Raw genomic sequence first — 56145 nt, 5'->3', positions numbered from 1 at the left:
TTTGTCTTCAGGCCGATGTCTTCCGGCTTGGTGCCGAGCCAGAGCTCGCCCGGCTTGAGTGGCACTTTCTCGCCGGTAAAGCCGCCGCAGAAATTCTCGTTGGCAGGCACGTAGACGAGGCCGGTCCTCTGGCTGTAGGCCGCCGATGGCCAATCCTTGCCGCCCCACAGCGAGGGACAGAACTCGACGCGCTTGCCGATCACCGGCTTGTGCGCTGGATCCACGATCGGCTTGCCGGTCTCGTCGATGCCCTTCCAGACGTCAGTGAAGACGAACGGCCATCCGGCGACGTAATTGATCTTGGTCGGAGTCCGCTCCAGCACCCAGAAGATCGCATCGCGTCCCGGATGGACCAGGCTCTTGATGGTGCGGCCGTTGCGCTGCAGATCGATCAGCATCGGCGCATCGACCTCATCCCAATCCCAGGAATCGTTCTGGTGGTATTGGTAATAGGCCTTGATCTTGCCAGTGTCGGGATCGAGCGCGAGCACCGATGCTGTGTAAAGATTGTCGCCGGGATGCGAGTCGCCGGGCCATGGCGCGGCATTGCCGACACCCCAATAGATCGTCCTGGTCTCCTTGTCGTAATTGCCTGTCATCCAGGCCGACCCGCCGCCGTTCTTCCAGTCGTCGCCTTGCCAGGTGTCATGACCGGGCTCGCCTTCACCGGGGATGGTGTAGGTCCGCCACAACTCTTTGCCCTCCTTGGCATCATAAGCAACGATATAGCCACGCACGCCGAACTCGCCGCCGGAGCCGCCGACGATGACCTTACCGTCGACGATCAAGGGCATCAGGGTGAGGTACTGCCCCTTCCTGTAGTCCTGCACCTTCGTGTCCCACAGCACCTTGCCGGTCTTGGCATCGAGCGCGACCACGTGGTCGTCCGTGGTGGCGAGGTAGAGCTTGTCCTCCCACAGACCGACGCCGCGGTTGGTCGGATGCAGCTGGAACAGATCGTCAGGAAGCTGCCGCTTGTAGCGCCAGTATTCGTCGCCGGTCTTCGCATTCAGCGCGATCACCTGGCCCATTGGGGTCGTCACGAACATCACGCCATTGTTGACGATCGGCGGGGCCTGATGGCCTTCGACCACGCCAGTGGAAAAGGTCCAGACCGGTGTGAGGTTCTTCACGTTGGAGGTGTTGATCTGATCGAGCGGGCTATAGCCGTGCCCGTCATAGGTGCGCCGGTAAAGCATCCAGTTGTGGGGCTCGGGGTTTTCCAGCCGCTGCGCGGTGACCGGAGAATAACTCTCGATCGGCCCCGATAGAGCGGCGGTTGAGGCAAGACACGTGAAGGCGACCAAGCCGGACAGTAACCATTGCTTCCTGATCATGGAAGTTTTCATGGACGTTCCCCTTTTTCATCCGCTTGAATTCTTGTTGTGAATTCTTGTTGTGAATTCTTGTCGTTCGTCCCGTCTTCCGCCCTTCGGCGGTGGCGGCTAGTCGTGAGGCGGGCCCAGCCCGCAACCGTCCATCATCCTGGCTGTGTGCCACCTACCTTTCCCATGAAATTGCCGGCGACGCTGAGCGAACCGTCAGCGAGCGCCAGCGGCAGCGCTGCTAGCCGCCGCGGCGCCGGCCCGAACACGACCTGCGCGCCCGCGCGGGGATCGAATTCGGAGTTGTGGCACATGCACTTGAAAACCTCCTTGTCGCCGACATCGCTCTTCACCCAGGCGGTGACGGGACAGCCGGCATGCGAGCAGATCGCCGAATAGGCGATGATGCCGTCGACGGCGCGCGCGCGGGTCTTCTCGTCGAGGTCGGCGGGATCGAGCTTGATGATCAGGATTTCGTTGAGCCGCGAGGCGCTGCGCACCACCGATGTGGTGGGGTCCTTCGGCCAGGCATGGATCGGCGGTCCACCGACCCGTAGATCAGCCGCAGTGATGAGCTTTCCCTCCTGGTCACCTTCGGAGAAGACGAGCAGATCGCCTTTCTGCGGCCGCTCATCCGAGCCGGGCGGATCCTCACCTGCGCGGGCCCTGGTTGAACAGCCGAGACACGCCGTCGTGGCCATCGCACCGAGCAGCAGGGATCGCCGTGTCTGTTCGGTGCCCGCTTCGACGTCGGGTTCCGTAGCATTTTCGGAAGATGATGAATGGGTATCGAACGATGCGCGAGCCATGCCCGCTAGCAGGCGCTGGAACTCTGCCGAAAACAAGGCGAAGACTTGGCGCCGCAGTGCATCAATATGGCTTTGCTCGCGTTGATTGCGTAGGAGTAAATGCGTTCAAGCGCGTTTTCGCGATTTCTACATCGCGTTGCGCGAATGGCATGATGATTTCGCAGATCAGATCCGATGATGGAGGAATTGCTGCGACGCCACGATGCGATGCGGAATCCCACGCAGGCATCGTGTCCTTCACGACCTGAGCACGTGACGCGGCGAAGCGATGCGGCCCGCAAGTGTTGCCGACGCCATCTCAAAGCTGTCCGCGATACGACGCGCCTTGTCGATGAAGAGTGCAGCCGCCGCCGGCGGGCAGACCTCGCGCGCGGTCTGCTCGAACAGGTCGAGCCAGCGATCGAAATGGCCGCCGGCCAGGCTGAGCGGCAGGTGTGCCCGCATCGGTGAGCCATGATAGCGGCCGCTCATCAGCACGACCGACGACCAGAAATCCCTGAGCTTGGCGAGATGCTCGTCCCAATTCTGCACGACGCCGAAGACGGGCCCCAACAGCGCGTCCTCGCGCACGCGTCCGTAGAAGCGGGTGACGAGTTCTCCAATCATCTCCTCGGTGATCCCGGTTCGCTCGATCGCATCCTGGGTCAACAGGCTCCGGCGCGCGGCCGCAGCTTCCCGCTCGGCCTTCAGTCGATCCGACATGTCCTTTGCTATCCGTTCCGTTATCCCCGCAGGCCGCCCGTTCGACATTGTCGGGCCTATCGCACGCGGCGTCTTTGTCGCAGCGCAAATTGCGGGATCTGGCGGCGGACGCTAAGGCGCCCGCCGCCAATGCCTTCGTCAGGCGGAATAAGTGTAAAAGCCCTGCCCGGTCTTGCGGCCGAGATGGCCGGCATCGACCATCTCTTTCAGCAGCGGCGCTGGCCGATATTTAGGATCGTTGAAGCCCTTGTAAAAGACCTCCATCACCGAAAGCATGGTGTCGAGCCCGACGAGATCGGCAAGTGCGAGCGGCCCGATCGGATGGTTGCAGCCGAGCTTCATGCCCGCGTCGATCTCTTCTGCCGTCGCGATGCCCTCCTGGAGCGCGAAGATCGCCTCGTTGATCATCGGACACAGGATGCGGTTGACGGCGAAGCCCGGGCTGTTCTTGGCCGTGATCGCCACTTTGCCGACGCGCTTGGCGAAATCCAGCGCCTTGGCATGGGTGTCGTCCGAGGTCTGCAGGCCGCGGATGAGTTCGAGCAGCGCCATCACCGGCACCGGGTTGAAGAAGTGCATGCCGATGAAGCGGTCGGGACGGTCGGTCGCGGCGGCGAGCTTGGTGATCGAGATCGAGGAGGTGTTGGTCGCGACCAGCGTGCGCGGCGACAGGGTGGCGCAGAGATCCTTCAGGATCTTGACCTTGAGCTCCTCGTTCTCGGTCGCGGCCTCGATGACGAGGTCGCAATCCGACAGCTTCGCCCGGTCCGTGGTGCCGGTGATGCGCTTGAGCGTCGCCTCGCGGTCGGCCGCCGACATCTTCTCTTTTTTGACCAGCCGCTCGAGGCTTCCGCCGACGGTCGAAAGGCCGCGGTTCACCGCCGCATCGGAAATATCGACCATTACGACCGAGAGGCCGGCGGCCGCGCAGACCTGCGCGATGCCGTTCCCCATGGTCCCTGCCCCGATGATGCCAACGGTCTGGATCATTGCGTCACATCCTTCATCCTTGCGGGCGCGCCAGTCGCAGCCCGGCTCCATTGTTCCTGCATTAGGGTCTAGCACCGCCATTGGGCCGGCGCGACCCGATCCTGTTCCTTAGCGCATCCGAGGCCGGAAGAAAGCCGCCCGCGGGGCCGCCAGGCGCCTCGATTGTCGGTCCCTGGCCGCGTCTATCGATCATCCTGAGCCCTTCTCCAACGGCTCCGGCGGGGCTGCCCACCCCCTGGCCCCTTGATTATGGCAGCGGCAGCAGCGAGAAGGGCGGCGCGGGGCTACCGCGGAACAGGGGCTTGCCCGAGACCGGATGAACGATTTCGCACGATCCATCGGTGCCGCCTTTGCGCTGATCGGCGACGCCGACACCGAGCTATTGGGCATCGTCGCCCTGTCGTTGCGGGTCAGCCTGACCGCCAGCATCCTGGCGCTCCTGATCGGCGCCCCCTTTGGAGCCCTGCTTGCGATCACCCGCTTCCGGGGACGCCAAATCATCATCATTCTGACCAATGCCCTGCTCGGGCTTCCGCCGGTCGTGGTCGGGCTCGCGCTCTATCTCTTGCTGTCGCGGTCCGGCCCGTTCGGGGCGGCGGGCTTGTTGTTCACGCCGGCCGCCATGGTGATCGCGCAGACGCTGCTGGCGACGCCGATCGTGGTGGCGCTGGTGCACCGGCCGGCAAGCCTGTTGTGGGCGGAGTATGGCGACCTGGCGCGGATCGACGGGCTGTCGGCCCTGCGCAGCATGGCCCTGCTGTTCGCGCTCGGCCGGACCTCGTTGCTGACGGCCTTTCTCGCCGCGTTCGGACGTGCCATCGCAGAAGTCGGTGCCATCATCATCGTCGGTGGCAACATCCGCGGCTTCACCCGCACGATGACGACGGCGATCGCACTGGAAACCAGCAAAGGCGAGCTGCCGCTGGCGCTCGGACTCGGGCTGATCCTGCTCGCTCTCAGCGTCGCGGTCTCGACCGTCGCCTTCGTCCTAGTTGGGCGCGTTGGGGAAAAATAGCTGCTCGCCGCCGACCTTGTACCCGGCGATCGCTTGCTGCCCTTGCGGCGAAACCAGCCAGTCGACGAAAGCCTGTCCCTCCTTTGCCTTCACGTTCGGATGCTTTGCAGGATTGACCAGCATGACGCCGTACTGGTTGAAGAGCCGCTTGTCACCCTCGGTCAGGATGGCGAGTTCGCCACGGTTCTTGAACGACAGCCAGGTGCCGCGGTCCGACAGGAGGTAGGCGTTCGACGAGGAGGCCATGTTCAGTGCCGGGCCCATGCCCTGGCCGATCTCCCGGTACCAAATGTCCTTGCCGGCACTGAGGTCGACGCCAGCCTCCTTCCATAGTCTCAGCTCGGCCGCATGCGTGCCGGACTTGTCGCCGCGCGAGATGAACGGCGCCTTTGCGGTCGCAATCTTGCGCAGCGCCTCGGCCACGTCCTTGCTGCCCGAGATCTGCGCCGGATCGCTCTTGGGGCCGATGATGACGAAGTCGTTGTACATGACGTCGAAGCGCTTCACGCCCTGCCCTTCGGACATGAACCTGTCCTCGGCAGGCCTGTCGTGGACGAACACCACGTCGGCATCGCCGCGCCGCCCGATGTCCAGCGCCTGGCCGGTGCCGACGGCGACGACCTTCACGCCGATGCCTTCGGCCTTCGAGAACAGCGGCAGCAGATGACCGAACAGCCCCGACTGTTCCGTCGAGGTGGTCGAAGCCACGGTGATGGTGCGATCCTGTGCGGATGCGATGGTGGACCAGAGCAGAACCGCTCCGATGGTGACAAGCTTCCTCATGCGACGTCCCGGGCTGGGCAATGACGGTTCTGAATAGCGGCTCGCGAGGGTGGCGGGAACCCCAAGCTTCGGATCGCAACGAGAGTTGATGCGGGCGGTGCACCTCGTCTGACAGAAAAAACGCGCCGGCGCGGGCTAGGCACGCCTGCAAAACAAGAAGTGAAAAAACAACCCCATGCACAGTAGCGATGGGGTTGAAACGCCTGAGCATTTTCGGTATTACCGAAGGCACGCTTGCGGCGTCGGGCAAAACAGGGGTATTATTGCATCATCGGCTGCTGTGCGGGTTGCGTAACTCGGGCGGATGCGCGCTGGATGCGTGGATGTTCTGCAATTGGTCCTGCCTACGTTGACACGGATGTGACGGCCGGGGCAGGTTTTCACATTGCTGGCGAATCAGCGATTGCCTCACGCCGAGTACCTCTTGGACAACTCCCAGTGCTTTCGAGACTGATATCGTTGCTGCGCCGCATCCCTGCGGTGAACTGGGCGTTTTCCCGACTCCGGCCTATGCCGCACAGCGGCAACATTGAGGTCGCGCCGACCGTCACGGACGCTGCGCCCGCCATCATCGAAGACGTCGCGGTCCCGGCTCAAGCTCCAAGCGCCGAGATCAGCACCGCCCCGGTGCGCGACGACGCTGCCCCCGCCACCCAGGCTCTGGTCGCGGAGAACGATGCGGCTGTGTCTGTCGTCGCGGAGAATCCGTCCGACGAAATCCGTATCAGCGGGGACTCCTCTCCGGAGACCGTGACGGAAATCGAGGCGCCCGCGACGCCGCCAGCCTCCGAGGAGGTGCTGGCTGCATCGGTCGGTGCGGAGAGCGAGCCAGTTGCAGCCTCTGATCTCGCCATCGTTGATGATGATGCATCGCCTGCTGAGATTCCTGCAGAGGTCGACTCCGCCGTCGTAGAAGAGGTTGTGATTTCGTCAGCGGAGGTCGCGACCGCCTTGACTGATGTCCCTGATGTCATCATCGAGGCAACCTCCTCGCCCGACGTTTCCGCTGCCGTCGATCCGGTCGCCGTCGAAGAAGTCGAGCTTCTCCGCGCCGAGGCCGATAGCGTCACGACTGATGCCTCTGAAGCCAGCGCCGACAGCGAACCGGCGCCCGTTGTCGAAAGCCCGCAAGTCCCTACAAACGATGTTCCGCTCGCTGCGGCAACTAACGACTCATTGAGCGGCGTCACCGCCATCGAGCCGGTTCAGCCTCTCGCGTCTCCCCCTTCCGAGCTCCGCCGCGTACCGAAAGTTCGCGCGAGAGCCGCAGAGCCCGCCGACCGCGCCGCGCTGATCCGGCAGCGCTGGGCGGAGAGCGGAATCAGGATGTGGAATCCGCGGCTGCACGGCAACGGCGAAGCCGCGCTGAACATCCAGGGAAGCATCGGGCTGCTGCCCCCGGCACCCGGCGAGACAATGCCGCGCTACGACAAGCTGGAATTCAGGATGCTCGGCGGACAGATCGTCTGTGAGGGCGTGATCGTCGAGGCACCGGTTCAGGCGAGCCATCGGAGCTTCACGCAGCTTGCCGAGCCGCGGACCAGCGAGCGCGTCCGCGAACCGGCGCGCGAGCGCCAGGCCGTCCTCGCCTGATCCGACCGTGGCCATGTGCTAGGCTGATGTCGCGCATGGGCGATAGCAGGCGGTAGCTGCAGCGATTTCGGGCGATCTGTGCCTGAGACGTGCGCACGCTGCGGCCGGATATCCTTAACGGGACCTCACCAATGCACGCGATCGGAAAATCGTAAGGCAGCGCGCAACCAGTGCTGGCCTGCCCGGGCCAGAATTGATCTAACGGGCCCTTTACCCCTGCCGTGCAAGATTGCCCACGTTTTTCAGGGGATCTGGGGCTCGTATTGCAATGCCTGTTGCCGATTTAAAATCTCATCTTGCCGCCGCGATGCGATTGTTTCGCGTTCCTGCCGACAATCCGGACCTGACGCGCGCGCAGTTCGACGCCTTCTCCAAGCAGATCCCGCTGCTCTACTTCATCCTCATCAGCAACACGATTGCGGTCGCCTACACCTATGTGAACGTGGCGCCGGACTGGCTGACGATGATCGTGCCGGCCGTGCTGACGGTGCTCGCGGGCTTGCGGACCTTCTGGTGGCTGCGCCAGCGCCGGCTGGTGCGCAGCGACGCCGACATCCTGCGCAATCTGCGCGCCACCAACTGGCTGACCCTGCCGATCGGTGCCGGCTTCACCGCCTGGTCGTTCGCGCTCTACCCCTACGGCGATCCGTTCGCCAAGAGCCAGGTCGCGTTCTACATGGCGCTCACCGTGATCGGCTGCATCTTCTCGCTGATGCATCTGCGCTCGGCGGCGCTGATCGTGACGCTGATCGTCGACGTGCCCTATGTGCTGTTCTTCTTCGCCACGGGCGAGCCGACGCTGAAGGCGATCGCGGTCAACAACCTCCTGGTTTCCGCCGCGATGGTGACGGTGCTGTTCATCTACTATCGCGACTTCGCCGATCTCGTCGCCAGCCGCAAGTCGCTGCTCTCGCAACAGGCGGCGACGCAGGCGCTCTCTGACGAGAACTTCCGCCTTGCCAATCTCGATTCACTCACCGAGCTGCCGAACCGCCGCCGCTTCTTCGCCGAACTGTCGAGCGCCTTCACCGATGCCGAACGCAGGAACGTTCGGATCGCGGTCGGCATCATCGATCTCGACGGTTTCAAGCCGATCAACGACAATTACGGCCATTCGGTGGGAGACCGCGTCCTGATCGAGGCCGGCCGGCGCATCCGCGAGGTCTGCGAGGGTTTTGGTCCGCAACGGGTCGAATTCGCCCGATTAGGCGGCGACGAGTTCGGCCTGGTCGTTTGCGGCGACCCCGACGATGCGGACCTGCTGCGGCTGGGCCAGCGCATCGGTGACCAGGTCAGACTTCCCTATCAGCTCGACACTGCCCATACCGGGCTGTCCTGCTCGATCGGCTTTGCCTCGTTTCCCCAATCGGCAACGACCGCGGAAGCACTCTATGAATGTGCCGACTATTCGCTCTATCATGCCAAGCGCCATCTGCGCGGCCGCACCGTGATCTTCTCGAGCGAGCTCGAGGCCGAGATCCGCAGTCGCGGAGTCATCGAGAATCTGCTGCGCACCGCCGATTTCGGCACCGAGATGGACCTGGTGTTCCAGCCGATCGTCGATGCCATGAGCGAGCACACCGCCGGCTTCGAGGTTCTGGCGCGCTGGCGCAGCGCCCGCCTCGGCCTGGTCTCCCCGGCCGATTTCATTCCGGCCGCCGAGCGCATCGGACTGATCCGGCCGCTGACGCAAGCGCTGCTGGTGCGCGCGCTCGCCATCGCCAGGACATGGCCCGATCACATCCGCCTGTCGTTCAATCTCTCAGCCCACGATGTCTGTGCGGCGGAGGGCATCCTGCCGCTGATCTCGATCATCGAGAAGAGCGGGCTGCCGCCGCGCCGGATCGATTTCGAGATCACCGAGACCGCCGTCACCTTCGATTTCGTCCGCGCACAGCAATCGATCGCAACGCTGAAGGCAATGGGCTGCGGCATTTCGCTGGACGATTTCGGCACCGGCTATTCGTCGTTGAGCCACGTGCACCGGTTGCCGCTCGACAAGATCAAGGTCGACCGCAGCTTCGTTTCCGACATCAACGAGAATCCCGTCAGCCACAAGATCATCAAATCGCTCACCGGTCTCTGCGACGACATGGAGATCGCCTGCGTCGTCGAGGGCGTCGAGACGCGTGCTCAGCTCGACACCCTGCGCCGCCTGGGATGCGACTTCATCCAGGGTTACTATTTCGCCAAGCCCATGCCGGCCGATGCGATTGGCGACCATCTTGCGAAGGAGAGCCGGCGCCTCGACGGCACCGGGACCAAGGTCGTGGCCTGAGCCTAGTCTACTCCGCCAGGCTCGGCAGATCGAGCCCCTTGTCGCGCGCGCACTCGATCGCGATGTCGTAGCCTGCATCGGCGTGGCGCATGACGCCGGTGGCGGGATCGTTCCACAGCACGCGCTCGATCCGCTTCGCAGCCTCGGGCGTGCCGTCGGCGACGATCACCATGCCCGCGTGCTGCGAATAGCCGATGCCGACGCCGCCGCCATGATGCAGCGACACCCAGGTCGCTCCGCTGGCGCAATTGAGCAGCGCATTGAGCAGCGGCCAATCGGACACCGCATCCGATCCGTCCTTCATCGCCTCGGTCTCGCGGTTGGGGCTCGCCACCGAGCCGCTGTCGAGATGATCGCGGCCGATCACGATCGGCGCTTTCAATTCGCCACGCGCCACCATCTCGTTGAAGGCAAGACCGAGGCGATGGCGATCGCCGAGGCCGACCCAGCAGATGCGGGCCGGCAGGCCCTGGAATTTGATGCGCGCCTTTGCCATGTCGAGCCAATTGTGCAGATGCTTGTCGTCAGGCATCAGCTCCTTGACCTTGGCATCGGTCTTGAAGATGTCCTCGGGATCGCCCGACAGCGCGGCCCAGCGGAATGGCCCGACGCCGCGACAGAACAGGGGGCGGATATAGGCGGGCACGAAGCCGGGGAAATCGAAGGCGTTCTTCAGGCCCATGTCCTGTGCCATCTGGCGGATGTTGTTGCCGTAGTCGAGCGTCGGAATGCCCTGGGCATGGAAATCCAGCATGGCCTGGACATGCTCGACCATCGACGTCTTCGAGGCGCGCTCCACTGCCTTCGGATCGGACGCGCGCTTGGCTTCCCATTCGGCAAGCGTCCAGCCCTTCGGCAAGTAGCCGTTGATGGGATCGTGCGCGCTGGTCTGGTCGGTGACGATGTCGGGCTTGACGCCGCGGCGCACCAGCTCAGGGAAGATCTCCGCGGCGTTGCCGAGCAGGCCGACCGAGACCGCCTTGCTCGTCTTCGCGGCGTCCGCCATGATCGCGAGCGCTTCATCAAGCGTTGCGGCTTGCCGGTCGAGATAGCCGGTCCGCAGGCGCATCTCGATGCGGCTCGGCTGGCATTCGACCGCAAGCATCGAAGCGCCGGCCATGGTCGCCGCCAGCGGCTGCGCCCCGCCCATGCCTCCCAAGCCGGCCGTGAGAATCCATTTACCCGCGAGGCTGCCGCCGTAGTGACGCCGACCGACCTCGACGAAGGTTTCATAGGTGCCCTGCACGATGCCCTGGCTGCCGATATAGATCCAGGAGCCCGCCGTCATCTGGCCGTACATCATCAGGCCCTGGCGATCGAGCTCGTTGAAATGATCGAGCGTCGCCCAATGCGGCACGATGTTGGAATTCGCGATCAGCACGCGCGGTGCATCGGCATGGGTGCGGAACACGCCGACCGGCTTGCCGGACTGCACCAGCAGCGTCTGGTCGGCCTCGAGCTTGCGCAAGGCCGCAATGATCCGGTCAAAACTCTCCCAGTCGCGCGCGGCGCGGCCGATGCCGCCATAGACGACAAGCTCGCTCGGGCGCTCCGCGACGTCAGGATCGAGATTGTTCATCAGCATGCGCAGCGGCGCTTCCGTGAGCCAGCTCTTGGCGCTGATGTCGCTGCCGCGGGGAGCGCGGATGGTACGGTCATTGTCCAGACGGCGGTTCATGCGGGCCTCTTCAGACGAGTCTCGGAAACGGATCGGTGGGAAGCTGGGCGAGCGCAGCAGCTGGAAGCGCATCGGCCTCGATCAATGCAGCGGCCTTGGCCAGATCGCCGGCCATGTAGCGATCGGCGCCCAGTGCGGGCACCTGCTCGCGCAATGCGGCAATGACGGCGACCAGCGGCGCACTGGTTGCATGCGGCGCGCGCAGCGTGATGCCTTGGGCAGCGACCAGAAGCTCGATGCCGAGGATGGCGGCGAGATTGTCGGCCATGTCGGACAGGCGCCGCGCAGCATGCGCGGCCATCGAGACATGGTCTTCCTGATTGGCGCTGGTCGGCGTCGAATCGATCGAGCAGGCGAGCGCACGCTGCTTGTTCTCGGCATAGAGCGCGGCCGCCGTCACCTCGGCGATCATGAAACCGGAATTGATGCCGGGATCTGGCGTGAGGAACGGCGGCAGTCCGAAATTGAGCGCGGGGTCGACCAGCGTCGCGATGCGCCGCTCGCTGATCGCGCCGATTTCCGACAGCGCCAGCGCGATGGCATCTGCGGCAAACGCCACCGGCTCGGCGTGGAAATTGCCGCCGGAGACGATCTCCCCGGTCTCGACCAGCACCAGCGGGTTATCGGTGACGGCATTGGCCTCCACGATCAGCGTGCGCGCGGCCTGCGTGATCAGATCGAGCGCGGCACCGGCAACCTGTGGCTGGCAGCGCAGGCAATAGGGATCCTGCACACGCTCGTCGCCTTCCAGGTGAGAGAGGCGGATGTCGCTGCCGTCGAGCAGCGCGGTCAGCGTCGCGGCCGCCGCGATCTGGCCGGCATGGCCGCGCAGCGCCTGAATTTCAGGGCGGAACGGTGCCGTCGAGGCCATCGCCGCATCCACCGACAGTGCACCGGTCACCAGTGCGGCGCGGGCGAGGCGATATGCACGCAGCACGCCCGATAGCGCGTAGGCGGTCGAGAATTGCGTGCCGTTGATCAGCGCGAGGCCTTCCTTGGGCCCAAGGGTCAGCGGCTTGAGGCCGGCGGCGGCGAGTGCCTCGCTGCCGGACACGATCTTGCCATCGATGATCGCCTGCCCTTGGCCGATCATCACGGCCGTCATATGCGCAAGCGGTGCCAGATCGCCGGAGGCGCCGACCGAGCCCTGCTGCGGCACCAGCGGATAGACGCCACGGGCCAGCATGTCCTGCAACTGCTCGATCACCGCGCGGCGCACGCCGGAAGCGCCGCGGCCGAGCGAGACGATCTTGAGCGCCATCATCAGGCGGACGATGAGCTCCGGCGTCGGCTGGCCGACGCCGCAGCAATGCGAGACGATCAGGTTGCGCTGAAGCAGCGCGGTCTGGTCCGGCGGAATGCGCTTCGACGCGAGCTTCCCGAAGCCGGTGTTGATGCCGTAGACGGGGACGTCGGCCTGCGCGGCCTGCGCAACGATCAGCGCAGCCGCATCGACACGCGGCCAGAACGAAGGATCGAGCAAGACGGGAGCACCTTCGAGCACGCGCGCGAGATCGTCGAGGCTCACTGTTCCCGGCTTGACGACGATCGCTGTCTCCTGCTCCGTCATTGCCCCCTCCATACCCGCTTGTGCAGCGGATTGAAGCCGATGCGGTAGACCAGTTCGGCCGGCCGCTCGATCTCCCAGATCGCGAGGTCGCACCATTTGCCGGCATCCAGTGTGCCGGTCTCGTTCAGCAGGCCGAGCGCCCGCGCGCCTTCACGGGTGACGCCGGCGAGGCACTCGGCCACATTCATCCGGAACAATGTCGCGCCCATGTTCATCGCGAGCAGCAGCGAGGTCAGTGGCGAGCTGCCGGGATTGCAGTCGGTCGCCAGCGCCATGGGAACGTTGTGTTTGCGGAACGTCTCGACCGGCGGCTTCTGCGTCTCGCGAATGAAGTAGAACGCGCCCGGCAGCAGCACGGCCACCGTGCCGGCCCTCGCCATGGCGGCAGCACCGGCTTCATCTGTATGCTCGAGATGATCGGCCGAGAGTGCCGAGAATTTCGCGGCAAGCGCGGCGCCGCCGAGATTCGAGAGCTGGTCGGCATGGAGCTTGACCGGCAGTCCAAGTCCCCTCGCCGTTTCGAACACCCGCGCGGTCTGCTCGGCGGAGAATGCGATGCCCTCCATGAAGGCATCGACGGCATCGGCGAGGCCCGCTTTTGCGACCGCCGGCAGCATCTCCTTGCAGACGAGATCGATGTAACTATCCTTGTCGCCACCCGCCTCGACCGGCAGCGCATGCGCACCCAAGAACGACGTGCGGATCGTAACAGGCCGCTCACGGCCGAGGCTGCGCGCAGCCGCGAGCTGGCGCATCTCGGTTTCTGTGTCGAGGCCGTAGCCGGACTTGATCTCGACCGTAGTGGCGCCCTCAGCCGTCAGCGCGTCGAGCCGCGGCAGCGCGCCTGCGACGAGCTCGGCTTCGCTCGCCTGGCGCGTTGCCGCCACGGTCGAGACGATGCCACCGCCGGCGCGCGCGATCTCCTCATAGCTTGCCCCCTTCAGACGCAGCTCGAATTCATGCGCGCGGTTGCCGCCATAGACCAGATGGGTATGGCAGTCGACGAGACCAGGCGTGATCCAGCGCGCCTTGCAATCGATCCGCTCGATAGCGTCTGCATCGGCGGGAAAATCCGCTTTCGCGCCCGCATAGGCGATGCGACCGCCGCGTGCGGCGATGACACCATGCTCGATCTCGCCAAGATCGGCACGATCGACCCGCATCGTCGCGAGGCGGGCATTGTGCCAGATCCGGTCGAAGCGCTCTGCCATGCGGGTATCCCTTCGCCCTGGGGATGCTTGACTTATATGTCTAGACATATAATCGTAAGACGGTTCTGTCCAGCCGGCGTGTAGATCATGACCCGACTGCATTTCGCTTCCGCGCTCCTGCCTTCCGGCTGGGCCAATGACGTGCAGGTGGTGATCGCCGCCGGCGCGATCGCCGCGGTGACGCCGGGCGTGGCGCCGTCCGCCGGCGACGAACGCCATGCCATCGCGCTTCCCGGACTTGCGAGCCTGCACAGCCACGCCTTCCAGCGCGGCATGGCAGGCCTTGCCGAATTGCGCGGCGATTCCACCGACACGTTCTGGACCTGGCGCGAGACGATGTATCGCTTTGCGCTGGCGATGACGCCCGACGACGTCGCGGCTGTGGCGACGCTGCTCTATGTCGAGATGCTCGAGCAGGGTTTTACCCGCGTCGGCGAATTCCACTATCTGCACCACGACCGCGACGGCTCGCCCTACGCTGACCCCGCCGAGATGGCCACGCGGATTGCACAGGCGGCCGAAGCCTCGGGCATTGCGCTGACGTTGTTGCCGACTTTCTATGCGCATGGCTCGTTTGGAGGCGCAGCGCCGCATGCCGGGCAGCGCCGCTTCATCTGCTCGGTCGATCAGTTCGCCGCATTGATGACGGCCTCGCGCCAGGCGATCAGCGCCTTGCCCGGCGCCAATATCGGCATCGCTCCGCACAGTTTGCGCGCGGTCACGCCGGACGAGCTCGCCGCGATCCTTCCGCTCGCCGAGGGCGGGCCGGTGCACATCCATGCCGCCGAGCAGGTGAAGGAGATCGAGGATTGCCTCGCCTGGTCGGGCCGGCGTCCGGTGCAATGGCTGCTGGAGTATGCGCCCGTAAATCAACGCTGGTGCCTCATTCACGCGACCCACATGACGAGTGAGGAAGTGACGGCGTTCGCCAAGACGGGCGCGGTCGCCGGCCTTTGCCCGATCACGGAGGCGAGCCTCGGCGATGGCATTTTTCCGGCGCGAGAGTTCCTCGAGACCGGCGGCCTTTTCGGCGTCGGCACCGATTCCAACGTGTTGATCGGCGCCGCTGACGAATTGCGCCAGCTCGAATACGGCCAGCGGCTCAAGCACCGCCAGCGCAACGTTCTCTCCGGCGGCGCCGGCCGCTCCACGGGACGCTCGCTGTTCGACGGGGCGCTCGCCGGCGGCGCGCGGGCGCTGGCGCAGCCGACGGTCGGCCTCACACCCGGCGCGCGCGCCGACATCATCACGCTCGACACGGCGCATCCATCGCTGGCGGGACGCGCGCAGGATGCGGCCATCGACGGCTGGATTTTTTCTGCCGGCGGCGCCGCCATCGATTGCGTCTGGGCCGGGGGCAACAAGGTGGTCGAGCGCGGTCAGCATGGATTGCGCCAAGCCGCACGCGAACGCTTCAACGCATCGATCCGGAGGCTCGTGGCATGAGCCTCGTCACCGATGCCGACAGGCCGACGCTCTACAAGCGCATCCGCGCCGACATCGAGCAGCGCATCCTGACCGGCGAATGGCCGCCCGGCCATCGCATTCCCTTCGAGCACGAGCTGGTCGCGCGCTACGGCTGCTCGCGCATGACCGTGAACAAGGCGCTGTCTGAGCTGGCGCAGGCCGATCTGATCGAGCGGCGGCGGCGCGCCGGCTCGTTCGTGCGACGGCCGCAGCATCAGTCGGCGGTGCTCAAGATCGCCGACATCCGCGCCGAGATCACCGCGCTCGGGCGCAGTTACGGCTACGAGCTGATCGGCCGCAAGCTGCGCGCGGCGACGGCCGCCGACCGTGACCGGCTCGGCGTGAAGAAGGCCAACAAGGTGATCGCGATCACCTGCCGGCATAGCGCCGATAAGGTCCCGTTCGCGGTCGAGGACAGGCTGATCGATCTCTCGTCCGTTCCTGACGCCGCGACCGCGGATTTCTCGCGCGAGCCGCCCGGCTCCTGGCTGCTTCACCATGTCCCATGGACCGAGGCCGAGCACACGATCAGCGCCATCGTTGCGGACGACCGTGCGGCGGAAGCGCTCGCGATCGCCGTCGGCGCCCCCTGTCTCGTGATCGACCGCTATACCTGGCGCAGCGCACGCACGATCACCGCCGTGCGCCTGCTCTATCCCGGTGACTCACACCGCCTTGTCGCGCGATTCAAGGGAGGTTGAGAGGATATGTCGGCACAAATCGTGCAACGCTTCGCGGAACCGCCCATATGGGCCGGCAGAGATCAACAGGACGTCAAACCATCGATCGGCAAGAGGACGATAATCATGCGTAGTTCGACAGTATTTGCGACAATCATTGCTCTCGCGGCCTCCACTCCGGCGCTCGCCCAGGACGTCAAGGTCGGCATCGGCATTTCCGGGTGGACCGGCTTCGCGCCGCTGACGCTGGCGAAGGAGGCCGGCATCTTCAAGAAAAACGGCCTCGACGTCACCATCAAGAAGATCCCGCAGAAGGACCGCCATCTCGCCATCGCCTCCGGCGACATCCAGTGTGCGGCGACCACGGTCGAGACCTGGATCTCCTGGAACGCCAACGGCGTCGCCACCAAGCAGATCTTCCAGCTCGACAAGAGCTACGGCGCCGACGGCATGGCCGTGCGCAACGACATCGCCGCGATCAAGGACCTGAAGGGCAAGACCGTCGCCGCCTCCGCGCCGGGCACCTCGCCCTACTTTGCACTGGCCTGGATGCTGAAGAAGAACGGCCTCACCACCAAGGACGTGACCGTGGTGAACCTCGAGCCGGCGGCGGCCGCGCAGGCCTTCGTCTCCGGCCAGAACGATGCAGCGATGACTTATGAGCCATACTTGTCGACCGTGCGTGCCGCGCCGGACAAGGGCAAGATCATCGCGACCACGCTGGACTATCCGATGGTCATGGACACGTTCGGCTGCACGCCGAAGTTCCTCACCGACAATCCCAAGGCCGCCAAGGCACTCGCCGACAGCTATTTCGAGGCTCTCGAGACGATCGCCAAGGACCAGGCCAAGTCCTACGAGATCATGGGCGCCGACGTGAAGCAGACCGGCGAGCAGTTCGGCAACTCGGCGAAATATCTGCGCTGGCAGGACAAGGCTGCAAACCAGAAGTTCTTCGCGGGCGAGTTCCTGACCTTCAACAAGGAGGCCGCCGAGCTCCTGCTCGAGATTGGTATCATCAAGGCCGTGCCAAAGGTCGAGGACCTCTACGACGCGAGCTTCATCAAGTAACGTTCTCCAAGCTGCCGGTTCCGCCTCAGGCGGAGCCGGCGCACCATTCGGATACAGTTTGATGCGTCCCCTGGATCCCGTGACATCGAAGCAACGTGCGGCATATGGCCTGGCGTTCTTCGTGCTGTTCGTCGCCCTCTGGTCGTGGGCGACGTTCGGCGGCCATGTGTCGAAGACCTTCCTCGCCAATCCGCTCACCATGGTGCAGGAAGGCCTTGAGCTGCTCACCAAGCACGGTTTCCTGTTCGACATCGGCATGACGATCTGGCGCGTCGTTGGCGGCTTTGCGCTCGCGGCGGTCATTGCGGTGCCGCTCGGCGTGCTGATGGGCGCCTACAAGCCGGTCGAAGCCTTCCTCGAACCCTTCGTCTCATTTGCACGCTATTTGCCCGCCTCGGCCTTCATTCCGCTGCTGATCCTGTGGGCCGGCATTGGCGAATTGCAAAAGCTGCTCGTCATCTTCATCGGCTCGGTGTTCCAGGTGATCCTGATGGTCGCGGTGACGGTCGGCGCCACCCGGCGCGATCTGGTCGAGGCCGCCTATACGCTTGGCGCCAGCGACCGCGGCATCATCCGCCGCGTGCTGCTGCCTTCCTCCGCGCCGGAGATCGCAGAGATCCTGCGGCTGGTGCTGGGCTGGGCCTGGACCTACGTCATCGTCGCCGAGCTGATCGGCTCGTCCTCGGGCATCGGTCATATGATCACCGACAGCCAGGCGCTGCTCAACACCGGCCAGATCATCTTCGGCATCATCGTGATCGGCTTGATCGGCCTGATCTCGGACTTCCTGTTCAAGGCGTTCAATGCCTGGCTGTTTCCCTGGAAGCTCGCATGACCATTCTTAAGGTTGAGCAGGTCTCGCGCACCTTCCCCGCGCGTCACGGCAACGCGCCGACCAGGGCGCTGGAGCCGACCGATCTCACCATCGGCAACAACGACTTCGTCACCATCCTCGGCCCGTCCGGCTGCGGCAAGTCCACGCTGCTGCGCATCGTCGCCGGCCTCGACCGTCCGACCGGCGGCCGTGTCACGCTCGACGGACGCGAGGTGACCGGCCCAGGCGCCGATCGCGGCATGGTATTCCAGTCCTACACGCTGTTTCCCTGGCTGACGGTGCGCGAGAACATCGCCTTCGGCCTGCGCGAGCGCGGCGTGTCCGAGGCGGAGCGACACAAGATCGCCGATGCCTTCATCCGCCAGGTCGGGCTGTCCGGCTTCGAAAACCATTGGCCCAAGCAGCTCTCCGGCGGCATGCAGCAGCGCACCGCGATCGCACGCGCGCTCGCCAACGATCCGAAGATCCTGCTGCTCGACGAGCCGTTCGGCGCGCTCGACAACCAGACCCGCGCCCTGATGCAGGAGATGCTGCTCGGGATCTGGGAACGCGACCAGAAGACCGTGCTGTTCGTGACCCACGATATCGAGGAAGCCATCTTCCTCGGCAGCCGCGTCATCGTGATGAGCGCGCGCCCCGGCCGCATCAAGGCCGAAATCAATGTGGACCTGCCGCATCCGCGCTCCTACAAGATCAAGACCACGCCTGAATTCGTCCAGCTGAAGGAACGGCTGGTCGAGGAGATCCGAACCGAGGCGCTGAAGGTTGCCGAACATGCCTGACGCTCGTGCCGACGGCCATCGCGTTCTCGCCGACCTCCATGCACTGCGTGCCTTCGGCGCCTACAAGACCGGCGTGCACAAGCCGACCTTCTCCGAGCCGCACAAGCTGTCGCTGGAGTGGCTCGTCCAGAAGCTGCCCGAGGCCGAGCTCTCCGCGACGGTCGACGGCATTGGCAATGTGTTCGGGACGAGCTCGAAGCCCGGGCCGAAGCTGCTGGCGGGCTCGCACCTGGAAAGCCAGAACTATGCCGGCTGGCTCGACGGCCCGCTCGGCGTCGTCTATGCGCTCGAGGCCGCGCGCGTGCTCAATGCCGACGCTTCGGTGAACGGCGCGGTGGAAGTTGCCGCCTGGTGCGACGAGGAGGGACATTTTGGTCATTTCCTCGGCTCGCGCTCCTATGTCGGACAGGTGACGGAGGCCGACATCGATGCCGCGCGCGACCGCACCAGCGGCCGCAGCATGCGCGATGCCCTGGCCGACATGGGGCTGGCGGAGCGTCCGCGCATCACGGCCGAGCCGGGACGGCACGTCGGTTATCTCGAGGCGCATATCGAGCAGGGCGACACGCTCGAAAGCGGGCGCCTGGCGATCGGCGTCGTGACGTCCATCGTCGGCATCTGGCAGTACCAGATCAACTTTGCCGGCGAGCAGAACCATGCCGGCACCACGCGCATGGCGGTGCGCAAGGATGCGGGCCTGGCGCTGGCCAAGTTCTGCGTGGCGATCGACGAGCGTTTCCCCGCCGCCTGCGGCCCGCGCACGGTCTGGACCACCGGCCGCATCACGCTCGATCCGGGCGCACCGAGCATCATTCCCGGTGGCGCGGAGATGTTGTTCCAGATCCGCGACGACGACCCGTTTGTCATCGCGCGGCTGGAGCAACTGCTGCGGACCATGGCGGACGAAGCCAGCGCAAATGGCCGCTGCACCGTCACGGTGACGAAGCTGCGCACCGGCGCACCCGCGATGATGAACGCGAGCTTTCAGGACGCGATCGAGGCCGCGAGCAAGGCCGTCGCCGGCGGCCGTTCCATCCGCATGCCGAGCGGGGCCGGCCACGATGCGCAGATGCTGGCGACCGTCATGCCCGCCGGCATGCTGTTCGTGCCGTCGATCGGCGGCATCAGCCATCACTGGACCGAGAACACGGCGGATGCCGATATCGTGACGGGCGCAGAGGTGTTCGTCGAGGCGTGCCGGCGGATCCTCGGGGGCTAGGTCGAGGCATGCAGCCGTTGAGCGCCTGCCACGACCGTTCGAGCAGGGCTCTGCCATAAAGCCGCGGCAATCCTCGGGCCTGTCGACCGTCTCCTCCCCTGCTTCCCGGAGTTCCCATGTCTTCTGCCGACCGGCCGGCAACCCGCCTTGCCACCCGGCTTGCCTTCCTTGTCGCGGGCTTCGGCATTTCCTGCTGGGCGCCGCTGGTGCCGTTCGCGAAGGCGCGGCTCGCGGTTGACGACGGCGTTCTCGGGCTGCTGCTGCTCAGTCTCGGCATAGGCTCGGTCATCGCGATGCTGCTGACCGGCGTGCTCAGTGCGCGCTACGGCAGCAAACCGATCATCATCGCGGGCGGGCTTGGTCTCACGCTGGTGCTGCCGCTGCTCGCCATCGCGGCGTCGCCTGCGACGCTCGCGCTGGCGCTCTTCGTCTTCGGGGCCGCACTCGGCTCCATCGACGTCGCCATGAATATCCACGCCGTGGAAGTGGAGCGCGCCGCGCGACGCCCGCTGATGTCCGGCTTCCACGCCCTGTTCAGCATCGGCGGCTTCGCCGGTTCCGCGCTGATGACGGCGCTGCTCTCTCTGCAGCTCGGCGCGCTCGCCTCGACGTTGATCTGCTCCGTGCTGATGCTGATCGCGATGCTCGTGACCTGGCCGCGCCTGCTTCGATCGGTGCAGGTGCAGGAAGGCCCATTGTTCGTGCTGCCGCATGGATCGGTGCTGCTGCTGGCGCTGCTCGGCGCCATCACCTTCCTGGTCGAAGGCGCGATGCTCGATTGGGGCGCGCTGCTCGTGATCGGCGCCGGGCTCGTCAGCGAGGCCCAAGGCGGCATCGGCTACATCGTGTTCTCGATCGCGATGACGATCGGCCGGCTTAGCGGCGACGCCATCGTTGCGCGCATCGGAGACCGCACGACATTGCTGTGGGGCAGCCTCATCGCGATCGCCGGCTTCGTGGTGCTGCTCACCGCGCCCGTGGCGGCGGTCGCCATCGCCGGATTCCTGCTGATCGGGCTCGGCGCCTCGAACCTCGTGCCCGTGCTATTCCGCCGGGCGGCGCAACAAAAGGTGATGCCCACGGGACTTGCGGTCGCGGCGATCACGACGGCCGGCTATGCAGGCGTCCTGCTGGGCCCTGCCGGCGTCGGCTTCGTCGCACAGCTCGGCGGACTGCCGCTGGCATTCTGGCTGCTGGCCGCCTTGATGGGTCTCGTCACGTTGACCGCCCGGACCGTCACCGCGGAGCAGCGCCGGACCTTGCATGTCGATGCGTGACCGGACTCGCGTCGGCTTTGACCGATGAGGAGGTGGACCGCCACAGCCGGCGAGCCACCTTCCTCAGGCTCTAGCCTCCGACTGCCGCAGCGCGCCGCGGCAGCTTCCAGCCCGGCCGGATGAAGTGGCAGGTGTAGCCGTCAGGATAACGTTCGAGATAATCCTGATGCTCGGGCTCGGCCTCCCAGAACTCGCGCGCGGGCGCGACCTCGGTCACCACCTTGCCGGGCCACAGGCCGGACGCCTCGACGTCGGCGATGGTGTCTTCGGCAATCCGCTTCTGCTCCTCGCTGGTGTAGAAGATCGCCGACCGATAGCTCGTGCCGATATCGTTGCCCTGACGGTTGAGCGTGGTCGGATCATGGATCTGGAAGAAGAACTCCAGCATGGTCCGGAAGCTGGTCCTGGCCGGATCGAACACGATCTCGATCGCTTCGGCATGGCCTTCGTGATTGCGGTAGGTGGCGTTCTTGACGTGCCCACCGGTGTAACCGACGCGGGTGGAGATCACGCCCGGCTGCTTGCGGATCAGATCCTGCATGCCCCAGAAGCAGCCGCCGGCCAAAACTGCGCGTTCCGTCGTCATGTGATGTGCTCCCAATGATCGCTCAAAAGCTTGTGCATCATATAGGCTTTCGGCCGCCCGGCCGAAAGCCGCGCGTTGACGCCCACCCGGTCGCTAGGGCTCGGTGCAGCCTCTCCCGCTTACGGGACAGGTCGCGCCGTAGGCGGGGTGAGGGCTTTCTCCTCCAGGAGACTATCCCATTGCGGAAACACCATCTCCCCAACCCTCTCCCGCAAGCGGGAGAGGGAGCGCACCTCCGCCTTTGCAGCGATCTAGCCTCAGTCCATCGCCCTAGATCAGCTTGGAGTCGAGCGTGATGGCGGCGTTGAGCACCTTGGACACCGGGCAGTTCTTCTCGGCCTCGCCGGCGAGCCGGGCGAAGCCGGCATCGTCGAGACCAGGCACTTTCGCCCGCAGAGTCAGCGCGGATTTGCTGATCTTGAAGCCCTTGCCCTCGGGCTCGAGCGTGACGGCGGCTTCGGTCGAGAGCTCGTCCGGCGTGAAACCCGCCATCTGCAGGCCGAAGGCTAGCGCCATGGTGAAACAGCCGGCATGGGCCGCGGCGATCAACTCTTCGGGATTGGTGCCCTTCTCGTTCTCGAAGCGGGTCTTGAATGAATAGGGCGTCCCGGCGAGCACGCCGGATTCGCTCGACAGATGGCCCGTGCCATCGCGACCAGTGCCCTTCCAGACTGCTGTTGCCTTGCGGATCATCTAAAGTTCTCCTTGCTTTGCCCAAACCGGATCGAACGCGCGGATCGGCGGTAGATTGCCGGTGAACTTCTCCACCTCGACGGTCGTCAACTGGCCGGTGCAGCCCTGCGCCAGGGACGAGGTGCCGACGTCGCGGGTCAGCACGTTCGGATTGCCGTGAACGCAGAGCGGCGCCTCGTCTTCCGGATCCATCGGATCATACCACGCGCCGGTCGGCAGCTGAACCACGCCTGATACGATGCCGTCGGTAACGCGGACCGCGGCGAGGCAGGCACCGCGCTCGTTGAACAGGCGGATGATGTCGCCGTCCTTGATGCCGCGCGCCTGTGCATCGACCGGGTTCATGCGCGCGACCTCGCGGCCGCGATGCTTCGAGCCCAGCGAATGTCCGCCGAAATCGAGCTGGCTGTGCAGGCGCGTCACGGGCTGGTTGGCGACGAGGAAGCACGGTGCCCCCGGCTTGGGAACATCGCTCTTGTCGAGCCAGACCGGATGTCCGGGACAATCCGCATCACCGTGCCCTGCGATCTTGGCCGAGTAGATCTCGATGCGTCCGCTCGGCGTCGGCAAAGCGTGATTGATGGGATCCTCGCGAAAGCGGCGTAGCCGGCCGCCGTCATCGGGCTGCTGCGGCACGACCAGGCTGCCGCGCGCCCAGAATTCTTCGAAGCTCGGCGCTTCGAGGCCGCGCTTGGCAAGCGATGCGCGGGTCGGCTCGTAGAGATGCTCCAGCCATTGCCGCGACGTGCGCCCTTCGGTGAACGGCTCGCGCGCCCCAAGACGCTCGGCGAGATCGGCGAAGATATCGTAATCGTCACGCGCGAGCCCGAACGGCTCGGCGATCCGGTGCATCGCGACCATCAGGGGATCGTTGGTGGAATAGCCGATGTCCTCGCGCTCCAGCGTCATCGTCGCGGGCAGCACGATATCGGCGTGGCGGGCGGTGGCGGTCCAGGCGAGCTCGTGCACGACCAGCGTGTCCACCTTCGCGAAGGCCTTGCGCAGGCGGTTGATGTCCTGATGGTGATGGAACGGATTGCCGCCCGCCCAGTAGACCAGACGAATATCCGGATAGGTGCGCGTCTCGCCGTTGTAGCGATACGTGGTGCCGGGATTGAGCAGCATATCGGCGATGCGCGCCACCGGAATGAAATCGGCAACGCCGTTGCGGCCCTGCCCCAGCGTCGGTCCCGGCACGTCGTTGACGCGGCGGCCGTAATAGCCGATCGCACCCAGCGAATAGGCATAGCCGCCGCCGGGAAGGCCGATCTGGCCGAGGGCCGCCGCCAGCACCATGCCCATCCACACCGGCTGCTCGCCATGCTCGGCGCGCTGCAGCGAATGGGAGACGGTGACGAGCGCGCGCTTTCCGGCGAGACGCCGCGCCAGCTTGCGGATCGCATCCGCACTGACGCCTGAGATCGCGGCGGCCCATTCGGCGTGCTTGGCTTGCCCGTCGCTCTCACCGTTGAGATATCGCAGGAAGATTGCCCAGCCCTCGGTGTAGCGGTCGAGGAAGGCCTGGTCGTGCAGCTTCTCACTGACCAGCGTATGGACGATGCCGAGCATCAGCGCGGTGTCGGTGCCGGGCACGCAACTCATCCATTCGGCGCCGGCCTCGACCGGCAGATCGTCGCGCAGCGGGCTGACCAGGATGAACTCGCAGCCGCGCGCCCGCGCCGCCGCCATGGCGCCGCGCTCGACATGCTTGCTGATCGAGCCGCCGGCCACCATGGAGTTCTTCAGCGCCATGCCGCCGAACGCCAGCACGATGTCGGTCTCGGCCGCGATCTGCTCCCAGGTGACGTTGCGCTTGGTGATGTCCTCGTAGCCGGCCAGGATCTGCGGCAGCAGCATCGAGGACGCACCGGACGAATAGGTGTTGACCGAGCGCACATAGCCGCCCAACGCGATATTGAGGAAGCGATGCACCTGGCTCTGGGCGTGATGGAAGCGCCCGGCACTCGACCAGCCATAGGAGCCGCCGAACACGGCGCCGGGTCCGCGGTTGTCGCGAATGCGGCCAAGCTCGTCGCCGAGGAGATCCAGTGCCTTCTCCCAGCTGACGGAGACGAACTCGTCACGGCCGCGGCGATCGTCCGGGCCCGGCCCGCGCTCGAGCCAGCCGCGGCGGATTGCCGGCTGGGCGATGCGCGCCTGGTGGCGGAGCGCGCCGGGAAAATTGTCGATGATGCCGTTCGGATCGGGATCGCCCGCATAGGCCCTGACCTCCAGCCCGGCCGCGCCCTGACGCGCGGAGAACACGCCCCAATGCGAGGTGTGCGGCTTGAAGCCGTCCGACAGGTCAAGACCGGGGTCGGGGAAGCCAATCGTATCGTCCATCTCTGATCCTTATTCCGGCGTCGTCGGCATGGGTGGTAATATACCGATCCGCTCCGGACGTCGTCGAGATCAGGGTTGACGGGAACGCTGACCTGCCCCGCGCAAAGCCAGCTTCAAGGCCGTTGACACTCCCGAGCGTCGTCGAGCGCGTCATGTCGCTCGTTTTGGCGCCGACGCTGCATCATCCACGTGCGCAGCAATCGACCAGCAGATTCCAGATCCGCTGCGTCTCTTCTCTCTTGTTCGCCTCCGGCACGTTCTCCGCGCTCGACCGATCGAACGCGGCGATGGTGTGGGGTTGGCGAGGCACGATCCACCGCTCCGAAATCGGGTCGTACCATTTGCCGATATTCTCAGTCACGTCGGTCGACTCACAGGTTGACAGGCTCGGGCGATGCGCCCCGCTCGGTCCTCGTTGGAGCCCGTGTGGCGCCGCCCGATTCACCAATCAGGAGATCGCATGTTCGTTCCCAGCCCGCCGGCGTCAGCCCGGCCGGGCCGGATGCAGCGTGCGCGGGTGCCGCTCGTGCAGCAATCGCGCCAGCTCCTCACGCTCGGTGTCGCGGCCCTTCATCGCGGTCTCGAACAGTGCCTCCTGGATGTCGCGAGGCATGTCGCCCCATACGTCCATCGCCGCACGTCCGAGAAGGCCCACAAAATGATCCACTCGATCGCTCATTCGGCTCTCCCGATCTGCACACGGGAATGGAACAGCGGCGGCCGCTCCGCGTTCCACTGCCATCATTGTGAAAGGAGACGTCTTTTATGGGATTCTTCACCAAGGACATCCAGTCGATGGAAGACCTGCTGCTGCACGGGCTCCAAGACATCCACTACGCGGAACAGCAGATCCTGAAGGCGCTGCCGAAGATGATCGACAAAGCCACCAACAGGGATCTCGTCGCCGGGCTGAAGGCGCATCTGGAAGAGACCAACAAGCAGGTCGAGCGCCTCGACAAGGTCTTCGCCAAGCTCGGCAAGGAGCCGAGCGGCACGCATTGCCCGGCCATCGACGGCCTGATCAAGGAAGCCGACGAGACCGCCGGCGAGATCGAGGACAAGGCCGTGCTGGACGCCGCGATCGTCGCCAACGCACAGGCGGTGGAGCATTACGAGATGTGCCGGTACGGCACGCTGATCGCCTGGGCGGAAGAGCTCGGCCACGACGACATCGTGCGCTTCCTCACCACCAATCTGAACGAAGAGAAGGCCGCCAACACCAAGCTGAACACGGTGGCCCTGCGCAAAGGCGTCAACGCCAAGGCGTCCAGCGCTGCGTGATTGAAAGCGACTGATTGAGAGTGGCGGCGCCGGTAGTGCGGTGCCGCCACGGTGCTCGCCTGGATCAGATGAACGGCTTGCCGCCGGTGACGGGCAACGTCGCCCCCGACGTGTAGCTCGAAAGCGGATCGGCCAGCATGACATAGGCCGTCGCGAGCTCGGCCGGCTGGCCGGCGCGCTGCATGGGCACCTGCTTGCCGAAGTTCTTGACCCTTTCCTCCGACATGGTCGAGGGAATCAGCGGCGTCCAGATCGGCCCCGGGGCCACCGCATTGACCCGGATGCCCTTCTCGGCCAGCATCTGCGCAAGCCCGCCAGTGAAATTCTGGATCGCACCCTTGGTCGTGGCGTAGGCCAGCAGGCTCGGATTCGGCATGTCGGAGTTCACCGAGGCCGTGTTGATGATCGCGGAGCCCGGCCGCATGTGGGGAACGGCGGCCTTGGCCAGATAGAACATGGCGTGGATGTTGATCTCGAATGTCCGCCGCCATTCGTCGTCGCTGATATCCGCGATGTCCTTGAACGTCGCCTGATGGGCAGCGTTGTTGACGAGGATGTCGATGCCGCCGAGCTCCTCGACGGTGCGACGCACGATGGCGCGGCAATGTTCGGGATTGCTGATATCGCCCGGGATCAGGACGGCCTTGCGTCCCTCCCGCTCGACCAGCGCCTTGACCTCGGCCGCATCCTCATCCTCATTCAAATAGGAGATGGCGATATCCGCGCCTTCACGCGCATAGGCGATCGCCACCGCGCGGCCGATGCCGCTGTCGCCGCCCGTGATGATGGCCTTCTTTCCGGCAAGACGGCCGGCACCCTTGTAACTCTCCTCGCCGTGATCCGGGCGCGGCTGCATGGCGCGGGTCGAGCCCGGCATCGGCTGCTGCTGCGCAGGATAAGGCGGCTTTGGATAATTGGTCATGGACAACTCCCGGCGTTTGCTGCGCTAACGGAGCGCCGCCGGAAGTGTTCCTGGCGTTGATTCCGTCATCGCACAGCGTGGCCGCACTCCCAGAGATCCGATTACGACGTCATCTCTCACACACCCTCCGAGCGGGTGTGACGATAGGCTTGCCGGGCTCCGCCCACAGGAACCCATTCGAGAACGGCGCGCCCGGATAGGCTGCAGCAAGCCGGCGGTTGCCGCCGTCGACGTCGTCGCGACCATCCAATGCCTGGCGATCGTTCAACACACCCTCCTGTTTCTCGCGAATGCCGGGCTGCCCCAGCGGCTTGCGGAACTCTCGGCTAGAAAAACTCCCGCGTATCGCTCACCATGGCGTCACCCTTGAGGACCATGTTGCGGAGAGCATCTCGAAACTCGCAGGTGTTTCAAGTGCGCTAAGATATCCCAAGCATGGGACACGGGCTTGACACCTGTAGCCAAATCGAACGAGCGGATTTTCGGTCTCCTGAGCGCAGCTGGCGTGTTCTGCATCTGGTCCGGCTTTCTGGTCTTCTCAAGGGCCGGCATGCAATCCGGCCTGACACCCTTCGATTTGACCGCACTTCGGTCCCTGGTCACCGGCGCCCTGGTTCTTCCGTTCGCCAAGGCCTGGTGGCCGCGCCACCTGCCGCTGCACGCAATCCTGTCGATGTCAATTTGTGGTCCCGGCGCGCTATAGAGCATTCTGATGTACTTTGGGTTGAAGGGGGCGTCGGCGGCATACGGGGGAGCGTTCGCCAACGGCTCGCTGCCGATCTTCACCATTCTGCTAGGATTGCTTGTCGCACGGCGCGTGCCGTCCCAGCGGCAACTCATTGCAGTTCTCATTCTGCTCGTCGGCGCAGTGCTCGTTGCCCTTCCAGGCATGCGCGCCGGCGGCAACAGCGTGGCATCGGCCATCGGGTTCTTCCTCGCAGCGTGACGATGCCGCTTCCGTTCGGATTCGTCGCGTCTGTGCGCTCAGTGCTGCCGCTCGCTACCTACCTCGCAGACATTTCACGGGCGCCAGGCTGCGAGCATGTAGCGTATCGTCGAAACCTTCTGCAGGGCGGACCGCTAGATCAGATTGGTCATTCTCAGTAGAGCCTCGTACGGTATCCTTCTTCCATCGTCTTCTCGGCCTCTTCGACCGCGATGGCGACAGTCTGCTCGGCGATGATCCGGCCGAGCGTCGGGAAACTGTTGCGCTCGACCTGAGCAGCCGGATTCCAGAGCTTCGAGCGCATCAGCGCCTTGCCACAATGAAAATAGGTTTCCTCGACATGGATCTTCAGCCCGATGATTGGGACCACGTTCTGCACCGCGAGCGGCGTCAACAGCTCGGCATCCTGCGAGATCTCGGCGCGGCCATTGACGCGCAGGGTCTCGTTGATCCCCGGCACCAGGAAGATCAGGCCGATGCCAGGGGAAGCGATGATATTGCCGAAGGTGTCGACGCGGTTGTTGCCACGCCGGTCCGGGATCAGCAGCGTCTTGTCGTCGAGCACGGCGACGAAGCCCGGCGCGTCGCCGCGCGGGCTTGCATCGGCATGACCGTTGCCATCGCTGGTGGCAAGGACGAGGAACGGGGAAAGCGCGATGAAGTCGCGACAGAACCTGTCGAGATGGCTGAGAACCTTCTTCTCGGCGAGCGGGCTGAGCTGCCCGAAATGCGCGCGCAGATCCTCTTGCGTCTTGACCGGCGGCTTGCCGCCTGCACCCTGGCTGTCCATTCGCGAACTTCCCTTTTTGCAGTGAGTTTCCTTCTTTCGGCTAATTGGCCTCGATGCCGCACCAGCTCGCGGTGAACAGCGCAAGCGCCTTGGTGACGCGCTTGACCGAGGCGAGATCGACGCGCTCGTTGAAGCCGTGCGCGCCTTCCATCGTGGCGCCGAAGCAAAACGCAGGCACGCCGAAATCGAGGCCATAGAAGCGCGCATCGGTCAGTGCGGTTGACGAGAAGCTGGTCAGCTTGCGGCCGAACACATGCTCGTAGACCGGAGCGAGAACTGCCTCGCTTTCCTGAATCTCCGTCGCCTCGTAGCCCGGCGACAGGAAGCCGGACCAGACGATCTCCGGCGGATTGTTGGCGAGGAATGGATGCGAGCGCGCCGCCTTGGCGACGAAATCCACGATCTCGGCCTGGGCGTCGACGACCTTCCAGCCGGGCAGCACACCAATGCGGCAATCGACATCGCACCAGGCGGGCACGCTGGAGGCCCAGTCACCGCCCTTGATGATTCCAGGATTGAAGTTGAGCGGATGCTCGACCGATTTGAACGAGGGGTGCGTCTTGGCGCGCTCGTTCCATTCGGCCTCGAGACCTTCGAGCTTCTGGATCAGGTGGATTGCAGCCTTGATCGCATTTGAGCCGGTGCCGGCGCGTGCGACATGGACTGGTATCCCGCGCACTTTCAGGCGGAACCAGATCACGCCGACCTGGGCACGCATCAGCTTCTCGTCGGTCGGTTCGGGCAGGATGCAGACATCGGCACGATAGCCGCGCTGAAGTGTGGAGAGCGCGCCGAGGCCGGTGCTCTCCTCCTCGATCACCGATTGCAGGTGGATGCGGCCCTTGGGCCTGTAGCCCGCGGCCTTGATCGCATCGAGCGCGTAGAGCGCCGAGATTGTACCGGACTTCATGTCGCCGGCGCCGCGACCATAGAGCCAACCGTTCTCGACCACCGGCTGAAACGGTGGCCGCTCCCACATGTCGAGCGGACCTGCCGGCACGACGTCGCAATGGCCCTGAAGGATCAGTGAGCGGCCCTCTTCCCTGGCCGGCCGGAAGGTGCCGACAACGGAGCGGGCACGCGAGAAGTCGGTCTCGACCGGCCCGTAGCCCGGCAGCGCCTTCAGATCGTCCTGGTTGATGACCCAGTCATCGACCTCGTAGCCGCGATCGCGCAACAGCTTTGCGAACATGTCCTGACAGGGCGCCTCCGCCGCGCGCGTGCTCGGGATCGCCGTGAACGCGATCGTGGTGTCGATCTGCTCGTCGAAGGCGACATCCACAGCGGCCTCGATGCGCTCGCGCGCGCCGGCTGGAAGGGGACGGCTGTCGGTCATGAACTCATCCTCGCTGTCGGTAGTGCGCCGGTCACGCTGGCAAAGCCCGGCTGGTCGAAGAAATCGCGGCCCGGGATCGCATCGAGCAGCTCGCGTGTGTAGGCGGCTTGAGGGGCCGTGAAAACGTCCGCGGTCGCGCCCTCTTCAACGATGCGCCCCTTCTGGAGCACGATGACGCGGTCGGCGATCTCGGCGGCGATCCGCAGGTCGTGGGTGATGAAGATCATGGCGAGCTTCATCTCCTGCCGGAGCTCGGCAAGCAGCGCCAGCACCTGAGCCTGGACGGAAACGTCAAGCGCCGACACGGCTTCGTCGGCGATGAGCACGCGCGGCTTGAGTGCCAGTGCGCGCGCAATACAGATGCGCTGGCGCTGGCCCCCAGAGAATTCGTGGGGATAACGATCGGCGGCGACGGCGTTGAGGCCAACTCGCACCAGCAGCTTTCTCGCCTGCTCCATCGCTTCCGTGCGCGACGTGCCAAAGGCCATTGGTCCGCGCGCAATGGCATCGCCGACCTTCTGGCGCGGATCGAGGCTCGCAAACGGATCCTGGAACACGATCTGGAGCTGTTTTCGCGCCTGGCGGAGCGCCTCGCCGCGGAGCTGGCGCAGATCCTGGCCGTTGAAGCGGATGGCACCGCCATCCGGCTCGGTCAAACGCATGATCATGCGCCCGAGCGTCGACTTGCCGGACCCGGATTCGCCGACGACGGCGAGCGTCTCGCCCTCGTACAAGGTCAGCGAGATGCCGTCGGCCGCGACGACCTCGCGCGGCGGCTGCAACAGGCCGCGCTTGACCCGGAATGTCTTCTTAAGACCGATAACTTCGAGCAGCGGTGTAGGATGGACCGCGGTGCGGCGGATCTCGTCGAGCCGCGCCTTCGGAACGGCATCGATCAACTCGCGGGTGTAGTCAGCCTTAGGACTGCGCAGGACTTCCTCGACCGTCCCCTCCTCCACCACCTTGCCGTGACGAAGCACCACGACGCGGTCGGCGACATCGGCAACGACGCCAAAATCATGGGTGATCAACAGCACGCCCATGCCGCGGTCGCGTCGGAGATCGTCGATCAGGCGCAGGATCTGACGCTGGGTGGTGACGTCGAGCGCTGTGGTCGGCTCGTCAGCGACCAGGAGTGCCGGACGGTTGGCCATCGCCATCGCGATCATGACGCGCTGGCGCTGGCCGCCGGACAGCTCGAACGGATAGCTCTTCTCAAGCAGCTTTGGATTTGGCAGCCCGACCTGCGTCAGGAGCTGCTGCACGCGTTCGTGCACCTCAATTGCCGACGGCATCGGCTTCTGATGGGTGAGGATCATCTCCTCGATCTGCCTGCCAACCCGCTTGAGCGGGTTCAGCGAGGACAACGGCTCCTGAAAGATCATCGCGGCTTCGCCGCCGCGCAGGCGGCGCAGCGCCTGCCGGTCGAGCTTTGCCGGATCGTGTCCTGCGACAGTCACGGCGCCCGCGGCAATATTGACGCTCTTCGGCAGCAGCGACAGCACCGCATGGGCGATCATCGACTTGCCCGAGCCGGACTCGCCGACGAGACAGACAACCTCGTTGGGCTTGACCTCGAAGGAGACGTTCTCGACCGCGAACGGGCGATCGCCGCCTTCGGGCAGCGCGATCGAGAGCCCCTCGACCGACAGAACGGGTGCCTTGGCTTGCACGGCGTCGCTCATGACCGGCGCCTCGATACACGCGGATTGAGCACATCGGAGAGACCTTCGCCGAACAGGTTGATGGCAAGCACGGTGATGAGGATCGCGAGCCCCGGAAACACGCTCATCCACCAGGCATTACGGATGACGGTGCGGCCGGCTCCGATCATGAAACCCCAGGACATCAGATTGGGATCGCCAAGGCCCATGAAGGACAACGCGCTTTCGAGCAGGATGGCGGTGGCGACCGTCAAGGAGGTCACGACCAGGATCGGCGAGATCGCATTGGGCAGGATATGGCCGAGCACGATCTGCAAGGTGCTCTCGCCCTGGCACAGCGCGGCTTCGACGAACTCACGATTGCGCAGGCGCAGGAACTCGGCGCGGGTGAGGCGCGCCAGCGGCGGCCAGCTCACGGCGCCGATGGTCAGGATGATCGTCAGCAGCGACGGGTTGAAGGTCGCGACCAAGAGGATCGCGAGCACGAAAGCGGGGATGGTCTGGAACAGCTCGGTCACCCGCATCAGCACGAGATCGACCTTGCCGCCGAAATAGCCGGAAATTGCGCCGATCGTGACGCCGATCACCATAGCCGCCATGGCCGAGGCGATGCCGATGACGAGCGACACGCGGGCACCATAGGCGACGCCGGCCGCAACGTCGCGGCCGAGCGTGTCGCCGCCGAGCAGCAGGCCGTCCTCGCCGGGCGGCGTGAACGGCGCGCTGACCATTTCCCAGGGCGAGACCGGAAAGACGGTGGGCGCGATGAGCGCGATGACGACCACGACAAGCAGCACGACGAGGCCGACCATGCCGCTAGGATGACGCAGGAAGGCGCGAACCGCATCCATCACGCAGCTCCTGTCGTCATGCGGGGATCGATCAGCCTGTAGATCAGGTCGGTCAGCAGATTGAGCACGATGACCACGATCGACAGAATGAGAAAAATGCCGAGCAGCACGGGATAATCACGCTGGAGCAGCGCATCGAAGGTCAGCCGGCCGAGGCCCGGCCAGGCGAACACCGTCTCGATGACCACGGCGCCGCCGACCAGCGCGCCGGCCTGCATGCCGGCCACGGTGACGACGGGCACCAGCGCGTTGCGCAGCATGTGGCCGACCACAATGCTGGGCCCGGAGAGGCCCTTGGCGCGCGCGGTCTTGATGAAGTCCTGCTGGGCGACCTCGATGATCGAGGATCGCATCAGCCGGGCATAGATCGCGAGATAGATCGCCGCCAGCGAGGTCACCGGCATGATCATGTGCTTGGCGATGTCGAGCGCATGCTCCAGCGGCGAGAGCTTGACGTTGATGGTCTCGTAACCGAACGGCGGCAGCCAGCCGAGTGTCACGGAGAAGACCAGCACCAGCATCAGCCCCAGCCAGAACACCGGCGTCGCATAAAGCACCAGCGACAGCACGGTGAAGACCGTATCGAGCACGCTGCCCGCCGCCAGCCCCGCGAGCGCGCCAAGGGTCGTGCCGATCAGCAGCGCGAGGCAGAAGGCCGTCACCGTCAACAGCAGCGTCGCCGGCAGCCTTTCCAGGATGAGATCGACCACCGCGCGGCGCTGGCGGTAGGAATAGCCGAGGTCGAGCCTGACGACGCGGCCGAGATAGCTTGCGAGCTGCACGGCGTAGGGCTTGTCGAGCCCATATTCCTTGCGCAGATCTTCCAGCAGCTTCGGATCGGACGCGCCGGATTGGCCGGCCATGACCTGGGCGGGATCGCCAGGGGCGGCCCGCACCAGCACGAAGTTGAAAGTGGCGATGACGAGGATGACGGCGACGAGCTGGGCAATCCGGCTCAGTGCCATCAGCCCGATCGTCGCCGCGCTGCCGAGACGGATCACGATTTGTAGACCGACCCGAAAGTTTCGTGCGAGCCGATGCCGGTCGACACGATGTTCTTGAACGCCTTGTCGTAGATGATGGGATATTCGAGCTCCAGCGTCCAGGCGACCGGCACGTCCTCGACCAGGATCTGCTGCACCTTGGAATAAAGCTCCAGTCGCTTGGCCTCGTCGAGCGTGACGGCGGCCTCGTCGAAAAGCCTGTCGACCTCAGGGTTGGAATAGCCTTCGGTATTCGAGAACAGGATGCCTTTCTTGATGTTCGACGACACGTAAGTGCGGGAGACGCCGAGCGCGGGATCGCCGAGCTGGTAGAGCAGGTTTTGGGTCATCTCATAGTCCCAGTTGCCGACCTTCTCGGCCCAGCCGGCCATGTCGGTGCCGACGAGGACGAGATCGATGCCGACGCGGGCAAAGCTCTGGCGGAAGAACTCGCCGGCGCGCTGATAGGATTCGCCGTAAGGCGGCACGATGTATTTGATCTCTGCGCGCTTGCCGTTGGTGTCGGGCTTCAGCCCCATCTCGTCGAGCAGCGCCTTGGCCTTGTCGATCGAATAGTCGTAGCGCTTGACCTTGCCGTCGTAGAATTTCGTCTTGGACGAGATCGGCCCGGTCGCCACCTTGGCGCTGCCGAAATAGACCCGCTTGGCGAGCGCGTCGCGGTCGATCAGGTGCATCACCGCCTGCCGGAAGCGCTTGTCGTTCATCGGCGCGATACGGTTGTTCATCTCGAGCCACTGGTGCGGCGCGAAATACTCATAGCCCTTGGTGGTGACTTCGAGGTTCTTCTGCGCCTTGAAGCGCTGCACGTCGAAGAACTCGACGTCGGTCCATTGCGCGAGTTGCACCGTGCCGTTCTCCAGCGCCAGCGCGCGCGATGCCGAATCCGGGATGATGCGGTAGATGATCTCGTCCAGGTACGGCTGGTCCTTCAGATAGTATCCTTCATGGCGCACCAGATGGACATGCGAGCCGCGCACCCATTCCTTCAGCTTGAATGGGCCGGTGCCGATTGCCTTGTCGTTCAGCGGGTTCTTGCGGTAGTCGGTGCCTTCATAGATGTGCTTTGGCACGATCGGCGCCGAGGTGCAGTCAAAGCAGCCGAGGAACGGCGCAAAGGGCTGCTTCAGCTTGAACACGACGGTGAGCGGATCGGGCGCCTCGGCCGAAGCGACGCGCGCAAAATTCTGCCGCGCGCGCGGATGCGTCTCCGTCAACACCTTCATGCAGCTGAACACGACGTCCTCGGACGTCATCGGCTTGCCGTCGTGGAAGGTGATGTTGGGAAACAGCTTGAACGTATAGGTCAGTCCGTCCGGCGAAATCTCCCAGGACTGCGCCATGCCCGGCATTGGCTTGAGGTCAGCGCCATATTTGAGAAGACTCTCGTAGATCTTGCCGCCGAGCGTCAGCGTCGGCTGTTGCTGGTTGAAGGCGGTGACCAGCAGCGGCGGCTCGGGCTGGATGATGGTGTTGAGTGTTCCACCGCGGGTCTGGCCGGCCGCTCGCGTGATGCCGAAGGGGATAGCGGCGCCGGCGGCCAGCATGGCCTGGGTGAATTCGCGTCTGTTCATCGAGCTCTCCGTGTCGCATATCGGCGTGAGAAGGACCTCGCCAGACGCCGTATTCGGCTTTGGCGAATCTGGCCGGCGCGAGCATTGTTGCCAAACGCCCTGTCCCGCGCTACCTGATCGGGGACAAGAACCATCGCGATCGGGCCATATCTGGCCCGGAAGATGCATAAGAGCCTTGCAGAAAAGGACTTGGATCGGGAGTTCACGACACGTGAAAGTCGTAGCGCGGCGAGATGTGACTGGCGAATTGCGCACCTGCAGCAAACAGGAGGGCCCCGCAGCGGCCGCCAACTATGCCGGACAACTTCAGACGATCGCGCGGCCGGTCGCCGCGATGACCGCAACTTATCCGAACGAGAGCACCAGCACGCGGCACGCGCATCGGCGCGACCAGTTCATCCTGCAGATCACCGGCGTCACGGCGATGATGACCGAGCGCGGTCATTTCGTGGTTCCACCCGGCCATGGTTTATGGATTCCGGCTGGCGTTGTACATCAGTCGCGCGCCTGGGGTGAAGTCGAGGCCCAGACGATCTATGTCACGCCTGATCGCCGACGAGGAACGTCGGAGACGTGCCGCCTGATTCGTGCATCCTCGCTCGTCGAAGCCCTGATGGACGAGGCGGTGCGGATGCCGCAGACCTACGACCAGGACGGACGCGACGGCAAGCTTCTCGAACTCCTGCTCGCCGAGATCTCACACATGCCGGAGGTGACGCTTCACGTGCAGGTGCCACCGGACCCCCGCCTTGCGGCGATCTGTAAGGCAGTGCTTGGCGACCCCTCCTCGGACCTTACGCTCGACGACTGGGCAGACAAATACAGCCTCAGCCGGCGAACGCTGACGAGGCTGTTCCGCCGCGAGACCGGTCAGAGCTTTTCAATGTGGCGACAACGCGTGCGGCTCCTGGAAGCTTTGGCACGCCTGGGCGCAGGCGAACCCGTCACATGCGTAGCGCTGGACGTGGGCTATGACAGCCCGAGCGCATTCGCCGCCATGTTTAAGCGCGAGCTAGGCGCTGCACCGCGGCATTATCTTCGCTGGACAGATCAAGAAGTCGTGCTGCGCTAGTCGCTAGCGACGACGCCGGTTCGTCGAGATGAAAACCGCGCTGAGACAGCCATCTTGTGGTAATGGTGGTCGCGCCAGCGCGTGCGTTCGCCCGGAGCGGGGACCATCTTGCAGCAGAACCATGATGTGTCATCGCGTGCTGAAGCGTACAGGCGCCGTGATGGATCGCCTGGCGCCTGCCGGAGGTACCGCGAGGCACGGTGCACCAGCGCGATCACCTCTCGTCGAGTTCAGCCGAGCCTGCCGAACCGGCGAGGCTTGCGGAGAGCACCTTGCCTCGAGGTCGTTCACTCCGTAGACGATGTCGTCCGATTGATCCATAGTATTGCAATCGAACGACTTGTGTTGCGCCTTCGCGTGCTTGCCGGGCGCGGCGTCGACTGCTGAAACAGCGTCCGGTGGTCCGGCGACATCGGGGGTAGAATGACGAGACTTTTCCGGCGAATGCGATGGTGTCGGAGCGGAAGTCGGTCGAGGAGGCTACGATGTTCGTCGGATTTGAGAAATAGCGGCGCGCGGCGGGCTGGAAGTACAGCAGTGATATCCGCCATGGTCCGACACGCAATTGTGCTGGCGGCGGCTTTTGCCGCTGCCTTAGCACCTGCCACATGCTTTGGCGAAAGCAGCAAGCCGTTGCCCGCCAAGGCGACGCAGGAATTGCCGGCCGAGCTGCTCGCGCTGCTCGAACAGAAGAAGATGCCGAAATATTCCCCTATCCTTGTGCGTCTTTTCAAGGACGAGGCAGAGCTCGAAGTCTGGAAGCAGGACACGGCCGGCCGTTTCCAATTGCTGAAGACCTATCCGATCTGCCGGTGGTCGGGCGATCTCGGGCCGAAATTGTACGAGGGCGACCGACAGGCTCCGGAAGGGTTTTATACAGTTACGCCTGAGTTGATGAACCCCAACTCCAATTTCTATCTCTCGATCAACCTCGGCTATCCGAACAGCTTCGACAGGGCAAACAAGCGAAACGGCAGCTTCCTCATGATCCACGGCGACTGCTGGTCGAGCGGTTGCTATGCCATGACGGACGAGCAGATCAGCGAGATTTATTCGCTGGCGCGTGACTCATTCCGCGGCGGCCGAACATCGTTCCAGGTCCAGGCCTATCCGTTCCGCCTGACACCGGTGAATCTGGCGCGCCATCGAAACAATCCCAACCTGCCCTTCTGGGAAATGCTCAAGGTCGGCAACGATCATTTCGAGACGACACAACTCGAACCCAAAGTGGATGTGTGTAACCGCCGCTATGTGTTCGATGCGCAACCTTCCCCGAGTTCGCCGCACCCTCTCGTGTTCAATCCGATCGAGAAATGCCCTCCCTTTGTCGTCAATCCGGAAATCGCGCGAAGGGCGCTGGAAAAACGGCGCGCCGACGAGCGCGCGTACGCGCAATTGCTTGAAGACAACGTGCCAGTTGCCCCGATCTACAGCGGATTCGACGGCGGAATGAACAAGGCTTTTCTCGCACGGTACCCGGGCAGGGTGACGCTTGCGAAAGTGATGCCATATGCATCCTACCTGCCGCAATTGCCACCGATCCCCTGGACCGACAATGATGGTTCGTTGACGAGCAAATGGTTTGGTACCTGGTCCTCCAGATCGTCTGTGTGTGATACGGCGCGTGCCGGCTTCCCATCGCGCCAGTGCTGAACACCTGTTGCAACTCAACAGTCCAGAGTGTTGTCTCGCTCCCATTGGGTCAGATGGCGTGCGTAGTCGTTCCACTCCTCATGCTTCAGCTTGAGATAGGCGGGTACGAACTCCCCGAGATGATCCCGCAGCACGCTTGAATGTTCGACCGCTCGCAAGGCATCGAGCAGATTCATCGGGAGCCGCTTGGCCGAGGTCACGGTGTGCCTGAAGGTCTCGCGGAACCTGCGGAGGCCCGACCGATTGGCCGGGCGCATGAATTGGCAGCAATCGCTCTGTAGGTACGGCAATCGCTCTGGCGCAGCAGCAGACCCGATCCGCTAAATCATCGGCCGACATCCAAGCGGACGGAGAAAAACGATGATCTGGAAAAACATTGTCAGTCCTCGTGTGATCGCACCGGCTTCTGCGCGCTGGTCCGCAACGTCTGTTTTTTGCTCGAAGGCGGCTGTGACCGTGTCCGACATCGCCAGCATTCTTCAGAACCTATTTTTGGACCTACGCGATAGCTACCGGCCCGAGCTGCACTACATGCGTGGTCCTGGCCCGAAATGGCGGGCCAAGCATCAGCCTTGGCCAAAGTTCGCCGGACCAGAAGCGAACTGAGGTCCTGCGAACGGTACGCATCGGGGATGCTGCCGTCGGCAAGCTTTGTCGCAGAAACGGACAAGGCGGGAAGGATTCGGGAAAGACGCCCAAGTTGTCCTGCCCAAGAACTTTACTAACTCTAGATCACGAGGTCCCGTCCTGCCCAAGTTCCCCCGCGGCCTTGCCGGCTCCGCATCCATAGTCGCCGCCATGAAGACGGTTGCCGGCCTTCCGCCAAAGTCACGTGCGAGCTTTGCCAATGGCCGATGCGTTCGCGGCACCTATACCCCATCGGACCAGGCGAAGGAGATCACGAAATCCTGTAGCTTCACCAAGCCTTCGCGCCTCCTGGCGCGCTTCTCGGTGGCGGAAGGCCCAGACACCAACTACCTGTTATTGCGCGGATTCAGCTTCCGGCTTGGCAGCGATGGCGAGCGCTCGGATATCTTAACCCAGAGTGCCCCGGTTCATTTCGCGAGGACCCCCGACCAGATGCTGGCTTTCCTTCGAGCACGTATTCCAGGACCCGACGGCAAGCCGGATCTGGAAATGGTCGAGACATTTTCAGTTGCCAATCCCGAGACGCTGCATCAGGCGAGCTACATCGCCGCGCATCCGCCTGCCGCAAGCTTTGCCTCAACAACCTATTGGGGCGTGCACGCGTTTCCCGCGACCAATTCAAGAGGCGAGACAAGGTTCATCAAGTTCAAGGTCACGCCAGTCGGCGAACAGGCGGCGAGGCGCAGGGCCGCAGCCAATGCAAAACCCACCGAGCTGCTGCACGACCTCGAATCCCGGATCGCGGCTCGCGATATGAGGTTCAGTGTGATGGCGCTGCTGGACCGTCCGGGCGACCCGGTCATGGACGTGACCGTCCGATGGCCCGATGAGGACGGACGCGAAGCGGTACGGCTGGGAACGATCGTGATCACTGGTGTCGAAGAAAATGATGCCTGCGACGAACCCGTGTTCAATCCGGCAACTCTGGCCGAAGGAATCGGTCATCCGTTGGACGAGATGTTTGCGGTGCGTCGCGCCGCTTACGCTATCTCGCAGGCAACGCGTCGCTGAGCGAAAAGGCTTCTGCCGGGGCTCCGATCACTTCTCGCTTTCCGGTGCACCCTGCGCCTCGCGGCGCCACGTTCCCGGGCTGACGCCGACCACAGACGAAAACACCCTCGTGAAGTGGCTTTGATTGGCGAACCCGGCCGATATTGCGATTTCCGACAGCGACAGGTCGCGAACCGTCATCAGTTGCTTGGCCGCCTTCACACGCTGGCGCAGCAGCCACTGGTGCGGCGGCAGGCCGGTGGAGATGCGAAACGCGCGCGAAAAGTGGCTGATCGAAAGATCGAACTCGGCCGCGATTTCCTGCAACGAAAGCTTTCCGCCGAGATCGGATTCCAGCCTTTCGCAGACGCGCTTGACCTGCCACGGCGCAAGACCGCCGCGATTCGGTTCAGTGCAGGGACGTAGCCCGCCGTAGGCCTGGGCGACGTGTGCGGTGAGCGCGAGCATCATGTGATCGATGAAAAGCTGGTTCGTCTCGTCTGGCCGACGCAGCGCTTGTTGCAATGACGCGCCGATATGACGGACGACCGTGTCGTCATGGCCTACGCCGAGTTCACAGGCAAGCTGACCGACGCGCGGCATGCGGGGCTGCTCAGTGAGAGCGTCGAGCGCCGAGCGCGGCAAGTAGAAAAACAGGGAGTGGAACGGCTTGTCGATCACGTAGCGCGGATCGCGCTTGAGATCGTACAGATAGGTCGCTCCCGCGGGAACATCCGCTTTCATCACGCACTTGCCATTTTCCCAGAGTTCGCAGTCGGGATAATCGTGAAGTTTGAGGCTGACGACGAAAGCATCCTCCGCGGTAAAGGAACCGGAAAGACCCGGCACTGGATTGTCATCCCGGGTTTCGGTGACCGCGAGCTCCACCCCGCGCAGCGAACTCGTTATCAGCGAGGGCGGCGCATCCTTCAGGTGCAAAAACCGCCCGAGCTTCCGGCCGAAGGCGCTCGCCTGGGTCATAGGATAACTCTCTCAGCGAAGTTGGACTGACAAGCGCCCGCACGTGATTTCGTGAACCATTATCTGACGCTAGCACGGTCGTCCAGTTTCGTCGTGGCAGTTTCGTGACACAAAGCTCGATGTCTGCTCGAGAACGTCAGCGATTTTGTCCATTCGCTGCCGCTTACGACGGCTCCCGGCGTCGATTGCCTATTTCGACAGCAGTTAACCGCCACCGTCCGCCGCGCTGATTGCGACTTCAATCGCGGCGCGGGCGCCTAGCATCAGCTTACAGCAAGATCAGGCAAAGCATGGGAGTTTTGAGAAAGACGCTGGGCCTCTACCCGCTTAGAACGCGCGCCGAACGCTCAACGATGCTCCTCGAAGCTAGGACAGGTTCATGAGCCAGCCAATCTTGCGCGATCATTCACATCAACAAAATCAGCCAGACGCTTCCGGCGCGCAGCAGCGTTATTTGCAGGTTGCCGACCGCCGTCCTGCCGATGTTGAGATGGCACGCGTGCTTCACACCAAACCACTCAGCATGGCTTTGGACCCCTCTGGGAGCGCGATCGCTCACTGGAAACATGAGCCATTGCACGACGTCGTCGAGCCTATGAGCCATCACGTCATCATGGCTTACAACGGCTCGATGCAGCGCATGGAGCGTCGGACAGGCAGATCGGTTGCGATCGGAACGTTTCGGCCCGGTGTATTGATAATCATTCCGGAAGGATCAAGCTCACGATGGGATATTCCGAAACCTGTTGATGTCGTTCAGCTCTATCTTCCTCACGCAGTGCTCAAGCGCGTCGCTGACGAAGCCAACACCGCCACACCGATCGACCTCGTGGAGCGAACGGCGCATCACGACCCCATTACGTCCCGATTGATCTTGAGCGCGACGGATGTCCTGGAGAGCAATGAGGCGCTGGATACGCTGTTCAGGCACCAATTAATTGACCTTCTGGCCACGCGTCTTCTGGCTGCGCACACCGGCTCGCCAACGACGATCCAGCCAACAATGGGCGGGCTTTCGCCGAAGGTCCTGCTCCGTGCCACCGACCGCTTGCGCTCGGACAGCGATTCGGACGTCTCGCTCGCGGCGCTGGCTTCGGACGCCGGTCTATCGCGCTTTCATTTCTGCCGTGCCTTCAAGGAAAGCACCGGGCTTTCGCCTCATGCCTGGCTGCGCCAGTACCGGCTCGAGCAGGCCATGAGCATGCTGCGCGATAGCGATGAATCCGTCGTCTCGATCGCGGCGGCCCTCGGCTACTCCTCCCAGACCGCCTTCGCCGCGGCATTCAAGAAACTGACCGGCGAAACGCCAAGCGACTGGAGACGTCACAAGCGTTGACGGCATTCGTTCTACCGTAACAAGCTTTTCCCCACAGCGGGAAATGTCCACGACGCAGTCGCACTTATGGCCGACCACGTCCATGGCTCTCCCCCACGGCATCACTGCGGTTCTAGCGGTGAGTGGGATATCGGCGGTGTTTGGAGCGGCGCGTTCTCGCACGATGACACTCATCGACCGGGCTCAACCTCGCGATGGGTATTCCCGGGTTCTTGAAACATGATGCTGTAATCCGCAGACAACAGTCGAGCGCGTTGTCCGGCACGGCATCCCCTGCGATCTCTTGGACCGCGACCCAGCCGGTCATTGACGAGTTGTCGCCGATGGCAATGCCGCCGCACCGGCGAACACTTGCGCGGACATCGATACCGATGTCTCACTCGCGAGGCGGGCCTCGAGCTTCCACTTCTGCCGAGCCTTCAAGGAAAGCACCGGGATCTCTCCGCCCGTTCGGCTGCGCCACAGTACCGCTCGATCGCCATGAACATGCTGCAAGTCGCCGACGCATGGTTTTTTGTCGCTGGCGGCGGAGCTCGGCTACGCGGTCCTCGTACGCCCCGCCGTGGCGTTCAGCGATTGGCTGGGCGAAAGCCCTAGCGCAACGCCGCGTGCGTTAGCAGCAATCGCTCTGCAGGTACAGCAATCGCTCTGGCGCAGTCGCATCTTCGGTCCGCTAGATCATGAGGGTGCCCCACGCCCCAGCAGACGGAGACAACATGCTCAGGAAGAACTTGGTCGACCGGCTTGCAATCACTTCACGCCGAAAAGGGTTCGTGACCGCACTCGTGTACGGACTTTCATTGGGAGTTCGCTTCACTTCAGCAGCGGGGGAGGAGGTGGAAATTCCAGCGCAGGCCGTGCAACGGACCAGTCCCGTGATTTCCATCATGTCCAAAGTAGGCGCCCAGCTCCCCTACCAGAACTGGGGCCCGAGCCCAGCTTTGCCCGTGACCCTTAACCGTGGCTGGGCATCCCCTTTCGGAGGCTGCCGCGCGGCTTGTGAAAACCCCATGCCGATGTCTTCGGAACCGAACTGCCTACCATAGGTCCGCCGGTCTTCTGTCCGCCTGTTCGCGTCGACGTCGATCGGAGGATGCTTGCCGCCAAAGAGAAGCGGCGGTGCACTACCGAGAGAATCAAACCAAGGAGTAGATCACATGCGACTTGTTATCATAGGAGCCGGCTTCGCTGGCATGTACGCCGCACTTTCCGCAGCCCGCCTGCGCGATATCCAGGGCGTTTCGCCCGAGGAGCTCGAGATCGCGCTGGTCGCGCCAGAGCCAACGCTGGTGGTCCGGCCGCGGCTGTACGAACCGAAGCCCGAGACCCTGACGGCGCCTCTGCTGGATGTGCTCAAGGCCGTCGATGTTACTTACGTGCAAGGCAGCGCCGAAACCATCGATGCCAAATCCCGCACGGTGGGCATCGTCGCCACCAAGGGTGCGAAGAAGACCCTTTCCTACGACCGGCTGGTGGTGGCGACCGGCAGCCGGCTATTCCGTCCGAACATTCCGGGCCTTAGCGAGCACGGATTTAGCGTCGACTCGCTCGATGATGCAGTCGCCCTCGACAAGCATTTGCGCGGCCTGGCGAAACGGCCGGCGGCGAACGGGCGTGACACGGTTGTCGTTGCCGGCGGCGGTTTCACCGGCATCGAGGCGGCCACCGAGATGCCCTCGCGACTCCGCGGAATCCTCGGCAAGGACGCCAAGACGCGCGTCATCATCGTCGACCGCAACAAGGCGATCGCGCCTGATATGGGCGAAGGCCCCCGTCCTGTCATCGAAGAGGCCCTGCGCAAGCTCGGCGTGGAAACCCGGCTTGGCGCCGGCATTGCATCGCTGGACGAATCCGGCGTCACGCTTTCCGACGGCGAGCACATCGAGGCCGAGACCGTGATCTGGGCGGCAGGTATTCGCGCGGCACCGTTGACCCAGCAGATCCCGGCCGAGCGCGACAATTTCGGCCGCCTACTGGTCGACCGGGATTTGCGCGTGCCATCAGTGCCAGGTGTCTTCGCTACCGGTGACGCCGCCAGGGCCGCAAGCGACGATATCGGCAATTACGCGCTGATGTCGTGTCAGCACGCCACGCGAATGGGCGCTTTTGCCGGCAACAACGCTGCCGCCGAACTGCTGGGCGTTCCGACCAAGCCCTATCACCAGAAGGGCTATGTCACCTGCCTCGACCTCGGCGAAGCCGGTGCCCTGTTCACCGTTGGCTGGGAACGCAAAGTGGCGATGGTCGGCGAGGTCGCCAAGAAGACCAAGCAGGAGATCAACACCGTCTGGATCTATCCGCCGCAGCCCGAGCGTGCCGCCGCGCTGGCGGCTGCCGATCCGGAGCGTGTGACTGACGTGAGTGGCTTCTTCTAGAAGCTTCACGCGAAATGGGCCGCGCTTCTCGCTGGCTGCGCGGCCAGCTCAACCGAGACCAGCCAGTAGCCTTGAACATGAAACAGGAGATCGAACATGGACGTCGACACGAGCCTTGCCAACACCTCACACCGCAGTGGACCGGGGTCCAACGAATTGGTTCCGTCGCGCTACGCGGTGCAGGTCGGCGACATTGACGTGCTGGTCGTCAGCGACGGCGTGCTACCGCTCCCAACCGCAATGTTGGCACACAACATCGACCCGGCCGTCCGGGCGACCTGGCTGAAAGACATGTTCCTGCCGCCCGACGCTTACGATTGGGCGCTGAATGTGGTCGTGGTGCGTAGCGGCGACCGGACCATACTCGTCGATGCTGGGCTTGGGCTCGACCCGGACTTGCACTTGCCGCGCGCCGGGCAATTGATCAAGCGACTGGAGGCCGCCGGCATCGATCTTGCGTCCGTGACCGACGTGGTGCTGACCCACATGCACATGGACCACATTGGTGGGCTGCTCGTCGAAGGGGTCAAGGAACAGCTACGTCCGGACCTGCGAATCCACGTGGCGGCCGCCGAGATCAAGTTCTGGGAGGCGCCCGATTTCTCCCACGTCGCCATGCCGCCGGGTTTCCCGGACGCGCTTCGATCGACCGCCAAGCGGTTCGTGAAAGAGTACCGCAGCCAGCTACGGCCGTTCGAGGAGGAGTACGAGGTGGCACCGGGAGTGATCGTCACTCGCACCGGCGGTCACACCCCCGGGCACAGCGTGGTCCGCGTGGCGTCCGGCGGCGACCGGCTGACGTTCGCCGGCGACCTCGTGTTCGCGGTCGGGTTCGAGCACCCCGACTGGTACAACGGCTTCGAACACGATCCCGAGGAGTCGGCCCGCGTTCGTATCAGTCTGTTGCGGGAACTGGCTGAGACCGGTGGACTGCTGGTGGCCACTCACCTGCCGTTCCCGTCCGTCGGACATGTGGCAGTCGACGGCGACGCCTTTCGCTGGGTGCCGGTCTTCTGGGACTACTGATCGTACAGTTCGATCGAGAGACGCCTCGTAAGCGCTTCATTCGATACGGGCCGCGCTACCAGCGCCGGAGCGCGGCCCGCTCACTCAAAATCCTTTTGGAGCTCGACCTCGATGAAACGCGAGACCGTGCGTGCTTCGCAGCTCAACGGCTGCGCCTTCTGCATGAACATGCATGTCGAGGAAGTCCCACACCACAGTGAGTGCCCGCTCCCGATGATGACCCGGGCGCAACCTGAGTGTCCGCGCAAAGATGCTGCTGGCTTCACGGACCCTCCGCACGGCGATCGCGCCTCGCAGCCGCGCGATGGGAGAGTGTGATGAACGTCGTTGTCTTTGGTTCAACGGGGTCGACAGGACGGCTCGTCGTTGAGTCCGCCTTGTCCGCGGGTCACGTCGTCACTGCCTTTGTCCGTGACCCAAAGCGCATGCCCTTGACGCATCCGAATCTCAGGATCGTCAAGGGCGATGCAATGGATGCAGCCTCGGTGGCATCTGCGGTCCAAGGTGCGGATGCGGTGATCTGCACGTTGGGGATGGTACCTCAGGCGAAGGAGGATCTGGGTCGACGCCAGCCCGGTGTCCCGGTTTGCTCGGTGGGAACCAAGAACATTCTGGCCGCCATGCCTCCAGGCCAGGGCCGACTCATCGTTGAGAGCTCGGTGAGTGTCGGTGAGAGCTACCACACCGGGAGTTTTGGCGCAGGCTTCATGGTCAAGCTCGCACTGAAGGAGGTGATGGCAGACAAGGAGGCGCAGGAGGCAGCTGTCCGGGAGTGACTGCGATTGGACGATCGTTCGACCGGCGACGCTGACATTCAAGCGTGCTCGCGGAAACCTGAAGGCCGGGACCGATCTGCGCTGGAACATCACCTCAACAGCCACCCGCGCGGACGTGGCCGAGTATTTGGTCAAGATCCTCGATGACCCCGCGACATACAAGAAGGCCATAACGGTGCGCAACTAGGTTTGGCGACGAATTGCGGTGAACCGCGATCTCCGCCGATGGCGGCCGGAACGCGAGTGAATGGGCAGAGCTGTCAGCGACAACAACCGTTGCAGGAGGGTATTGTGGTGCATGCTAACGAGAAGGCGGTCGGCTTGGTGCTGTGCCTCGGCGCTGTCGTGCTTGTGGCTGGTGGCTGGGCGTATGCCCATTCGAACGAGACATTCACCGATAACGCCTATATTCGCGGCGAAATGACCTCGCTCGCGCCGAAGGCTGCAGGCTACGTCACGGCCGTGGAGGTTCAGGATAACCAGACCGTTCGTGCAGGCGACGTCCTGTTCCGGATCGACGATCGCGACTACCGCGCACGTCTGGCGCAAGCCGAGGCCAATGTCGAAGCCGCCCAAGCCCGCCTCACCAATGTCGATGCGGAGATCCAACTCCAGCATGCCCTGATACGGCAGGCCGAAGCTCAAAGACTTGCGAGCGTGGCCGAGATGAATCTGGCGCGCAAGGCCTCCGATCGCCGCCGCGAACTGATCCGCACCAACGCGATCAGCCAGGCGCAGGTCGATGAAAGCGATGCGGCGTTATCGAGAACCGAGGCGGGCGTGTCGGCGGCGGCGGCAACGGTGGAGGCCCAGCGGGCACGCATCGCCGTCCTTGCCAGCCAGCGCGAAGCTGCACTTGCTGCAGTGGCGCAAGCGCACGCCGCACGCGACCTCGCCCAGATCGATCTGGACCACACCGTGGTGCATGCGCCGGTCGACGGCGTCGTCGGCAACCGCCAGGTTCGCGTCGGCCGGCTTGTCGCGCCGGGCACCTCCTTGCTCGACATCGTTCCGGTCAAGGACGTGTGGGTGGTGGCGAACTTCAAGGAAAGCCAGATCGAACATATCCGGCCCGGTCAGCGCGCCCGCATCAAGGTGGACGGCTATCCGAACCAGACAATTGAAGGTGTGGTGGACAGCTTTGCGCCCGGCAGCGGTTCTGCGTTCACCCTGCTCCCCACTGACAATGCGACGGGGAACTTCATTCGTGTCGTTCAACGGGTGCCTGTGAAAATCCGCTTCGACAGAAATCCATTGCCCGGCCGCGTCGTGCCTGGCCTGTCGGCGCGTGTCCAAATAGATCGAGGAAGCGGCACATGACCGCGATCGCCGACGCCACGCCAGGCTACGACAGGCGCGCGGCAGGAAGCATTCTTGTCGCAGGCATCGTGCTCGCCACTCTGACGGAGGCGACCGCAAGCACCGTCCTGTCGCTCGGACGCAACGACATCATTGGCGACACCCATGCGACTCCCGACGAGTTCGCCTGGCTGGACATCGGATACACCGCAACAAAGCTAGTCGGGTTCATGGCCGCCTCCTGGCTCATGACACGCACCAGTCCGCGCCGCCTGATCATCGGTTCGACGCTGGTCATGGGCACTACCTGCGGCATCGCCGCCATCACGTATCGGTTAGATCTGCTGGTCGCACTCCGCATCATACAGGGCTTCTCCGGCGGCACCTTGCTTGTCGCGGGACAGTCGATCATTTTTCTCGCCTATCCGCGATCCTACCAGCCGATCCTTCAAGCTCTGTTTGCGATGGGGTCCGTGGTGGCTCCTGCGACCATCGCTCCGGCGCTCCAGGGATGGTTGATCGACAGCCAGTCGTGGGCATGGATTTTCTTCGGCGTTGTTCCGGTAGCCCTCGCCGCTATCGGACTTCTGCTGATCGCAGACGGTCCCAGGCCCGTTGCGGCTGCGCGCCTTCCGTTCGACTGGGTCGGCTTCTTGCTGATCTCAGTCACATTCTTCTGCTTCACCTATGTTCTCAACCAAGGCAGCCGATGGCGCTGGTTAGAGGAGCCTCGCATCGTGTGGCTGACCGTGATCGGCGCAGCCGCTTTGCTGGCATTTCTCGGCCAACAAGCGATGGCCAAAAGCCAAGGCCTGTTCGATTTCACCCTGTTCCGGTCGAACGATTTTTCCTTCGCCTTCATCGTCAGTTTCGTCGCCGGTGCCGCCTTGTTCGGCAGCGCGTATCTGATCCCATCGTTTGCCGTGTCCGTTCTCGCGTTCACGCCTACCGATGCCGGCCAGCTCCTGCTGCCGAGTGGCGCGTTTTTCGTCGGCGCGCTCCTCGTGGCCGCCTTCCTCATGCAGGTCCGCGGCGCCCCGCCGATCGTCACCGTGCCGTTCGGCATCCTGATGATCATGGCCGCGATGGGGATGCTGTCCGGCTCGACCAGCGAAAGTGGCGCCGACGACATGATGGCCGCCATCCTGCTTCGCGGCTTTGGACTTGGCTTCCTCTTCCTGTCGATCACCCTTATCGCTTTCAGCGACCTCAACAACCACAATCGAGCGTCCGGCATCGGTCTTTTCAACGCCGGGCGCCAGCTCGGTGGCCTCATGGGGGTAGCCGGGCTCCAGACCATGATCGACCACAATGTCACCACCAATGCCACGGTGCTTGGCGCGAGTGTCACCGCAGGCCTTCCCGCGGTCAGCGAGCGGCTGGGAACGACGAGTGCCATGCTCGCAGCACGAGGAATGGACAGCGTGGCCGCCGGCCGGACTGCGATGGGTCTGTTGGGTCGAGCCCTCACCGGTCAATCCACGGTGATCGCTTTCGACACCGCGTTCGCTGCCATCGCTCTTCTTTTCGTCATCGCTGCGCCGGTTCTGGTCACCATCAAGATCGCGTTTGCCCTGCACGCGAAGAAGCGCGCGGCGCAGTTAGCCCGAACCGAGGAGCCGTACATGACATACCCCGCGTCGAAACCCTCCCGCCAAGCCAATGCCGTGTCGAGGCCAGACCCTCGCGCCGAGATCGTGCTGGCGGTCAGCGAGGCTCTCGCCAATCCGAGCGGCGCGCCCGCTGACCTCGACAATATCTTGGATCGAAGCGGATACTCGACGGAAGACATTCTATCGGCATTCGAGAGCGTCGACGATCTCATTGTCGCGATCGCCGAACACAAAGCCTTCCTCATATCGCAGCCATTGGTGAGGAGAGCGCGCCCCGGCACCGTAGATGATGCACGCGAAACACTCATCGCGTTCGGACGCGTCGCCTGGAAGGAATACTCGACCACCCTGGTCGGCTTCGTTCGGATGATGATGACCGAGGGTGCACGCAATCCTGCGCTGAAGAAGCGGGTGCACGAGGCGGGACAAGCGATTGTCACACTCAAGCTACGGGAGTTTCTGTCCGCAGCAGATGAGCGGGGGATCCTGTCGATATCGGACGCTCAGCTATACGCCGAGCAACTGCTGGGACTATTGAGAGAACCGCTCTACCAGGCGCTGATGCTGACTCCGGCAATGAGCCTCGAAGCCCCAGCCGCCGACCGCGTCAGAGCCAGTATCGAAAGCTTCATTCATGGATGTGGGAGCACGAGGAGCAGGAAGCGATGAGCGCAGCCAATGATATTGGCCGGTCAAGATGGTCTGGCCCGAGCGAGAGCCCTTCAAGACTGAAGGTCGTCGGCGACGTCCCGGCGGACCTGGCGAACAGCATCGACGATAATGGGTCCCTGGTGACAGTCGACCCCGCCGACTGGATCGTCTGTTTCGTGCCCGGCCTTCGCCGGCAATGGTGGCATCGCTTCGTCCATCACAGGCATAAGCATGTCTTTGCCATGCGGCCCACGAGCACGGGGAGTTGGCTGCTCGTTGAGCCGTGGTGGACGCGCATGATGGTGACGATCCTGCCACCGGCCGATGCCGTCAGATTTCTTCGGTGGGGTGCGACGGGCGATATCCTGCGGGTCCGCGAAGCGGTCCCGGGCAAGGCGAGCCAGCTTCGCGGTTGGTCGAACTGCGCGGTTCTCTCGGCGTTCTTGCTCGGCCGACCGAGCTGGACATGGACACCGCACGGTCTCTACCGGCAGCTACTGCGCGAAAGGTCAACGCGGCGCGAGAACGTGCAGCAACTTCTCGTCGACCAGTTCACCAAAGTCGTCAGCCATTACTCGTCCAACGCGCTGAGTGTCAGTGCCGACCAGCTTTCCTTGCCACTCAGGGAACTACTCATCATCATTGGGCGCAATCTCCTCGAAACGATGATGACGCCGTCGTTGCTGGAGGTCTGTTATACAGCCATACTTGAAGCGGACCGCTACCCCGATGCGACACGGGCCTACGCGCAACATGGACCTACGCCAGCCATCGCGGTCCTTACGAAAATTCTGGCAAAAGCGAAGCAGGCCGGAGAAATCGATCTAGCACATTGCGAAGCCGGCGCCCGCCAGTTTCTTGGGATGCTCCATGGAAACGTCCATCTGGAGGCCGTGCTTCAGCTCGGCGACGTACCAACGCTTTCCGACATCGATTTGCGCGCTCGCACCGCGGTGAAAGTCTTTCTCGACGGCGCCGAGCCTGACGAGAGGACAGGAATCGTTGCGCGAGCGGCATTGACGGCATGACTGGTGCCACTCGCAGCGACAATCCTGCTGTGAGGTGGGGTTGCCATGGCCAGGATGCGCCGGTCTCTCTACATACTCGCAGCGCGGCGCAGCTGCCCCCATGCGTCGCCGACGACAAGAAACGAAGTGGGAAGATGCCGGCTATGTCGGCCGGCTCTAATCCAGACAGAACGTTGAAAGCGGTTCTGTCGGGCGGCCTTCGAGTCGGCTTCGCCTCCGCCTCGGCGGGTAAAGTAGATCACAATGCCGAGAGTGGCCCCGCCGATTGGTCGCCAAAATCACCGTTTGAAAAACCGTTTCAGTTCGGTCGTCTCAAACGGTTCGCGAGGGCAAGTCCTTGAAGAACTTGGTGGGCGCACCGGGGCTCGAACCTGGGACCCGCTGATTAAGAGTCAGCCTTGGGTTGAGAACGATCAATGACTTGCTGGTCGCACGACCGGGCTTATCCGACTGAAAGTGGGCGTTCGTCGCACGATCAAAGTGCTGCATTTCACCGGCTAACATCCGCGCGGTCGGAGCATCCGCGGGGTAGACCCTGGTTGGCGCCGTGTCTCTTGCAAGCTACCGTTGGAGCGGCTCACGCGGCGGATTGGAGCCTTTTCCGTTCCGATTGATCGAATGGGCTCGATAAGCAGATGGATCCGTTCCACCCTGCCGCGCATCTGACGACGGCGGATCGCGTCGCCGACAATCTTGGGCTTGAGCAAGTCGACACGTCGTCGTCCGTTGAACCGGCCCGAGAGAAAGCCGCCTCGTCACCCGCGCATTTTGGGTCGGGCCGGGCGGGGACCGGTGTAACGGGCTCTACCAATTGGATCGACCGAGCACGTCGCATCTGGCGGCGCCATCTCCAGCGCGATCAACTCCCCCGAACGACCGGGGGGTCGACGGGAAACTTCGAGCGCTGGTTGATCGCACTGCTGAGCGTCGGCTTCGTCGTGAGTTGCGTTTGCGCGATCATTGTCTTCATGCAGGTCAACGCGCGCAAATTGGAGATCGCAACACTGCAACGTGATATCATCGCACTCAAGCTACGCGTAGCCAGGCTCGATCAGATCGCAAGCACGAACGAGATGCGCGAAAAGGCAAGCCGTGGAATACCCAAACCGCCGTCGGAGATCCAAGGCGACCAGGCTCCGCTCATCCTGTCACGTGAAGAGATTCAGCTTGTCCGAGACTATATCAAGCCTGCACCAGTTGCTGGCCCCGCGACTGAGACGACAAAGGTCGGCGATCCCGTCGTGGGAGAAACCGTTCCCTTTTCCTCTCCGATCACGGACAAGGTGCGGAAGCTGCTCGGCGCGAGATTTACCGTTCGCAATGGCGTTGTTGTCATCGTCCGCAGCGGCAGCCGTCACGCTGATGCTGTAATTGGGCCCAATTGACGAGAACTGGCCGCGATCGCAGTAGTCGATCGCCCTCTTAAGGCTGGTTGTTCGGTGGTCTTTCAATGAACCGCCGGCTGCCATTGAGAAGCTCGAGGTTATTGGCGATAACCGGGTTGCCTGGATCGAGCGAATAGGCCTTCTCGAACTTTCGGCGCGCCGCACTCAGATTGCCGCGCAGCATGTACGAATATCCCTGGTCGTTCAGGACCTGCACGGTTTCGCCGCCCAGCCGGATCGCTTGGGCATAGGCCTGATCGGCGAGATCAAAGCGACGTATCCGATCATAGCTCGCCGCGAGTCCAACCCAGGCCGTCACGTCCTTCGGCGATTTCTCGACCGCATCCCTGAAATAGCGATTGGCTAACCCGTAGCTGCCGCGGTTGAAATGCTCCAAGCCCAGCCGTACCGGCTCGTCCGAGGGATAATATTTGACGTCCGTCGGCTCCTGCACGGGGTCCCCCCCAGGCGGCTCGACGGGAGCGACGACGGCAGCCTGCCTCAGCGTATGATCACACCCCGCAAGGCCGATCCCCAACCAGCAACAGGTCAGCATGAAGATGATACGTCGCATAACCCCTTGGTCCCCCGCACGTCGCAGCAACTTCACTGCGCCGTTCGCAAACAACATCGCCAAAACCACGCACTAAAAATCGTTACCTGCCGCCTACGCCTACTCCACCAACCGGCACTGATACTCCAGCAGTCGATCCAGCCCCCAATCCTTCTATGTTGACGTTCTGGGTTGGGGCAGTCCGCACGCCCATTTGTTTCGTCGCATCGCCGATGTCGGGAAGCTGATCCACCGGCTGTTTCGTGTTGCCATAGCGAGTCACGGCGGCGCCCACGCGCCGGGCGTCGTACGTGATCCTGCGATCACCGACGTTTCGCGGCCATGGATGGATTGTGTGGGTGACCGCGTTGACCTCCTTGGCATTGCCGGCACTCATCGTGATGGTGTCTGAACGCTGGAAATAGCGGTCCACCTCGTCATGACCGGCCACCCCGTAACATCCCCCGAGCAGCAGCGGTGCGAACAGAGCCAGATACCTGATGGTCATCTCCCGCTTCCTTCTCAGTTGAGCGTTTTTACGACCGGCTGGTTCGCAACGGCCGGTGCCGGAATGGTCGCAGTGACCTCGGGAGCGATGATGTGACCATAGGGTCCTTTAACGTCGCCTCCGGAGTTGACGTAGTCATTGTAACGCTTGCGCACTTCCATCTGGCCATTGAGAAAGAAATCGACGTCGTTGGCCGGAAGGCGGGAGTCGAGCGGTGACGCCAATTGCTGACCGGGCGCGGCCGGTGCGACCAGGCGCGGCGTCACGATGATGACGAGATCGGTTTCCTCCTGCTGGTACGACTTGCTGCTGAACAAGGCTCCAAGCACGGGCACCGAACCGATCCAGGGCAATTGCGAAACGTCCTGACGGTTGCGGGTTTGCAGCAAGCCGGCGATCGCAAAGCTCTGGCCGTCCCGCAGCTCCACCGTGGTCCGTGCATCGCGGCGGGTCAACGCCGGAACTGTCGTCCCCTGAATCGTCACTGCATTGGCGAAATCAAGCTCGCTGACCGACGGCTCCACCCGAAGGTTGATGACCCCCCGCGAGAGCACGGTCGGGACAAAGGCCAGTTCGACACCGAACTTCTTGTAGTCGATGGTGATGGTCGGAAAGCCGGCTGCGGTCGTGTTCGGAATCGGCACTGGAAACTCACCACCGGCCAGGAAGCGCGCTGCATCTCCGGAAAGCGTGGTCAAGTTCGGCTCGGCCAACCTGCGAGCCAATCCTTTGGTTTCCAGCGCAGAGATCAACAAGTCCACCGAACCGCCATTGCTGGTTCGGACGATGCTGGTCAACAAGCTTCCGAACGGGATCGGAGCTATGCCGCCCGCTGTGCCAAGAAGCGTACCAGCTGTTCCGAGTAACGGCAGGCTGCCGGTTGGGGGGGCACCGACTTGGCCGCCGCCAACGCCCAGGGGGCTATTGGCGGTGTTGATACCACCAATCGGTCGCCGGCCCGCCGTAGTGCTCAAATTGCCACGTCCCGTATTCGCGACGTTGGTCCCGTTGGCATTCGCTGCGTACAGGTTCACACCGAGGTCGCGGCCGGCATCCCGGGTGACCTCGAGAAAACGCACCTCCAGCATCACCTGCTGCGGCGCCGCGACACTCATCGCGTTGACGACAGTGCCCCCCTTCGCGACTGTGCTGGTGGCGATCGCCATGGCCCGCTCGGCCGTAACCGCATCGGCGGCCGTTCCGCTGAGCACCACCTGGCCCTCGGAAGCCGAGACGCGGATCCCGTGCCCGCCAGTGCTGCTGCGGATATTCTGCTGGAGATTGCCGGTATCGATCACGACCTCGACGTCGAGGATGCCGATCTGCTTCATCGAGGAGTCGAGCAGGATGACGTTGGTGGTGCCGGTCTGCTTGCCCTGGACGTAGATCAGGTGATCGCTGAGCGACTTCACGTCCACAATGTCGGGCGAGCCGGCCACGATAGTTGCGAAAGCCGTATCGACCTTGAAGGTGCGTGACTTGTTGACCACCACCTTGACCCGCTGGACGTCGTTCATTTCGCTGACGAAGACGCCGCCGCCGGAGGAGCCCCGCCGGTCTGCCGCTGTCGCGGGGTCAGCGGACGCAAAGGAGGCGAGCGCCGCGCCAAGACCCATCACGCTGAAGGCGAGAAGCCTCCTTATCTTACCCGAAATGCGACCGCCACCCATTCGAGTCCCCCCAACTGCGATCCGCGGCTCCCCCGCAAATCTACGTGCTCGATATCCCCAATAGTTCCCCTCTGCGCACCACGCCGCAGAGCTTACAAGATGTCCGACTACAATTCGTTACTTCGCGTTTCCAAGATCATCGTCCTTGATGCTGCCTGCGTGCAAGAAGAGACGCTTACCGCACAGCCTCAAGTGGCAAAGAAAACTTTCCAATGTTGCGGGCGCGCATCATTTCTCTCTGCAGCTCCGTTCAGAACTGCTGCAGCACGACCACGTTTGCGCGATTCCGTCGTGGCTCACGATCGAACGGCGTCGGCTCGTCGTCTCCAAACGGCACTTGGCCAGGCTCAGATTGCTTTGGCGCAGTTCGATTCCGAGGGGTTTGTCCAGCTCGAGCGCCGATCCGAGGCGATGTCGGCCAAGATGGGTAAGGCACGTTGCCATATTTTGCCTAGAAGGGAATTTGCGTTGACGCGCTCGGCGCGTTGAGTGCTATGCCCCATATCGGCATCAGCATCGTGAAGCCGGCTTGAGAAGCGGTCACGGTCAAATTGCTGCCGCTGGATGTCACGCTCAGCGTCGGCGTGAGACCGCCGCGATACAGGAACGGCGCGGCAGTCTGCTTAGCGGTCGTGGACATGGGATCGCCCGCGCAGCTTGACGGCGACTGAGGCGGGCTTTGAAGCAAGGCAGGCGTGTAGCAGTTGATCATGACCGCTCGGGCCCCCGCGCTCGCGAGCGTCCGCAAGGACTGCATCGTGATCGCATAGCGTCCGAGATCGAAGATGGCGAAGATCAACATGAAAAGGGACACAAAGGCGAGGATGAACTCGAACGATGCGATGCCCCGCTGATCGAGCTTTCTCATCACTGCACCAAGCGGACAACTTGGGTGTAAGGGACGGTGACCGGATTACATCCATCCGTGCTCAGGAAGCCGCCACCGCCCATGGTGAGAGTTTTGGCGATCACTTGTGAACAGGTCGTATTGGTACTTTGCGTCGCTCCGTTCCAGGTCACGTCGACGTGCGGGAAATACATCGCACCACCCAGCTTAACCGAACCACCGTTGATGGTGACCTGATTACTGCTCTTGCTCGGTGCTTGATCATCAATCAGAACGCCGTTCAGATCAGAAGAGAAAGTGTTGGTGTAAGGCGCGGACAGATTAACTACAGCGCCGCCAGAGATGGAAATGCTGGAATCCCCGAGTAATACAAGAGTGACGCCTAAACCTGTGCCAGCCGGTGGCCAGGGTGTGCAGGCACTGCAAGTGATGGTTCCGCCATTGAATCTTATCGTGCCATTG

52 protein-coding genes and 5 pseudogenes (2 of these 57 cut by a window edge) are annotated in these 56145 nt (G+C 63.6%); 29 read left to right on the top strand and 28 right to left on the bottom strand.

The annotated features are described in order from the left end of the window. The 4 genes from I6F37_RS19310 to I6F37_RS19295 form a co-directional block, all read right to left on the bottom strand. A protein-coding gene (locus I6F37_RS19310) for a methanol/ethanol family PQQ-dependent dehydrogenase (protein WP_225152521.1) crosses the window boundary here: on the bottom strand, positions 1 to 1337 show its 5' portion. It extends 388 nt beyond the left edge of the window; 1337 of the gene's 1725 nt are visible here — the first part of the coding sequence; it begins with the start codon at positions 1335 to 1337; its stop codon lies beyond the left edge, outside the window. A 143-nt stretch (positions 1338 to 1480) separates the two neighbouring features. Continuing rightward, the gene (locus I6F37_RS19305; RefSeq protein WP_036007969.1) at positions 1481 to 2134 is read right to left on the bottom strand and encodes a ubiquinol-cytochrome c reductase iron-sulfur subunit; all 654 of its coding nucleotides are present in this window, start codon (positions 2132 to 2134) and stop codon (positions 1481 to 1483) included. 237 nt (positions 2135 to 2371) lie between these two features. After that, complete coding sequence (locus tag I6F37_RS19300; protein WP_036029348.1) at positions 2372 to 2836, bottom strand: group III truncated hemoglobin; 465 nt, start codon at positions 2834 to 2836, stop codon at positions 2372 to 2374. Between the two features lie 138 nt (positions 2837 to 2974). Continuing rightward, positions 2975 to 3826, bottom strand: a complete 852-nt coding sequence (locus I6F37_RS19295) for a 3-hydroxybutyryl-CoA dehydrogenase (RefSeq protein ID WP_036007996.1) — start codon at positions 3824 to 3826, stop codon at positions 2975 to 2977. 316 nt (positions 3827 to 4142) lie between these two features. Here I6F37_RS19295 and I6F37_RS19290 point away from each other — a divergent pair, with 316 nt between their 5' ends. Further along, positions 4143 to 4841 carry an ABC transporter permease gene (locus I6F37_RS19290; RefSeq protein WP_036007971.1) on the top strand — a complete coding sequence of 233 codons (699 nt, stop codon included), beginning with the start codon at positions 4143 to 4145 and terminating at the stop codon, positions 4839 to 4841. Here I6F37_RS19290 and I6F37_RS19285 read toward each other — a convergent pair. Continuing rightward, positions 4815 to 5624: a substrate-binding domain-containing protein gene (locus I6F37_RS19285; protein WP_036007974.1), complete on the bottom strand. Its 810-nt coding sequence runs from the start codon at positions 5622 to 5624 to the stop codon at positions 4815 to 4817. The two genes, I6F37_RS19290 and I6F37_RS19285, sit on opposite strands and share 27 nt — an antisense overlap. A gap of 459 nt (positions 5625 to 6083) precedes the next feature. On the opposite strand from I6F37_RS19285, the gene I6F37_RS19280 reads away from it, so the two are divergent. Both I6F37_RS19280 and I6F37_RS19275 read left to right on the top strand, forming a co-directional pair. Beyond that, entirely contained in the window at positions 6084 to 7217 is a 1134-nt protein-coding gene (locus I6F37_RS19280; RefSeq protein WP_036008000.1) for a hypothetical protein, read from the top strand. A 268-nt stretch (positions 7218 to 7485) separates the two neighbouring features. After that, positions 7486 to 9495 (top strand): bifunctional diguanylate cyclase/phosphodiesterase, encoded by a 2010-nt coding sequence (locus tag I6F37_RS19275; protein ID WP_036007976.1) that lies wholly within the window; start codon positions 7486 to 7488, stop codon positions 9493 to 9495. Positions 9496 to 9502: 7 nt separating this feature from the next. On the opposite strand, the gene hutU is transcribed toward I6F37_RS19275, so the two are convergent. Genes hutU through hutI form a run of 3 tightly spaced genes read right to left on the bottom strand, consistent with a single transcriptional unit; the run spans position 9503 to position 13954 of the window. Further along, a complete protein-coding gene (gene hutU / locus I6F37_RS19270) occupies positions 9503 to 11173 on the bottom strand; it encodes a urocanate hydratase (RefSeq protein ID WP_225152318.1) in 1671 nt (556 codons plus the stop codon). A 10-nt stretch (positions 11174 to 11183) separates the two neighbouring features. Next, the gene (gene hutH, locus I6F37_RS19265) at positions 11184 to 12743 is read right to left on the bottom strand and encodes a histidine ammonia-lyase (protein ID WP_036008018.1); all 1560 of its coding nucleotides are present in this window, start codon (positions 12741 to 12743) and stop codon (positions 11184 to 11186) included. Beyond that, positions 12740 to 13954, bottom strand: coding sequence for an imidazolonepropionase (hutI, locus tag I6F37_RS19260; protein WP_036008020.1), 1215 nt, complete (start codon positions 13952 to 13954; stop codon positions 12740 to 12742). Before hutI ends, hutH begins: the two co-directional genes overlap by 4 nt. A gap of 87 nt (positions 13955 to 14041) precedes the next feature. Here hutI and I6F37_RS19255 point away from each other — a divergent pair, with 87 nt between their 5' ends. The 7 genes from I6F37_RS19255 (at position 14042) to I6F37_RS19225 (ending at position 21285) form a co-directional block, all read left to right on the top strand. Then, complete coding sequence (locus I6F37_RS19255) at positions 14042 to 15400, top strand: formimidoylglutamate deiminase (RefSeq protein ID WP_036008023.1); 1359 nt, start codon at positions 14042 to 14044, stop codon at positions 15398 to 15400. Further along, the gene (gene hutC, locus I6F37_RS19250) at positions 15397 to 16122 is read left to right on the top strand and encodes a histidine utilization repressor (protein WP_036008026.1); all 726 of its coding nucleotides are present in this window, start codon (positions 15397 to 15399) and stop codon (positions 16120 to 16122) included. Before I6F37_RS19255 ends, hutC begins: the two co-directional genes overlap by 4 nt. A gap of 105 nt (positions 16123 to 16227) precedes the next feature. After that, positions 16228 to 17172 carry an ABC transporter substrate-binding protein gene (locus I6F37_RS19245; RefSeq protein WP_036029324.1) on the top strand — a complete coding sequence of 315 codons (945 nt, stop codon included), beginning with the start codon at positions 16228 to 16230 and terminating at the stop codon, positions 17170 to 17172. A 61-nt stretch (positions 17173 to 17233) separates the two neighbouring features. Then, positions 17234 to 18007 carry an ABC transporter permease gene (locus tag I6F37_RS19240; RefSeq protein WP_036008029.1) on the top strand — a complete coding sequence of 258 codons (774 nt, stop codon included), beginning with the start codon at positions 17234 to 17236 and terminating at the stop codon, positions 18005 to 18007. Continuing rightward, positions 18004 to 18789, top strand: coding sequence for an ABC transporter ATP-binding protein (locus I6F37_RS19235; protein ID WP_192893118.1), 786 nt, complete (start codon positions 18004 to 18006; stop codon positions 18787 to 18789). Before I6F37_RS19240 ends, I6F37_RS19235 begins: the two co-directional genes overlap by 4 nt. Then, entirely contained in the window at positions 18782 to 20008 is a 1227-nt protein-coding gene (locus I6F37_RS19230; protein WP_225152316.1) for a Zn-dependent hydrolase, read from the top strand. Before I6F37_RS19235 ends, I6F37_RS19230 begins: the two co-directional genes overlap by 8 nt. A 116-nt stretch (positions 20009 to 20124) precedes the next feature. Beyond that, on the top strand, positions 20125 to 21285 hold the full coding sequence (locus tag I6F37_RS19225) for an MFS transporter (protein WP_225152314.1): 1161 nt from the start codon (positions 20125 to 20127) through the stop codon (positions 21283 to 21285). Between the two features lie 70 nt (positions 21286 to 21355). Here I6F37_RS19225 and msrA read toward each other — a convergent pair whose 3' ends face one another. The 5 genes from msrA to I6F37_RS19200 all read right to left on the bottom strand — a co-directional run bounded on the left by msrA (position 21356) and on the right by I6F37_RS19200 (position 25586). Next, a complete protein-coding gene (gene msrA, locus I6F37_RS19220; RefSeq protein ID WP_036008049.1) occupies positions 21356 to 21871 on the bottom strand; it encodes a peptide-methionine (S)-S-oxide reductase MsrA in 516 nt (171 codons plus the stop codon). A 270-nt stretch (positions 21872 to 22141) separates the two neighbouring features. Then, positions 22142 to 22564, bottom strand: coding sequence for an OsmC family protein (locus tag I6F37_RS19215; RefSeq protein ID WP_036008052.1), 423 nt, complete (start codon positions 22562 to 22564; stop codon positions 22142 to 22144). Then, on the bottom strand, positions 22565 to 24907 hold the full coding sequence (locus tag I6F37_RS19210) for a molybdopterin guanine dinucleotide-containing S/N-oxide reductase (RefSeq protein ID WP_225152312.1): 2343 nt from the start codon (positions 24905 to 24907) through the stop codon (positions 22565 to 22567). It lies immediately after the preceding gene. Positions 24908 to 25088: 181 nt separating this feature from the next. Beyond that, a complete protein-coding gene (locus tag I6F37_RS19205; RefSeq protein ID WP_036008060.1) occupies positions 25089 to 25268 on the bottom strand; it encodes a hypothetical protein in 180 nt (59 codons plus the stop codon). Positions 25269 to 25391: 123 nt separating this feature from the next. After that, positions 25392 to 25586, bottom strand: coding sequence for a hypothetical protein (locus I6F37_RS19200; RefSeq protein ID WP_036008063.1), 195 nt, complete (start codon positions 25584 to 25586; stop codon positions 25392 to 25394). An 86-nt stretch (positions 25587 to 25672) separates the two neighbouring features. Between I6F37_RS19200 and I6F37_RS19195 the strand changes: the two genes are divergently transcribed. Then, complete coding sequence (locus tag I6F37_RS19195; RefSeq protein WP_036008066.1) at positions 25673 to 26188, top strand: ferritin-like domain-containing protein; 516 nt, start codon at positions 25673 to 25675, stop codon at positions 26186 to 26188. A 64-nt stretch (positions 26189 to 26252) separates the two neighbouring features. Here the strand turns inward: I6F37_RS19195 and I6F37_RS19190 are convergent, their stop codons facing one another. Next, positions 26253 to 27110 (bottom strand): SDR family oxidoreductase, encoded by an 858-nt coding sequence (locus I6F37_RS19190; protein ID WP_036008069.1) that lies wholly within the window; start codon positions 27108 to 27110, stop codon positions 26253 to 26255. Between the two features lie 109 nt (positions 27111 to 27219). After that, positions 27220 to 27378, bottom strand: coding sequence for a hypothetical protein (locus tag I6F37_RS19185; protein ID WP_193374971.1), 159 nt, complete (start codon positions 27376 to 27378; stop codon positions 27220 to 27222). A 180-nt stretch (positions 27379 to 27558) separates the two neighbouring features. Between I6F37_RS19185 and I6F37_RS19180 the strand changes: the two genes are divergently transcribed. Beyond that, positions 27559 to 27813 carry an EamA family transporter gene (locus tag I6F37_RS19180; RefSeq protein WP_225142997.1) on the top strand — a complete coding sequence of 85 codons (255 nt, stop codon included), beginning with the start codon at positions 27559 to 27561 and terminating at the stop codon, positions 27811 to 27813. Positions 27814 to 27822: 9 nt separating this feature from the next. Continuing rightward, positions 27823 to 28056 (top strand): hypothetical protein, encoded by a 234-nt coding sequence (locus I6F37_RS19175; RefSeq protein ID WP_225152310.1) that lies wholly within the window; start codon positions 27823 to 27825, stop codon positions 28054 to 28056. A 154-nt stretch (positions 28057 to 28210) separates the two neighbouring features. Here I6F37_RS19175 and I6F37_RS19170 read toward each other — a convergent pair whose 3' ends face one another. Genes I6F37_RS19170 through I6F37_RS19145 form a run of 6 tightly spaced genes read right to left on the bottom strand, consistent with a single transcriptional unit; the run spans position 28211 to position 35272 of the window. Further along, positions 28211 to 28846, bottom strand: a complete 636-nt coding sequence (locus I6F37_RS19170; RefSeq protein ID WP_109142917.1) for a pyridoxamine 5'-phosphate oxidase family protein — start codon at positions 28844 to 28846, stop codon at positions 28211 to 28213. A gap of 40 nt (positions 28847 to 28886) precedes the next feature. Then, positions 28887 to 30182 carry an ArgE/DapE family deacylase gene (locus I6F37_RS19165; protein WP_225152308.1) on the bottom strand — a complete coding sequence of 432 codons (1296 nt, stop codon included), beginning with the start codon at positions 30180 to 30182 and terminating at the stop codon, positions 28887 to 28889. Beyond that, on the bottom strand, positions 30179 to 31867 hold the full coding sequence (locus I6F37_RS19160) for an ABC transporter ATP-binding protein (RefSeq protein ID WP_225152306.1): 1689 nt from the start codon (positions 31865 to 31867) through the stop codon (positions 30179 to 30181). Before I6F37_RS19160 ends, I6F37_RS19165 begins: the two co-directional genes overlap by 4 nt. Next, positions 31864 to 32697 carry an ABC transporter permease gene (locus tag I6F37_RS19155; protein WP_225152304.1) on the bottom strand — a complete coding sequence of 278 codons (834 nt, stop codon included), beginning with the start codon at positions 32695 to 32697 and terminating at the stop codon, positions 31864 to 31866. Before I6F37_RS19155 ends, I6F37_RS19160 begins: the two co-directional genes overlap by 4 nt. After that, positions 32697 to 33698 (bottom strand): ABC transporter permease, encoded by a 1002-nt coding sequence (locus I6F37_RS19150; protein ID WP_225114620.1) that lies wholly within the window; start codon positions 33696 to 33698, stop codon positions 32697 to 32699. Before I6F37_RS19150 ends, I6F37_RS19155 begins: the two co-directional genes overlap by 1 nt. Beyond that, a complete protein-coding gene (locus I6F37_RS19145; protein ID WP_036029296.1) occupies positions 33695 to 35272 on the bottom strand; it encodes an ABC transporter substrate-binding protein in 1578 nt (525 codons plus the stop codon). The genes I6F37_RS19150 and I6F37_RS19145 overlap by 4 nt, the downstream gene beginning before the upstream one ends. A 211-nt stretch (positions 35273 to 35483) precedes the next feature. Here I6F37_RS19145 and I6F37_RS19140 point away from each other — a divergent pair, with 211 nt between their 5' ends. From I6F37_RS19140 to I6F37_RS19130, 3 genes and pseudogenes are all read left to right on the top strand, one after another. Then, positions 35484 to 36344 (top strand): helix-turn-helix domain-containing protein, encoded by an 861-nt coding sequence (locus I6F37_RS19140; protein ID WP_109142911.1) that lies wholly within the window; start codon positions 35484 to 35486, stop codon positions 36342 to 36344. Positions 36345 to 36769: 425 nt separating this feature from the next. Beyond that, positions 36770 to 36853, top strand: a pseudogene (locus tag I6F37_RS19135) (nitroreductase); the annotation flags it as partial. Positions 36854 to 36893: 40 nt separating this feature from the next. Beyond that, complete coding sequence (locus I6F37_RS19130; RefSeq protein ID WP_249795308.1) at positions 36894 to 37997, top strand: murein L,D-transpeptidase family protein; 1104 nt, start codon at positions 36894 to 36896, stop codon at positions 37995 to 37997. Positions 37998 to 38011: 14 nt separating this feature from the next. Here I6F37_RS19130 and I6F37_RS19125 read toward each other — a convergent pair. Beyond that, positions 38012 to 38203, bottom strand: a pseudogene (locus tag I6F37_RS19125) (type III glutamate--ammonia ligase); the annotation flags it as partial. A gap of 154 nt (positions 38204 to 38357) precedes the next feature. On the opposite strand from I6F37_RS19125, the gene I6F37_RS19120 reads away from it, so the two are divergent. Both I6F37_RS19120 and I6F37_RS19115 read left to right on the top strand, forming a co-directional pair. Next, positions 38358 to 38603, top strand: coding sequence for a hypothetical protein (locus tag I6F37_RS19120; protein ID WP_225152303.1), 246 nt, complete (start codon positions 38358 to 38360; stop codon positions 38601 to 38603). A gap of 192 nt (positions 38604 to 38795) precedes the next feature. After that, positions 38796 to 39656, top strand: a complete 861-nt coding sequence (locus I6F37_RS19115) for a catalase (protein WP_225152301.1) — start codon at positions 38796 to 38798, stop codon at positions 39654 to 39656. A gap of 27 nt (positions 39657 to 39683) precedes the next feature. On the opposite strand, the gene I6F37_RS19110 is transcribed toward I6F37_RS19115, so the two are convergent. Next, positions 39684 to 40616, bottom strand: coding sequence for an AraC family transcriptional regulator (locus tag I6F37_RS19110; RefSeq protein ID WP_109142906.1), 933 nt, complete (start codon positions 40614 to 40616; stop codon positions 39684 to 39686). A gap of 490 nt (positions 40617 to 41106) precedes the next feature. Here I6F37_RS19110 and I6F37_RS19105 point away from each other — a divergent pair, with 490 nt between their 5' ends. The 10 genes and pseudogenes from I6F37_RS19105 to I6F37_RS19060 all read left to right on the top strand — a co-directional run bounded on the left by I6F37_RS19105 (position 41107) and on the right by I6F37_RS19060 (position 52105). Continuing rightward, positions 41107 to 41952, top strand: coding sequence for an AraC family transcriptional regulator (locus tag I6F37_RS19105; RefSeq protein ID WP_225114641.1), 846 nt, complete (start codon positions 41107 to 41109; stop codon positions 41950 to 41952). A gap of 355 nt (positions 41953 to 42307) precedes the next feature. Beyond that, a pseudogene (locus I6F37_RS19100) lies at positions 42308 to 42397 on the top strand (helix-turn-helix transcriptional regulator); the annotation flags it as partial. A gap of 712 nt (positions 42398 to 43109) precedes the next feature. Continuing rightward, a complete protein-coding gene (locus tag I6F37_RS19095; protein ID WP_225152299.1) occupies positions 43110 to 44327 on the top strand; it encodes an NAD(P)/FAD-dependent oxidoreductase in 1218 nt (405 codons plus the stop codon). Positions 44328 to 44423: 96 nt separating this feature from the next. Further along, entirely contained in the window at positions 44424 to 45353 is a 930-nt protein-coding gene (locus I6F37_RS19090) for an MBL fold metallo-hydrolase (RefSeq protein ID WP_225152297.1), read from the top strand. Positions 45354 to 45670: 317 nt separating this feature from the next. Next, positions 45671 to 46316: pseudogene (locus I6F37_RS19085) on the top strand (NAD(P)-dependent oxidoreductase). A 101-nt stretch (positions 46317 to 46417) separates the two neighbouring features. Next, positions 46418 to 47449: an HlyD family secretion protein gene (locus I6F37_RS19080; RefSeq protein WP_225152519.1), complete on the top strand. Its 1032-nt coding sequence runs from the start codon at positions 46418 to 46420 to the stop codon at positions 47447 to 47449. Continuing rightward, positions 47446 to 49023 (top strand): annotated as a pseudogene (locus I6F37_RS19075) (DHA2 family efflux MFS transporter permease subunit); the annotation flags it as partial. The gene I6F37_RS19080 and the pseudogene I6F37_RS19075, both read left to right, overlap by 4 nt. Before the next feature lie 30 nt (positions 49024 to 49053). Continuing rightward, positions 49054 to 49710, top strand: coding sequence for a TetR/AcrR family transcriptional regulator C-terminal domain-containing protein (locus I6F37_RS45560; RefSeq protein ID WP_225152517.1), 657 nt, complete (start codon positions 49054 to 49056; stop codon positions 49708 to 49710). Beyond that, positions 49707 to 50720 (top strand): TetR/AcrR family transcriptional regulator C-terminal domain-containing protein, encoded by a 1014-nt coding sequence (locus tag I6F37_RS19065; RefSeq protein WP_083235141.1) that lies wholly within the window; start codon positions 49707 to 49709, stop codon positions 50718 to 50720. Before I6F37_RS45560 ends, I6F37_RS19065 begins: the two co-directional genes overlap by 4 nt. A gap of 635 nt (positions 50721 to 51355) precedes the next feature. Then, entirely contained in the window at positions 51356 to 52105 is a 750-nt protein-coding gene (locus I6F37_RS19060; RefSeq protein WP_225152295.1) for a hypothetical protein, read from the top strand. Positions 52106 to 52142: 37 nt separating this feature from the next. Here the strand turns inward: I6F37_RS19060 and I6F37_RS19055 are convergent, their stop codons facing one another. The 3 genes from I6F37_RS19055 to I6F37_RS19045 all read right to left on the bottom strand — a co-directional run bounded on the left by I6F37_RS19055 (position 52143) and on the right by I6F37_RS19045 (position 54836). Further along, on the bottom strand, positions 52143 to 52679 hold the full coding sequence (locus I6F37_RS19055) for a tetratricopeptide repeat protein (protein ID WP_085969012.1): 537 nt from the start codon (positions 52677 to 52679) through the stop codon (positions 52143 to 52145). Positions 52680 to 52761: 82 nt separating this feature from the next. Then, the gene (locus I6F37_RS19050; RefSeq protein ID WP_036008116.1) at positions 52762 to 53166 is read right to left on the bottom strand and encodes a hypothetical protein; all 405 of its coding nucleotides are present in this window, start codon (positions 53164 to 53166) and stop codon (positions 52762 to 52764) included. 14 nt (positions 53167 to 53180) lie between these two features. Continuing rightward, positions 53181 to 54836, bottom strand: a complete 1656-nt coding sequence (locus I6F37_RS19045; RefSeq protein ID WP_225152293.1) for a type II and III secretion system protein family protein — start codon at positions 54834 to 54836, stop codon at positions 53181 to 53183. A 99-nt stretch (positions 54837 to 54935) separates the two neighbouring features. Between I6F37_RS19045 and I6F37_RS19040 the strand changes: the two genes are divergently transcribed. After that, positions 54936 to 55325, top strand: a complete 390-nt coding sequence (locus I6F37_RS19040) for a hypothetical protein (RefSeq protein WP_225152291.1) — start codon at positions 54936 to 54938, stop codon at positions 55323 to 55325. Here the strand turns inward: I6F37_RS19040 and I6F37_RS19035 are convergent. Both I6F37_RS19035 and I6F37_RS19030 read right to left on the bottom strand, forming a co-directional pair. Then, positions 55288 to 55704 carry a TadE family protein gene (locus I6F37_RS19035; RefSeq protein ID WP_225152289.1) on the bottom strand — a complete coding sequence of 139 codons (417 nt, stop codon included), beginning with the start codon at positions 55702 to 55704 and terminating at the stop codon, positions 55288 to 55290. The genes I6F37_RS19040 and I6F37_RS19035 overlap by 38 nt on opposite strands. After that, on the bottom strand, positions 55704 to 56145 hold the end of the coding sequence (locus I6F37_RS19030) for a pilus assembly protein TadG-related protein (RefSeq protein WP_225114732.1). It continues 932 nt past the right edge of the window; the window shows 442 of its 1374 coding nt (coding positions 933-1374); its start codon lies off the right edge, out of view; the stop codon is at positions 55704 to 55706. Before I6F37_RS19030 ends, I6F37_RS19035 begins: the two co-directional genes overlap by 1 nt.

The sequence above is a fragment of the Bradyrhizobium sp. NBAIM08 genome (assembly GCF_020193935.1).
In the GTDB taxonomy this organism is placed as follows: domain Bacteria; phylum Pseudomonadota; class Alphaproteobacteria; order Rhizobiales; family Xanthobacteraceae; genus Bradyrhizobium; species Bradyrhizobium yuanmingense.
This window is presented reverse-complemented; position numbering and strand designations above follow the sequence as displayed.

Bases quoted from the DNA above. Each gene is read 5' to 3' on its own strand.
- I6F37_RS19050 (WP_036008116.1), bottom strand. From the start codon at position 53,166: ATGACCATCAGGTATCTGGCTCTGTTCGCACCGCTGCTGCTCGGGGGA.
- I6F37_RS19285 (WP_036007974.1), bottom strand. From the start codon at position 5,624: ATGAGGAAGCTTGTCACCATCGGAGCGGTTCTGCTCTGGTCCACCATC.
- I6F37_RS19300 (WP_036029348.1), bottom strand. From the start codon at position 2,836: ATGTCGGATCGACTGAAGGCCGAGCGGGAAGCTGCGGCCGCGCGCCGG.
- I6F37_RS19240 (WP_036008029.1), top strand. From the start codon at position 17,234: ATGCGTCCCCTGGATCCCGTGACATCGAAGCAACGTGCGGCATATGGC.
- I6F37_RS19090 (WP_225152297.1), top strand. From the start codon at position 44,424: ATGGACGTCGACACGAGCCTTGCCAACACCTCACACCGCAGTGGACCG.
- I6F37_RS19190 (WP_036008069.1), bottom strand. From the start codon at position 27,110: ATGACCAATTATCCAAAGCCGCCTTATCCTGCGCAGCAGCAGCCGATG.
- I6F37_RS19245 (WP_036029324.1), top strand. From the start codon at position 16,228: ATGCGTAGTTCGACAGTATTTGCGACAATCATTGCTCTCGCGGCCTCC.
- I6F37_RS19160 (WP_225152306.1), bottom strand. From the start codon at position 31,867: ATGAGCGACGCCGTGCAAGCCAAGGCACCCGTTCTGTCGGTCGAGGGG.
- hutC (WP_036008026.1), top strand. From the start codon at position 15,397: ATGAGCCTCGTCACCGATGCCGACAGGCCGACGCTCTACAAGCGCATC.
- I6F37_RS19305 (WP_036007969.1), bottom strand. From the start codon at position 2,134: ATGGCTCGCGCATCGTTCGATACCCATTCATCATCTTCCGAAAATGCT.
- I6F37_RS19275 (WP_036007976.1), top strand. From the start codon at position 7,486: ATGCCTGTTGCCGATTTAAAATCTCATCTTGCCGCCGCGATGCGATTG.
- I6F37_RS19165 (WP_225152308.1), bottom strand. From the start codon at position 30,182: ATGACCGACAGCCGTCCCCTTCCAGCCGGCGCGCGCGAGCGCATCGAG.
- I6F37_RS19145 (WP_036029296.1), bottom strand. From the start codon at position 35,272: ATGAACAGACGCGAATTCACCCAGGCCATGCTGGCCGCCGGCGCCGCT.
- hutI (WP_036008020.1), bottom strand. From the start codon at position 13,954: ATGGCAGAGCGCTTCGACCGGATCTGGCACAATGCCCGCCTCGCGACG.
- hutH (WP_036008018.1), bottom strand. From the start codon at position 12,743: ATGACGGAGCAGGAGACAGCGATCGTCGTCAAGCCGGGAACAGTGAGC.
- I6F37_RS19115 (WP_225152301.1), top strand. From the start codon at position 38,796: ATGAAGACGGTTGCCGGCCTTCCGCCAAAGTCACGTGCGAGCTTTGCC.
- I6F37_RS19095 (WP_225152299.1), top strand. From the start codon at position 43,110: ATGCGACTTGTTATCATAGGAGCCGGCTTCGCTGGCATGTACGCCGCA.
- I6F37_RS19055 (WP_085969012.1), bottom strand. From the start codon at position 52,679: ATGCGACGTATCATCTTCATGCTGACCTGTTGCTGGTTGGGGATCGGC.
- I6F37_RS19255 (WP_036008023.1), top strand. From the start codon at position 14,042: ATGACCCGACTGCATTTCGCTTCCGCGCTCCTGCCTTCCGGCTGGGCC.
- I6F37_RS19235 (WP_192893118.1), top strand. From the start codon at position 18,004: ATGACCATTCTTAAGGTTGAGCAGGTCTCGCGCACCTTCCCCGCGCGT.
- I6F37_RS19110 (WP_109142906.1), bottom strand. From the start codon at position 40,616: ATGACCCAGGCGAGCGCCTTCGGCCGGAAGCTCGGGCGGTTTTTGCAC.
- I6F37_RS19040 (WP_225152291.1), top strand. From the start codon at position 54,936: ATGTCCGACTACAATTCGTTACTTCGCGTTTCCAAGATCATCGTCCTT.
- hutU (WP_225152318.1), bottom strand. From the start codon at position 11,173: ATGAACCGCCGTCTGGACAATGACCGTACCATCCGCGCTCCCCGCGGC.
- I6F37_RS19290 (WP_036007971.1), top strand. From the start codon at position 4,143: ATGAACGATTTCGCACGATCCATCGGTGCCGCCTTTGCGCTGATCGGC.
- I6F37_RS19295 (WP_036007996.1), bottom strand. From the start codon at position 3,826: ATGATCCAGACCGTTGGCATCATCGGGGCAGGGACCATGGGGAACGGC.
- I6F37_RS19210 (WP_225152312.1), bottom strand. From the start codon at position 24,907: ATGGACGATACGATTGGCTTCCCCGACCCCGGTCTTGACCTGTCGGAC.
- I6F37_RS19105 (WP_225114641.1), top strand. From the start codon at position 41,107: ATGGCACGCGTGCTTCACACCAAACCACTCAGCATGGCTTTGGACCCC.
- I6F37_RS45560 (WP_225152517.1), top strand. From the start codon at position 49,054: ATGACATACCCCGCGTCGAAACCCTCCCGCCAAGCCAATGCCGTGTCG.
- I6F37_RS19065 (WP_083235141.1), top strand. From the start codon at position 49,707: ATGAGCGCAGCCAATGATATTGGCCGGTCAAGATGGTCTGGCCCGAGC.
- I6F37_RS19215 (WP_036008052.1), bottom strand. From the start codon at position 22,564: ATGATCCGCAAGGCAACAGCAGTCTGGAAGGGCACTGGTCGCGATGGC.
- I6F37_RS19230 (WP_225152316.1), top strand. From the start codon at position 18,782: ATGCCTGACGCTCGTGCCGACGGCCATCGCGTTCTCGCCGACCTCCAT.
- I6F37_RS19195 (WP_036008066.1), top strand. From the start codon at position 25,673: ATGGGATTCTTCACCAAGGACATCCAGTCGATGGAAGACCTGCTGCTG.
- I6F37_RS19130 (WP_249795308.1), top strand. From the start codon at position 36,894: ATGGTCCGACACGCAATTGTGCTGGCGGCGGCTTTTGCCGCTGCCTTA.
- I6F37_RS19175 (WP_225152310.1), top strand. From the start codon at position 27,823: ATGTACTTTGGGTTGAAGGGGGCGTCGGCGGCATACGGGGGAGCGTTC.
- I6F37_RS19155 (WP_225152304.1), bottom strand. From the start codon at position 32,697: ATGGATGCGGTTCGCGCCTTCCTGCGTCATCCTAGCGGCATGGTCGGC.
- I6F37_RS19035 (WP_225152289.1), bottom strand. From the start codon at position 55,704: ATGAGAAAGCTCGATCAGCGGGGCATCGCATCGTTCGAGTTCATCCTC.
- msrA (WP_036008049.1), bottom strand. From the start codon at position 21,871: ATGACGACGGAACGCGCAGTTTTGGCCGGCGGCTGCTTCTGGGGCATG.
- I6F37_RS19120 (WP_225152303.1), top strand. From the start codon at position 38,358: ATGATCTGGAAAAACATTGTCAGTCCTCGTGTGATCGCACCGGCTTCT.
- I6F37_RS19170 (WP_109142917.1), bottom strand. From the start codon at position 28,846: ATGGACAGCCAGGGTGCAGGCGGCAAGCCGCCGGTCAAGACGCAAGAG.
- I6F37_RS19200 (WP_036008063.1), bottom strand. From the start codon at position 25,586: ATGAGCGATCGAGTGGATCATTTTGTGGGCCTTCTCGGACGTGCGGCG.
- I6F37_RS19060 (WP_225152295.1), top strand. From the start codon at position 51,356: ATGGATCCGTTCCACCCTGCCGCGCATCTGACGACGGCGGATCGCGTC.
- I6F37_RS19225 (WP_225152314.1), top strand. From the start codon at position 20,125: ATGTCTTCTGCCGACCGGCCGGCAACCCGCCTTGCCACCCGGCTTGCC.
- I6F37_RS19045 (WP_225152293.1), bottom strand. From the start codon at position 54,836: ATGGGTGGCGGTCGCATTTCGGGTAAGATAAGGAGGCTTCTCGCCTTC.